Raw genomic sequence first — 57,671 nt, 5'->3', positions numbered from 1 at the left:
TCAACAGCGTAATGAACCCGACCGCATCCGCCAGGATCGCGATCATCCCCGGCAGGAACAGTTGCCGGAAGGTGCGCCGGGCGGCGGTAAGCGCGTTATCCGCCTCGCTGGATTGCAGGGCGATACCGTTGATCTTCTGCACCCCGTGGGAAATACCGATGGCGAAGATCAAAAACGGCACCAGCATCGAATACGGGTCCAGCCCGAAGCCGAAGAAGTGCATCAGCCCCAGTTGCCAGACCACCGCCACCAGCGTGGTGCTCAACACCGCGATGGTGCTGCGCAGGCAGTTGGTGAACCACAGCAGCAGGATCAGGGTGATGACGAACGCGATGCCGAAGAACAGCACCACCATCACCAGGCCGTCGATCAGGTCGCCGACCTTCTTGGCAAAGCCGACGATGTGGATCTTGACGTTGGGGTTCTGCGCTTCGAACTTGTCGCGGATCTTGTCTTCGAGTTCATGGGAGAACTTGCGGTAGTCCAGCGCCAGCAACTTGCCCTGGTCCTGCGGGTCCGGGTAGGACTCCAGCAGCGGGATATCGACGATGCTCGACTTGAAATCGTTGGCCACCAGACGCCCGACCTGGCCGGACTTGAGCACGTTGTTGCGCAGTTGATCGAGGCTTTGCGCCGAGCCGTTATAGCTTTGCGGGATCACTTCGCCACCGGCAAAGCCTTCTTCAGTCACTTCAGTCCAGCGTACGCTGGGGCTCCATAGCGACTTGAGGCCCGAGCGGTCGACGCCGGAGATGTAGAACACCTCGTCGTTGATCTGGCGCAGGGTCTCCATGTACTCCTTCGTGAAGATGTCACCGTCCTTGGCCTCCACCGAGATGCGCACGGTGTTGCCCAGGTTCGCCAGGTCGTTGCGGTGTTCCATCATCTTTTCGATGAAGGGGTGCTTGAGGGGGATCATCTTTTCAAAGCTGGTGGACGGGCGAATCAACGTCGCCTGCCAGAACAGGAACACGCTCACCAGCAGGCAAATCACGATCACTGCCGGGCGGTTGTTGAAAATCAGGCGCTCAAGAAAGGTCGCTTTATCGTTGTGATGACTGCTCATTCTGTCCCCGCCTTCTTATTGTTTTACGAGCTCGGCACCAGTGGGCGTCGATACACGAACGCCACCCTGCCCGGCCAGAATCAAGTTGCCATTGCCCGCCGCCGTGACCGACGAGAGTGAAATACGGTCCGGGCGATTGAACACGCTGAAGGTCTGGCCATCGTCGTGGCTGACCACCACGCTGCCGCCGTTGCCGACCACCACGATTGAGCCGTCCTCCAGCACGGTCGCGCCCGACAAACCAAACTCCAGGGCGCCGCGGGTGGCATTCAATTCGATCTGCTCCCAGGTGCTGCCAAAATCCGTGGAACGGTACAGGTTACCGCGCAGGCCGTAGGCCAACAGGGTCTGCGGTTGGGCGGTGCTGATTACGCCGAACAGCGAGCCCTCGTAAGGGCCTTCGAGTTTTTCCCAGGTCTGGCCGTCGTCGCTGGAGCGGAACATGCTGCCCTGCTCGCCCACGATAAACAGGCCAGCGTCCTTGATGTGGGCGATGGCGTTGAGGTGGAACTGGTCTTCGTTGTCGAGGCGGTCGCTGACGTCGGCCCAGGTTTTGCCGCCGTCAGTGGTTTCGACCAACGCACCGTAGGCGCCGACGGCCAGGCCGTGGCTGGCGTCGTTGAACCACACATCGAGCAATGGCGCTTCACGCTTGAGGTCTTGATATTGCTGGGTCCAGGTGGCGCCGCCGTCGCTGCTGGCGAGAATTTGCGCATCGTGGCCAACCGCCCAGCCTTGTTTGTCGTCGACAAAAAACACCGCCGTGAGCAATTGGCGGGTGGGGACTTTGGCTTGGACCCAGCTAGCACCCTGGTCATCGGAATAGAGGATATGCCCGCGATCACCGACCGCCACCAGGCGTTTTCCGGCATGCACCACGTCGATCATCAGGCCTTTAGCGGCCTTGGGGGATTCAATCGCAAACGCTGGCGTTGCGGGGGTATCGCTGGCTGCCAGCACCGGTGTCGCCAACACGGCCCCGGCCAGCAACGAGAGCGCTGTGGCCAGCAACGCAACCTTGCGTGCGGCGCGTGGGCGGCAAACAACCCAACCCATGACAGGCTCACTCATAGACCTTTCTCCCATTTATTATTGTTAGGTCTTGCCTTCCCGGGCTCTGAAACCTGCAATCTAGAGCGCTTGAAGGAAGCAGCGGCCATCCTATCGGGCTTTGGAATCGTCTGACAATCGGCGGTACGTTATCTTTTGTTAACTGGCGGCTTTTGGCCACGTGGTGAATATAGCCGTATTCGCCAGGCTGATTGCGGAAGGCGGAATGAATTTTTATTCCATCTATTGAATTATGGGAATTTTTATTCCATTAATACACTTCCTGAAAACAATAATCCAAAGGACCACGGCTATGCGTGAACTCGGAATCGGCTTGATCGGCACAGGCTTCATGGGCCGCGCCCATGCCTTGGCGTTCAACAATGCCCGGGCGGTATTCGAACTGCCAGTCACCCTTAAACTGGCGGCACTGGCCGATGCCGACACCGAACGCGCCCAGCGCTGCGCCACGGCCTGGGGGTTTGCCCAGGCCCATGGTGACTGGCAAGCGCTGATCAACGACCCCAAGGTCGATGTCGTCGCCATCACCACGCCCAACCATTTGCACTACCCCATGGCCATGGCCGCGATTGCTGCCGGCAAAGCGGTGTATTGCGAAAAACCCCTGGCGGTCAGCCTGGAACAGGCCGACGCCATGCGCCGCGCCGCCAGTGCCGCGGGAGTGGTCACGCGAGTGGGCTACAACTATCAGCACAATCCGATGATCACCTTGGCGCGACAATTGATTGCCAATGGCGAGTTGGGTGAACTCATCAGCTTCCAGGGCGAGTTCAGCGAAGACTTCATGGCCGACCCGGCGTCACCGTGGTCCTGGCGCTGCGAAGTGGAACATGCCGGCGGCGCGCTCGCCGACTTGGGCAGCCACTTGCTGTCGATGGCGCGCTACTTGGTCGGCGATGTGGTCAGCGTGTGCGCCGATACCCAGACCGTCCACGCCCAACGCCCGGCGGTCAAAGGTAGCAGCGAGCTGAAACCTATCGCCGTGGACGATCAGGTACATGCCCTGTTGCGCTTCGCCAACGGCGCGCGCGGCACGGTGAGCAGCAGTTGGCTCAAGCATGGCTACAAGAACCACTTGAGTTTCGAGATCAGCGGGACCAAAGGCACCTTGGCGTTCGACCAGGAGCGCTTGAACGAACTGCGCCTGTGCCGAGTCGGCCAGGACGGTTTCCAACGCCTGCTGGCCGGCCCCGCCCTGCCCGGCTATGCGGCGTTCAGCCCGGCGGCGGGGCATCAGTTGGGCTACAACGAGTTGAAGACCCTGGAAGTGCAAGAGTTGATCATGGCCGTGGCGGGCCAGGGCGCGGATGGCACTGACTTTGAAGGCGCGTGGGAAGTTGAGCGGCTGGCGACGGCGATTCGCGTGGCGGCCGTCGAGGAGCGCTGGGTAAAAGTGGGCACGGTTTGAAAATGAGGGAGGGAGCTTGCCCGCGATGGCGGAGTATCAGCCAGCATATTTTTTAGCTGATGCACCGCTAGCGGAGCATAGGTCTCTACACAACTCTTAAAGGCTGACACATAACTCTGTGGTGAGCGGGCTTGTCGGGGGCAAGCCCCCTCTCACATTTGGATCACGTGCACATTTAAATCAGCGCAGCGCCCGGCGCAGTACTTTGCCCACGGTGGTCTTGGGCAATTCAGTGGTGCGAAATTCCACATACCTGGGCACCTTGTACCCCGTCAGGTACTCGCGGCAATGGGCAAGGATCTGCTCCTGAGTCAGGTTCGGGTCCTTGCGCACCACGATGATCTTCACCTTCTCACCAGTCACCGCGTCTTCCACGCCAATGGCCGCGACTTCCCCTACCCCTGGGTGCAGCGCGACCACGTCTTCGATTTCATTGGGGTACACGTTGAAACCCGAGACCAGGATCATGTCTTTCTTGCGGTCCACCAGACGGATATAACCGCGCTCGTCCATCACGCCGATATCGCCGGTGGACAACCAGCCCTGGGCATCGAGCACTTCGGCGGTGGCCTCCGGGCGTTTCCAGTAGCCCTGCATCACTTGGGGCCCGCGCACTTGCAGTTCGCCCTGCTCGCCGATAGCCGCCAGTGTTCCGTCCTCACGCACAAAACGCACCCAGGTCGACGGCAACGGCACGCCGATGCTGCCGGTGAATTCCATCTCGCGCATGCGGGCGATATCGATGGGGCTGATGCTCACCACCGGCGAACATTCGGTCAGGCCGTACCCTTCGATGATCGGCAGCCCGGTGACTTCCTTCCAGCGCTTGGCCACGGCGGTGTGGGTGGCCATGCCGCCGGCGATCACCATGCGCAGGTCGGAAAAGTCCCGCGCGCAGAACTCCTTGTTTTCCAACAAACCGTTAAACAGCGTGTTGACTCCGGCAATGCCGTTGAAGCGCTCCTTGCGCAGGATCATCTGCACCCGCTTGACGTCCCGTGGGTTGGCGATAAGGATGTTGCGCCCGCCCAGGCACATGAACATCAGGCAATTCACCGTCAGGGAAAAGATGTGGTACAGCGGCAGCAAGGTGACGTTGGTCTCTTGTTTGTCCTGATCCAGTTGATCACCGACCCAGGCCTTGGCTTGCAGCAGGTTGGCGATGATATTGCGGTGGCTGAGCATCACGCCCTTGGCATCGCCGGTGGTGCCGCCGGTGTATTGCAGGAAGGCCAAGTCATCGAGAGCCATGCTCACTGGGAAATGGTTGAGCGCCCGCCCCTGTTTCAATACTTGGTTAAAGCGCACCGAACCCGGCAACGTGAATGCCGGCACCTGCTTTTGCACGCGGCGCAGGATGAAATTCATCGCCGCGCCCTTGAAGGTACCGAGCAGATCACCGATGGCCGCGATCACCACGCGCTTGACGCTGCTGCCGGCCACGACTTTCTCCAGGGTGTGGGCAAAGTTCTCGAAGATCACCACGGTTTCGGCACCACTGTCCTTGAGCAGGTGCTTGAGTTCATGGGCGGTGTACAGCGGGTTGACGTTGACCACCACCGCACCGGCCAGGATGGTGCCCAGCAGGCAGATCGGGTACTGCAAGCAATTGGGCATCATCAGCGCCACGCGGTCGCCCGGCTGCACACCCTGGCCTTGTAGCCATGCGGCAAACGCAATGCCTTGGACCTGCCAGTCGGCGTAGGTCATTTCGGTGCCGATGCTGACATAGGCCACGCGCTCGCGGAATTTCTCCAGGTGCTCCAGGAAGACTTCCCGCAACGAAGGGTAATCCTCGATGGCGGCATCGATGTCTGCCGGGACGCCGGGCAGGTAGGCGTTCAACCACACCCGTTCGGTGTGTTCCAGGCTGATAGCGTTCATGGCAGTCTCCTTGTTGTTATTGTGGTTGGCGCTACTTTTCGACAATGGCGGTAATGCCCAGCCCGCCCGCCGCGCAGATCGAAATCAGGCCGCGCCCGCCGCCGTTTTCGTGGATGATTTTGGCCAGCGCCGCCAGTTGCCGGCCACCGGTGGCAGCGAACGGATGGCCGCAGCCGAGGGAGCCGCCATTGACGTTCATTTTCGTACGGTCGATGGGCCCCAGCGGCGCGTCCAGACCCAGGCGCTCGCGGCAGTAGTCGGCGTCTTCCCAGGCCTTGAGGGTGCACAGCACCTGGGCGGCAAAGGCTTCATGGATCTCGAAGAAATCGAAGTCGGCAAAGCTCAAACCTTCACGCTTGAGCATGCGCGGCACGGCATAGGCCGGCGCCATCAGCAGGCCTTCGGTGCCGTCGACAAAATTCACCGCGGCCGTTTCACCGGTGCGCAGGTAGGCCAGCACCGGCCAGCCGTTGGCAGCGGCCCATTCCTCACTGGCCAGCAGCACCACCGAGGCGCCATCGGTCAGGGGCGTGGAATTGCCCGCCGTGAGCGTGCCGTTCTGGCGGTCATAGGCGGGGGCGAGGCCCGCGAGTTTTTCCAGGCTGGCATCGGCCCGCAGGTTGTTGTCCCGGGCCAGGCCGCGATGGGGGCTGATCAGGCCGTCAAAGAAGCCACGTTTATATGCCGCGTCCAGCCGCTGATGACTGGTGAGGGTCAGTTCATCCTGGGCCAGGCGCTTGATCTGCCAACGCTTGGCCATTTCTTCGCAGTGTTCACCCATCGACAACCCAGTGCGCGGCTCGCCATTGCGCGGTAGCAGCGGCTTGAAGAACATCGACGGCCGCACCTTCAAGAGGGTCTTGAGCTTGTCGCCCAGGCCCTTGGCGCGGTTGGCCGCGAGCAAGGTGTGGCGCAGGGATTCATTGATGCCGATGGGCGCATCGGAGGTGGTATCGGCGCCCCCGGCAATGCCCACGTCGATCTGGCCCAGGGCGATTTTATTCGCCACCAGCAAGGCCGCTTCCAGGCCGGTGCCGCAGGCTTGTTGCACATCGTAGGCCGGTGTGTCCGGGGACAAGGTGGTGGACAGCAGCGATTCACGCGCCAGGTTGAAGTCCCGCGAGTGCTTGATCACCGCGCCCGCGGCGAACTCGCCCAGGCGCTGGCCATGCAGGTTGTAGCGGTCCACCAGGCCTTGCAACGCCGCCACCAGCAGGTCCTGATTGCTGTCGTGGGCATACACGGTGTTGGAGCGGGCGAACGGAATGCGGTTGCCGCCGATGATCGCCACGCGGCGGGTCGGGGCCGGGTTGAAGCTGTAGTCACTCATCGAAGGGTCTCATTCCAGATAAATAGCCCGCGCATGTGCGGCCGGTCGCCGGCGAAATTGCGCACTTCGAACTCACGGCGCGGGCCGCTCGCGGGGTGGTTCCACAGGGCGACCTGGCCGGGCAGGAAGATCGGCAACTTGAAATCGCAATCGGCTTGGGCCTGGTCCAACCCACCGGGCGGTTGCTGGGCGGCCAGCGCACGGCCCAAGGTCCACATGCCGTGGGCGATGGCGCGGCGAAAGCCGAAGAGTTTCGCGCCGATCACTGAGGTGTGGATCGGGTTGAAATCCCCCGAGACCTTGGCAAACCGTCGGCCCAGATCGGCGGGCAAAACCCAGCGTTGGCTGCGCAGCAAACCGTCTTCCTGCAACGGCAACGCGTCGTCCCAAAGCTCGCCGACCGGGTCTTTGACGTCGCGACGCAGGTACAGGCTGTCGCTTTCCCAGGCCAGGGTGCCGGCGCTGTAGGCGCGGGTGGCGATGCTCAGCGCCTGCCCCTTGGGATGGGCGACCCAGCGCTCGGCATACACCTCCAGGCGCAAGGCGTGGCCTTCGTGCAGGCGCTGGTGCTGACGAATGCGATTGGCCAGGTGCACCATGCCGCTGGCCGGGTAGGGGAAGCTCGGCCGGGTCAGCAGCATCAAGTGCAGCGGGAACGCCAGCACATGGGGATAGGACAGCGGCACGCCCTGCTCACGGCGAAACCCGCAGGCACGGCCGTAGGCGCCAATGCCGGCGGCAGACAACTGCACCGCCGAACGTACCAACCGCGCCGTGGGCAATGCCGGCGCGCCGTCGAGCTTGGGTTTGCGCAGGGCCCGCACGCCGTCCAGCAGCAATTGGGTGCGCGATGGAGGTGGGTCGACAATCTGGGTCACATAGTCCATGGCTCAGGCTCCCAGCAGGCTTTGGCCGCACACACGCACCACTTGGCCATTGACCGCGCCCGACGCCGGGTGAGCCAGCCAGGCGATGGTTTCGGCCACGTCCATAGGTTGCCCGCCCTGGCTCATGGAGTTCATGCGCCGCCCCGCTTCACGAATCAACAGCGGGATTTTTGCGGTCATTTGGGTCTCGATAAACCCTGGCGCCACCGCATTCACCGTCACCTGCTGCGCCGCTGCACGGGGTGCCAGGCCTTGCACCAGGCCGATCACACCGGCCTTGGAGGTGGCGTAGTTGCTTTGCCCGAGGTTGCCGGCAATGCCGCAAATCGATGACACGCACACGATGCGCCCGCCCGGGTTAAGCCCCTGGTTGTCCAGCAGTGCGTTGCTCAGGTGCACCGGCGCTTCGAGGTTGACGGCCAGTACACTGCGCCACGCCGCTTCGGGCATCTTGGCGATGGTCTTGTCACGGGTGATGCCAGCGTTGTGCACCACCACATCGAAGGCGCCGTATTGGCCGACATGGGCCAGCAACAGTGAGGCGGCATCCGGCGCGGTGATGTCCAACGGCAACGCGGAGCCGCCGACGCTGGCGGCGGCCTGTTGCAGCGCGTCCTGGGCCTGGGGCACATCCACGCACACCACATGGGCGCCATCACGCGCCAGGACCTGGGCGATGGCCAGACCTATGCCACGGGACGCGCCGGTGACCAGGGCGCGTCGGCCGGCGAAGGGTGTGTCCCAGCCAAACGCGTTGTGGCCGTCCACCGGCTGTTCCAGGCGCACCACTTGCCCAGACACATAGGCCGAACGGCGTGACAGGAAGAAACGCAGGCTGCTGTCCAACGACTGTTCGGCGCCCGGTGCCACGTAGAGCAACTGCACGGTGATCGCCCGGCGCAGTTCCTTGGCCAGCGAGCGCACCAGACCTTCAAGGGCGCGTTGGGCGATGGCCTGGGGCAAGTCCTGGCAATGCTCCGGCGCCGTGCCCAGTACCACCACGCGAGCGTGCTGGCCAAGGCGCTTGGCATTGGCGTGGAAGAACTCGTAAAGCTCATCCAACTGTTTGAGGTCGACCACAGCGCTGGCATCAAACACCGCGCCCTGCACCTTGACCGTCGAGGGCGCCCTGAGCGTCGCCGGGGTCGCGGCGACGGTATCGGTGCTGCTGAAGAGGCGTTGTACCTGAGCGGTCAGGCGCCCTGCCCCGGCGATAATCACCGGGTTGGCCAGGCCTGGTTGACCGCTGCGATAGCGTTGCAACGGCAGCGGTTGCGGCAAACCGACCGCCTGCGCCAGGCGCCGGCCCCAAGGGGAATTGACGAACGATAGGTAGCTGTCACTCATAGATAGATCCACTCACAACACTGTCTTGAACTGTGACCCCGCTCCTTGTGGGAGGGGGCAAGCCCCCTCCCACACTGACCGCGATTGTTCTAGTTGACCGAGGCGTTTTCGCCTTGGCTGCTGCGGCGTTTGGGGGCCGGCTCCAGCGCCTGTTTGCGCTGCTGCAACGCCTCCAGCAAACCGAAGTCCTGGGGGAAGTCGTCCACCTGAATGCCGTGGTCGGCGTATTCCACGTAGCGTGCAAGCAAGGCGTCTTCGTCGTCGCTGATCAGGTCCAGCGCCCTGGCCTTGACGCGCCAGGTGGTGAAGGCCGTGGCAGAGATGGGCATTGGATCGAGCAAGCCTTGCTTGATGGCAGGCTTGAGCCGCGCTTCGACCAGTTCCACCTGCGGCAACAGACGCAAGCCCAACTCTCCGTACGCCAGCTTGTCGATCTCCGGACGTGGAATGTAGGAATTGGCCAGCAACCGGTCGCGGGTTTCGCCAGGGGTCTGCACCACATCGGCCACCTGGGCCAGCAGGCGATCCGAGGGTTTGCGCAGCGGGATTCCGAATGGGAACGTCAGGCCCCGCACCACCACGGCGGCGGTTTTCGAGGGGTAGTTTTCGAGCACTTCGGCGAGGGCTTCATGGGCCCGCAACAGCGCATCCTGGGCTGACCAGTGCACCAGCGGCAGGTCGGCCTGGGGCCGGCCGTCATCCTCGAAACGCTTGAGCACGCAGGACAGGATGTACAGCTGCGAGAGAATATCGCCCAGGCGCCCGGTGATACTTTCCTTGCGCTTGAGGGCACCGCCCAGCACGCCCATGGAAACGTCCGAGATCAACGCCAACACCACCGACAGCCGGTTAGCCTGGCGGTAGTAGGACGCGAGCGCCGGGTCGGTCTTGGCCGGGGCGGAAATCAGCCGGCCGCCGGTCAGGGCATGCACCGCTGCCCTTACGGTGTTGGCCAGCACGAAACTCACATGGCCGAACATTGCACTGTCGAAGTCTTCCAGGGCCTTGCGCCGGTCCGGGTTGCGCGCCGCTTCCATCTCGCGGAACACATAGGGGTGGCAACGGATCAGGCCCTGGCCAAAGATGATCAGGCAGCGGGTCATGATGTTCGCGCCCTCCACCGTGATGGCGATGGGGCTTTGCTGATAGGCGCGGGCCAGGAAGTTATTGGGGCCCATGCAGATGCCCTTGCCGGCGACGATGTCCATGCCGTCGTTGACGATGATCCGCGCACGCTCCGTGACGTGGTATTTGGCAATGGCCGAGATCACCGAGGGTTTTTCACCGGCATCCAGGGACGCCACCGAGACCTTGCGCACCGCATCGCAGGCATACAAATGCCCGGCCATGCGCGCCAGCGGCGCCTGCACCCCTTCGAACTTGCCGATGGGCAGGCCGAACTGCTTGCGCATCGCGGCATACGCCGTAGTGCCACGCACCGCAACCTTGCCCAGGCCGACATTGGCCGACGGCAACGAAATCGCGCGGCCTGCGGCCAGGCATTCCATCAGCATGCGCCAGCCGTTGCCGACTTGCTCGCGGCCGCCGATCACCCATTCAAGCGGGATGAAAACATCCTTGCCGGTGGTCGGGCCGTTCTGGAACACGGCGTTGAGCGGCCAGTGACGACGACCGCTGTTCACGCCGGGATGGGACGTCGGGATCAGCGCACAGGTGATGCCCAGCGAACCTTTCGCACCCAGCAAGCCATCCGGGTCTTCGGCACGAAACGCCAGGCCCAGCACGGTGGCGATGGGACCGAGGGTGATGTAGCGCTTGTCCCAGGTCACGTTGAAACCCAGCACTTCTTCGCCCTCGTGCATGCCCTTGCAGACGATGCCCAGGTCTGGAATCGCACCTGCATCCGAGCCGGCATACGGGCTGGTCAACGCAAAACACGGAATATCTTCACCCCGCGCCAGGCGTGGCAAGTAGTAATTGCGCTGGGCGTCGGTGCCGTAATGCAGCAGCAGCTCGGCCGGGCCCAAAGAGTTGGGCACCATCACCGAAATCGCCGCCGCCGAGCAGCGCGTCGACAGCTTCATCACCACTTGCGAGTGCGCATAGTGGGAGAAGCCTTTGCCGCCGTACTGCTTGGGAATGATCATGCCGAGGAACCCGGCATCCTTGGTGTACTGCCAGCCTTCGGGGGACATGTCCTGCCAGACCTGGGTGGTTTCCCAGTCGTTGGCGATGTCGCAGAGGGTTTCCACTTCGTTGTCGAGAAAGCCTTGTTCCTCGGCGCTCAGGCTCGCCGGTGCGGCTTGCAGCAGGCGTTGCCAGTCAGGTTTACCGCTGAACAACTCGGCGTCCCACCACACGGTGCCAGACTCGATGGCCGCACGCTCGGTGTCGGACATCGCCGGCATGATCGTGCGAAACAGGCCGAGGGCCTTGCTGGTAAGCAAGGTGCGGCGCAGGGGCTTGATTGTCATCAGCAGCGCAGGTGCTACTACCAGCAGCGCCGCGACGCAGACACCCAAGCCTGCCACCACGTTGAACACGTAGCCCAGCGCCAGCCAAATCAAACCCGCGCCTAACCACAGGGTGGCGGCAGCTTGTCGATACGCCAGGGCAATCGCGGCTGCGAAACCCACCAATAACCAGATAATCATGGGGATACCTCTACTCGATTCAGGGTACGGCGACGACGCGACGGCGCATGGATGAGCTGAAGCGTAAAGCCACACTACAAACTTGGAAAACAATATTCAAATTTTGTTTTGAAATTTTTATTTAATGTATTGGCGAAAAAACAGCGGCTGAACGGGTCAGCCTGATCAATCAACATTTAAAACAAACCCTGCACGGGGTTGAGGATGAACGGCTGGGCGAAGGCAGCAAGATGCGCTTGGTGCCCTCTTCCATCACCCCGCGTGAAACCTCAGAAAGCGTAGGTAGCCGAAAGGCTCACCACATCCCCAGAGGACTCGGCTTTACCATTGAGGCTCGCGCCCCCGAGGCGATCGACGTTCTGGGTCTTCAGCTTGACCTCCTCCACGAACTGGTGGGAGTAAGCGGCGTCAAGACTCAAGCCCTTGATGGCTTTTACCTCGTAACCTGCACCCAGCGACAAGAAGGTCCGATCGCCATCCGGAATCCGCGGGTCACGGGTCGAGTTGCGAGTAGGTGTCTGGTCAAGCGCCACACCGGCACGCAAGGTCAACTCGTCGGTCACGCGGTAATCACCGCCAATGGAGAGCATCCAGACGTCGCGATATTTGTAGGGGATAGAGACAATCTCTGAGCCCCTGGACTCAAGCGTCAGGTTTTTGAACGACGACCACTTGGTCTGTACCGCACTCACACCCATAGTGAATCGATCGTTGAACTGGTGTACCCAGTCCAAGCCGATAGTGGCGGGAATATCCAGTTGTACGCTGGCGTGGGCGCCGTCGGGAAACAGTTCCAGCCCCGGATAGGCGGATCCAACCAATGTCCCGCTGCCAGTGAACGGATTCGTGCCCGTCATCAAGTTATTAGAGAAAGCGTCCGCACGAATGGTGTACTTACCCGTCAGCTTGTTCTTGATCTTGGCGTGATAGTTGATGCCCAGCGTGTCTTTATCGGTGGGCTTCCACGTCAGACCGGTAAACCAGCCGGTGGAAATATTGTCGACCTTGACCCGTATCAATGCGTCACCCACGCCTGATGGCAAGTCGATATTACCGAGGATCGGATCTTGGGAAACCGCCGCTGCCGCCAACAAATCGATGTTCTGGCTGACAAAACCCTTGGTGTGCTGAACGATCACCCCGCCACCGACAGAGAACTGATCATTCACCTTAAACGACAGCGATCCGGTCAACCCCACGGTTTCGATCTTGGTATCAACGGCGAAATCGCGAAATTTGGAGTCCTGGTTCCACGTCGAACGCATGCCTTGCGGCACGACTTGACTCAAGCCGAAAGCGAACCGATCCCCAAGCGGCATGACCATGAAGCCCGTCGGCAACCAGGCTGTGAACCCCCCTTGGCCGCCATCATTGTTGTTCACCGTGGTCGCAGAGAGGTCCGGGAAACCATCAGACCCTATGGGCGTATTGGAGGTCGGGTTGCCCAGGTAATCATTGGCCTCGCCTTTGTATTTGATTTTGATGCGTGCGTAGTCGACCGTGAATTGCGCCACGTTGTGCTCGACAAAGGCCATCGCCGCCGGGTTGTTGAAGGCCGAACTGGGGTCGTTCTTGAACAGTGAACCGCCCGCAAACGCGCGCCCCCATCCTGGTGCGCCGAAGGTGGGGGTTGAAAAGCCGCCAGCCTGGACAGGCACGGCAACCATCACCCCGCCTATCAACGCCAGCCCCAGCAAAACCTGCACATGTTGTTTCTTATTATTCATGCGGCACTCCTTATTGTTCTCTCTTTGAGCCGGCATGGCCGGTTCGTCTTGCGGCCTGGCAATTTCTGAACTGGCGCCTGGTACAGGCGCCAGTTTTCAACGGGTGATCAACCCTGCGTTCTCAGCCCCTGATCAAGGCACGATGGTCAGTGCAGGGGTCGGAGTGACGCTCAGGCTCACCACGGTGCAGCTACCGGCCAGGGTCTGGTTGGAGGCGGTCAGTACACCGCCGCTGTAACCCACGGCGATGGTGGACGGGCCGCAATTGGAGGCTGGGTACAGGAAGGTGCTGGCGATGGTGTAACCCACATTGGTGACGTTGCCAGCGGCGGCTGCCGTGGCGGTCAGGGTCCAAGGCAAACCGGTGATCTTAGGCAGCGCGCAGAGGCCACCACCGGTAATCGACACGCTGGTGATTTTTGCAACGCCAGTCGCATCGACGTTTCCGGTAAAGGTTGCGCCGCAGTTAACCGCTGCCTGGAAGGAGGATGGCGACTTCACCGAAATCGTGCCGGGGGCGGTGAAACTGGTACTCACCGGAGAGATGCTGAAAGCGTTCGCCATGGACGCCGCACCCATGCAAACAGTCAGAGCAGTCAACGACACGAGAGTTTTAAAGCTTTTCATTGTTTTTCCTCACATGTAATGGCGAGTCATTCGCCAGGGGGTAATGGCCATGAACGAGAGGTCACGGTGAAACTGCAGAACTTCCCTTTCCAGCCAAATCTCAATTCAATTACCGCTGCACGTTATTCAACAACTTTGAAGTTCGGCGGCATCTTGATCGACACCGTCTTGATCTTGCAGTCTTCGCCAATCGGTACATTGGCGGCTTCCAACTTGCCGGTGGCGTTGTCCCACGTGCCATCCGCCGTAGAAGGCCCGCACTTGCCGCCCAGGCCGAAGGCGTGAACATCAACGCTGATATTTGACATGGAACCGCTGCGGGTGTCCTTGGCGATCAATACCCACGGCAAGTTGATGGCTTCGACCCGGCTGCACTTGAGGCCGCCGTCGAATTCAACTTTATCGACATTCACCGAAGTGCCATCCGCCGCGACCTTGCCGGCCACCTTGATGGTGCAATCGGCACTGATCAGCGCACCTTTGGAGAAGCTGATCGGGCCTTGGGCCGTAAAGGCGCTGCCGGCTGGTTCGATGCGTGCGGCCTGGGCCTGGTGGTAGGCAATCAGGCCCAGCGCAGCCAATAGAATATGGGTAGTGAACTTGGCAGGTGTTTGCATGGTGTACGTCCTTCCCTTTAATTATTGTTGTTCGGGTCAAACCACTTCCTCGGGGCGATAACGTCCTGCGCGGCATGTAAGGCCCCGAGTACACAACTTACAGTTACTGCATGTCAGAACGGCGTGGCGCTGTTGCTGTACTTCTCCAGATACTTCAAGCGTTGTGAGGGCTGAAGATTGGTCAGGGTGATATCCCCGGCGTAATGATTAAGTACCCGATGATCCATGCGCCGGCGCCACAAGTACGGCACATAGGCCCAGACAATCATGCTTGCGTAACCGTAGGGCAGTTGCGGCGACTCATCAAAGTGACGCAACGACTGATAACTGCGCGTGGGGTTGGCATGGTGATCGGAATGCCGCTGCAACTGGAACAGAAAGATATTGGTGACAATCCGGTTACTGTTCCAGGAGTGGCGCGGCGAACAGCGTTCATAACGACCATTGGGTAACTTCTGGCGTTTAAGTCCGTAGTGTTCGACATAATTCACTACTTCCAGCAGCGAGAACCCGTACACGCCCTGGACAATCAGGAACGGAATCACTGCCGCCCCCAGCCAGGCAATCATCGCGCCCCACAGCACCACGCTGTACATCCAGGCACTGAGCACGCCGTTCTTCCAGTGCCAGGCCGGCAGGCCGAGTTTGCGCAGGCGCTCACGCTCCAGGTTCCACGCCGACTGCGCGCTGAACCACACCGAGCGCGGCAGGAACGCCCAGAAGCTCTCGCCAAGGCGCGAGCTGGCCGGGTCTTCGGGCGTGGCAACGCGCACGTGATGACCGCGGTTGTGTTCGGTGTAGAAGTGCCCGTAAAAGGTCGGCGCCAGGGTGACTTTGGCCAGGAACACTTCCAGAGCGTTGGGCTTGTGCCCCAGTTCATGAGCGGTGTTGATGGCAATACCGGTGGCGGCACCCGTCGACATGGCCATGCCCAGGTAGGTAAACCAGCTCGGTGCGCCATGCAGTTGCGTACGGTCGGTGATGTAACCGGCGGCGTGCACCAGCCAGTTGGACGGGTCAAGGTTGGCGGTGGCGTGCAGCAGGCCACCCTGGATGATCCATTCGATCCCGCCGGCGGCCAGCCAGCCGGTAATGATTACCGACGAGATCACCAACAGCACACCGGTGTAGACGATCCAACGGTAGTAGCGTTGGGTTTCCAAATGGCTGACGGCGGACTCGGGCGGGTTGCTCACGTCTTCGCCGAGCAGGCCGTCGATCAGTGGGATGAGGCCAAAGATGACCAACACGCCGACCCACCACAGTTGCTGGATGCCCGTGGCAATGGCGAGTGAACCGGACAACAGAGGGGTGGCCAGCGGCATGATGCCCAACCACCACAGGTGGCGCTTGCCGTCGGTCCATACGCTTGGCGCTGCCAGGGTCTGGTTCATGGCAGCCTCCTTGGCAGGGAGGTGGAAAACAGGTTCAGGGAGCGTTGAAGGCTCCGGGAAATCAACCATGCGATAAAAGACGTTTTTTTCATTTTTATTCGCTCTTAGGCATTTCAAAAATCATTTCAAAACAAACATTGAAATATTTTTTTAAATAAATAACGCGGAATCGTTAGGTCGTCAACTACTTTTTCGAGGCCTTTTTGACGTGACCGGGCAGTCTCTTTTTCAGCCGTTTGGTAAGGTCTCTAGGGCAAGCATTTGCGACGTTTGACCCCGCCATGAGGGCCACGCTTATTTGTTCGCCAAGGCAAAGGGCGGATGCAGGACGGTGGCCGTCCCCGTTGGGCGCGCACGCTTGGCGACGTACAGCACAGCTTCGACCACCCGCGCCGTGGCGGTGATCGGCAGCATATGGCCGCGCCCTTCCACCACTTGCAGCTTGAGCCCTGGCACTTTGTCGGCGAGGGCCTGGCCGTGTTTGCGAAAGTCCAGCACCTTGTCCTGTGCGCCGTAGATCAGGCCGATGGGCAGGGTCAGTTGCGGGTAGCGCTTGACCATGTCCGGTAGGAAGTCGTTAACCAGCGCGATCTCGCTGGAGGCGGCATAAAAGTTGTCGGGGCGCATGCCCAGCAGCCCGCCGCCCCGGGTGGCGAAATCTTCGGGTGCGGTGTCCGGTGCAAACACACCCTTGACCACCGAGCGTCGGGTCAACAGGCCCATCGGCACCGTGAGCGTCTGGGCGACCCAGCGTCGCAGCCAGGCCGGACGCACCGCCAGCGACCAGAACACCAGCGGCAAGGTGGGTTGGGGATGGGTCAGCGGCGCCACCAGCACCAGGCCCGATAAGGCCTTGGGATGATCAAGCGCCAGGCCCAGGCCAATCGCACCGCCCAGGGAATGCCCCAATACCAGGGGTTTATCCAGGCCCAACACCTTGATAAACGCCGCGATTTGCCGCGCCTGGGCCGGCAGGTCCGCAGCGCTACCTTTGTGTCGCGTGGAATAACCCGATCCCGGACGGTCGAGGGTGATCACCCGAAAATGCTCACGCAACTGGCCGGACAAGGCATAGGTCAGGTTGCGACTGCTGCCCATCAGCCCGTGAATCATCACCAACGGCGGGCCCTTGCCCTCTTCTACATAATGAAAGCGCTCGCCATCGACCTCCACAAAGCGCCCGTTGATGGGGACAGCGGCTTCGATGCGCCGTGTCATCCAGGCGCTAAAGCCCCATAACACCGCACTTGCGCCCGCCGCAGCGGCAACCCACTCCACAGCCATAGCTCGGTCCTCTGCATCCCTGTTGCTGGCGACCCGACCGGAATTGATCAAGACCTCAGCCACCGTCCACACCCTGGACCGGAACCTCATGCATACCGTGCTCGTCCGTCGGACAAGTGACGCATACCAAACAAGGTCCTAGCGTAGGCGATATTTTCAGGTAGATTATTTAAAATCTTTTTTAAAATAATTAATTCAATTTTCCTTTGCAATGGTGTTTTATCTAAAAGACAAAACAAAAACAGGAGCACATCCGATGCCCATCAAGGACAGCCTATGAATGCCCACAGTGAATCCATCGACATCGCCATCATCGGCTCAGGCTTTGCCGGCCTGTGCATGGCCATCAAGCTCAAGGAGGCCGGCTTCAGCGACTTTTTTATCGCCGAGCAGGCCGACACCCTAGGCGGCACCTGGCGGGACAACCATTACCCGGGTTGCGCCTGCGATGTGCAGTCCCATGTGTATTCGTTTTCCTTCGCGCCCAACCCGGACTGGACGCGGCAGTTCGCGCCGCAAGCGGAAATCCGCGCCTACCTGGAGCGCTGCGCCGCGCGCTTCGAATTGGCGCCATACCTGCGCTTCAACCACGGCCTTGAGCACGCGGTGTTCGATGAACAGCAGCAGCGTTGGCAATTGCGCTTCAGCGATGGCCGCAACGTCAGTGCACGGGTGCTGGTATCGGGCATGGGCGGCCTGTCGCGCCCAGCGTTGCCGGATATTCCAGGGTTGGAGCAGTTCAAGGGCAAACGCTTCCACTCCCAGCAGTGGGACCACGACTACTCCTTGAAAGGCAAGCGCGTGGCGGTGATCGGCACCGGCGCCAGTGCCATCCAATTCGTGCCAAAGATCGCGCCGCAAGTGGCGCACCTGGACCTGTTCCAGCGCACCCCGCCGTGGATCATGCCCAAGCCTGACCGGGCGATTTCGTCGTTCGAGCGCTGGCTGTTCAAGCACTTGCCCTTCACCCAGCGGCTGGTGCGTGGCGCGTTTTACTGGGCCTTGGAAGGCCGCGTGGTGGGCTTTGCCCTGCACCCACGGCTGATGAAAGTGGTGCAGAAAATCGCCCTGCGCCATCTGCACAAACAGGTGGCCCGTCCGTCCCTGCGCAAAACCCTGACGCCGGACTACACCATCGGCTGCAAGCGGGTGCTGATCTCAAATGACTACTACCCGGCGCTGTCGCGCAGCAATGTCGAGGTGGTCACCGACCACGTGCTGCGCATCGAAGCCGACGGCGTGATCACCGCCGACGGCATCAAGCACCCGGCCGATTGCCTGATTTTCGGCACCGGCTTCCAGGCCACCGATCCCCTGCCCCGTGACTGCATCATCGGGCGCAATGGTGTGGACCTGATGGACGCCTGGCGCGACGGCGCCCATGCCTACAAAGGCACCACGGTGCCGGGCTATCCCAATCTGTTCCTGATCGTCGGGCCCAATACCGGCCTGGGGCATAACTCGATGATCCTGATGATCGAGGCGCAGGTGACCTACATCCTCGACGCGCTCAAGCAGATGCAGCGCCAGGGCATCGCCACGGTGGAAGTCAAGCCAGCGGTGGAGCAAGCCTTCAACCGCCACTTGCAGGACCAGCTCAAGCGCACTATCTGGAACACCGGCGGTTGCCAGAGCTGGTACCTCGACCCACGTACCGGCAAAAACACCACCCTGTGGCCGGGCTCGACCTGGCGTTTCAAACAAGTCACCCGCCAGTTTGCGCTCAAGGATTATGTGGTCGATTTATTGCCACTCAACGCGCCCGCCCGGCCTGCAACAGCCCCCCACCCCTGCGCAGAAGGCAGCCTGTCATGAAATCATTCAACGGTCGCGTAGCGGCCATCACCGGCGCAGCCTCCGGCATGGGCCGCGCCCTGGCCCTGGCCTTGGCGCGAGAAGGTTGCCACCTGGCACTGGCGGATAAAAACGCCCAGGGCCTGGAGCAAACCCTGGCCTTGATCAAGACCTCAACGCTGTCGCCAGTGCTGATCACCCTCCAGGAGCTGGATGTGTCCGATCGCCAGGCGATGCAAGCCTGGGCTGCGCGCTGCGCCGCCGAGCACGGCCAGGTCAACCTGGTGTTCAACAATGCCGGAGTGGGGCTGTCGAGCACGGTGGAAGGCGTGGACTATGCCGACCTGGAATGGATTGTCGGCATCAACTTCTGGGGCGTGGTCCACGGCACCAAGGCGTTCCTGCCGTACCTCAAAGCCAGCGGTGATGGCCATGTGATCAACACCTCAAGCGTGTTCGGCCTGTTCGCGCAACCGGGCATGAGTGGTTACAACGCCACCAAGTTCGCCGTGCGCGGCTTTACCGAAGCCCTGCGCCAGGAACTGGACCTGCAGCGCTGCGGCGTCTCGGCCACCTGCGTTCACCCCGGCGGTATCCGTACCGACATCTGCCGCAGCAGCCGCATCGACGCGAACATGACCGGGTTCCTGATCCACAGCGAACAGCAGGCCCGCGCCGACTTCGAAAAACTCTTCATCACCGATGCCGACCAGGCCGCCAAAGTGATCCTGCAAGGCGTGCGCAAAAACAAGCGCCGCGTGCTGATCGGTCGCGACGCGTACTTGCTCGACCTGCTCGCCCGCTGCCTGCCGTCCGCCTATCAAGCGTTGGTGGTACTGGCCAGCAAACGCATGGCGCCCAAGCAACGCCGACCGGTCTTTGAAACCAACGACGAACCCCGTCTTTGAACAGGAGTACGCACTATGCTGCCTATCCGCCGCGACCTCCGTTTTGCCCTGCCCGCCGAGCGCATCAAGGACTGGCACGAACAGGGCCCGTTCATCACGCACTTTTTCAATGCACTGTCGCTGCTGTTTCCCCAGGGCGAGTTGTTTTTCATGGACAGCGTGCGCCACTACCGCCAACGCATCGACGACCCGGAGCTGAAGAAAGAGATTCAGGGCTTTATCGGCCAAGAGGCCATGCACAGCCGCGAACACGTGGCCTATAACGACCTGATGCAAGCGGCGGGGCTGCCGGCGCACACCCTGGACCGTCGCCTCAAATTCATCCTCGACCTGCAGAAAAAACACTGTCCGCCCGCCTTTAACCTGGCAATCACCATCGCCCTTGAGCACTACACGGCGATGCTCGCCGAAATCCTGCTCAGCGATCCGTCACGCTTCGGCGACTCACTCAAGGGCTACCAACAGATGTGGTATTGGCACGCCTTGGAAGAAACGGAACACAAGGCGGTGGCGTTTGATGTGTGGAACACCGTGATCAAGCCAGGGCCGGGACGCTACCTGCTACGCACCGGGACGATGCTGACGACCACGGTGTTCTTCTGGCTGGTGGTGCTGGACTTTCACGTACGCCTGCTGATTGCCGACCGCACGTCGGGGGGGCATCTCAAAGGGTTCTGGCGGATGTTGAAGTTTCTGTACGGGCCCAAAGGGGTTTTCCCACGCATGCTGCGCCCCTGGCTGCACTACTTCAAACCCGGCTTTCACCCCTGGGACCACGACAACCGCGCGCGCCTAGCCGGCATCGAGGGTTTGCTGGCGGAAATCGAACAGACCCAGCGGGGCTATTAACTCTCTGCCAGGGCCTCGCGCTCACGCACAAAACCTTCCAATTGATCGCCCGGCAGCGCCTTGCTGAAATACCAACCCTGGATAATCAACTCGGGGCCGGTGTTCAAAAAGGCCAACTGCTCGGCGGTCTCCACGCCCTCCACCACCACGCCCAGGTTCAGCGCCTCGCAAAAACGCAGCATACCGGTCAGCACCTGAGCGCCTTTGGGATCGTGTTGGGCGACGACGAAGCTGCGGTCGATCTTGATGAAGTCCACCGGAAACTGGTGCAGGTAGCTCAAGGCCGAGAACCCGGTGCCAAAGTCATCGATATAAACCTTGGCCCCCAACGCCTGCAGTTTCTGGATGGTCTGGCGCGTGGCCGGAATATCATTGATCAGGGCATCTTCGGTAATTTCGACCGACACCTGCCCATGGGCCTGGGCCAGGATTTCCACGAGTCGTTCGCCATACGCCGCATCGGTCAAGGTGGCGCTGGAAATGTTGATGGTCATCGGCAGGGCAAAGCCTAGCTTTTGCCACCGTTGATACTGGCGAACCGCCTGTGAGGCCACCCATACATCCACATCCGGCATCAACCGTGCGTGCGCCAACCATTGCAGGAATTCCCACGGTGAATGCACCTTGCCCTGGGCGTCACGGGCGCGCATCAAGGCTTCGCAACCGGTACACAGCCCGGTGCGGGTCGACACTTGCGGCTGGAATTCGAGGTAGAACTCATAGTCGCTGATCTGCTGGATACGGCTCAGCTCATTGGCCTGGCGGGCCATGGACGTGTGGGACGCCAGCACCGGGTCCAGCTCCCGCAGCCGGCCTTTTTCTTCGAGGCCTCGGAAAGTCATGTCCAAGGATTTGAGGTACACCGTGCCACCTTCGGCGGCCTGGCGATGAATCGCGCGCACATAGGGGGCGTACACCAGCGTCCCCAACCCCAACAACAGCACTTGCAGCGCGACGGCCGCCAAGTCGCCGTGCGTACTGAGGTAGGCATTGAGTAATACCGGTGCGGTGAACGGTACGCTGGCCACCGCCGGGGATACCCAACCCATTTGCACCACGCTAAGCGCCACCATCGCGTTCATCGCGGGCACCACCAGAAACGGAATGAACAGGCGTGGATTGAGGATAATCGGCAGGCCGAACAGCAGCACCTCACTGACGTTGAACAGCGAGAGCGGCACGCTCGCCATCGCCAACAGGCGCATGGACTGGCTCTTGGAAAACAACAGGATTGCCACCAACAAGCACAATGCGCCCCCCGAGCCACCAATAAAGGCAAAACTGCCCAGCAAACCACTGTTCAAGGCATATTTTATCGGCTCACCCGCCGCCAGCGCAGTAGCGTTGAGCACCACGGCCTGGTCCAGCACGTCGAACAGCGGCTGCATCGCGTACACACCGTGGATCCCGAAGAACCACAGCAACGAGTTCATCAGGGTCACAAACAAACCGCTGCCATAGGGCGACTCCAGGGCCCCAACTACTTGGGGGCCTTGCAGTTGTGCCACATAAGGGATCTGCAACAACAAGGACAGCACCACAACCAGCGCCAGGGCGGTGATCGCCCCCGGCACCACCATATTGATCGCACCCCGCAGGTTGTGCCCGACCAGATCCTCATTGACCAGGCGGGTCCAGCGGTATCGGTACAACCAGGCCATCGCCGGCACATTCAGCAGCGGCGAGGCAATGGCGATAAACAGGACAAAGGTGGCCGAGGCCCGGGGGTATTCCCGCAGAATGAAGGTCGCCACCACCACGTGGGCCAGGCACAAGAATGCCACGGGCAAATGTGGCAGGCGGTATTGAATCGCCAGCATGTAACCGATGGATGCCGCCACTAACAACGGGATCACTGAGCTGATCTGGTTGTGCAACCCCGCCAGGAAGGCCACGAGCTGTGGGTCGAACCCCAGCGCCCTGGCGCATTCGGACAGGATCAGAAAGCCCGCCGACACCAGCAGGCACGGCAGGATCCATAGCAACCCTTCGCGGATTGCGCGCAACGACTCGGTACGGGCCAACGCGGCCAGACGCTGCGTGAGGAAAAGTTTGAACAGCGTTTGCGCCATGACCCGTCCCTCTGCCCATCGCCTTCTGCCCCTGGAAGGCAGGGCCGAAAATACCGAGGCTAACGCTACACGTCCTGGCACCGGGAGCGAAAGCCTTTTGCCATCTCTGTCGGTGTTTTTTCGCAGCGCTGGCGGGCAAGACCTGGGCTTTCCCAATAATTGGATGTTCTGGCCTGGGCAAATGCCAGAATCTGCTTCACTACCTACTATCTGTGTTGTGTGTGCACTTGGCTGGCGACACCAAGGTTCGAGGCCTCAAGGGATGTTGTTGGCGAAGGTAGCAGGCACCAAGGAGAGACACTCGCTATGCAAGACAAGCTGTCCACGAACATGCGTCCCTGGCTCCTGAACCTGTTGCTTTGGGTGTGCGGCGTGACCCTCTTGCTGCTGGGCAAGGACACGATTGAGCATGTCACCGGCTCGACCAGTGACAGTTCGGTGGACCTCGCCTTGGTTCTGGCCGCCTATCTGTTATTGTTTTTGCTCAACCCGATACGCGCCTGGATACTGCGCCGGTTACGCAAACGCGCCCGCCGCCATGCCGCTCGCCAAAGGCCCAGTAACACCGCCTGATCACATTCGACTTGGAGCACCCCTTTGTCACAACCCGGCGATACCCACCAGCTTGCGCTGGACCGATTCCTAAACGAGCACCCCGATGTGGCCGCTGACCTGAACAGCCTGAACCCGTTGGCCGCCCGGGCCAAGGGCGAAACCCTGGCAGAGTACCGCGCCGAACGGCTGCATGAAGCCTTCGAGGCTGAAGCTGAGCGCCAAGGCGTGTTTGCCTGGGAATTGACGCTCAAACTGACGGCAGAATCCGCCGAAGCCTATGAGACCCAACGCCTGGAAGTCCACAAGGAAGTGGCTCAGATGGCGGGGCTAAGCTGGATCGAATACTGCCAACTGCATCATTTGGCAGGTTGACGCCGCGGCTACACAAACCAGCAACGCCGCCGACTCCCGAATGCTTGGTGCAACTGCGTAACGGTGACGTTGCGATGCTCAGGGTCTACAGCCAGCGCTGAGCGTAATGCCGGCCAGCAATGCCTGGGCAACTGACGAGGCCTGGCCAATGGCCGATTGGGCTCACGCTCGCCGGGCCGCTGCCCCTGGGCCAGTTCATAGAGCACACAGGCTGCGCCATACAAGTCGGCCCTGGCCGACGGTCGCCCATCCGTCATCAGTTCCGGCGCCGCATACGCAGGGGTCCACGCCTTCAACCGACTGCGATTCAAGCTCGGTAGCCCCGCATCCGTCTGTACCTGGCCATGACCAAGACCGAAATCGAACAAACGCACACCCTGCTCATCCACCATGATGTTCGCCGGCTTCACATCGCCGTGCAGCACGCCTTGCCGGTGGGCGTACGCCAGCGCATCCAACAGTTGTAAAGCCAAGGGCTGCAGCTCCCGCCAAGGCAAACCCTGCGGGCACTCCAGGAGCATCTGGCCCAAGGTCAAACCTTGCAGCAATTCCATCGTAAAAAAAGCCGTGTGGCGGGCAGTGTCGACCTCGAAGGAAAATACCCGGACCACGTGGTCATGCCGCAATCGGCGAGTCATGGCGAACTCGCTATACAGCAACACATGGCCGTCGGGAGATTCGCTGAACACTTCGCCCAAGAGTTTCAGCGCCACCCACGCGCTGGGTTCACCAAATGCCTCGTGCAGCAGATCGCGGGCGCGATATACCACTCCCATGCCACCGCAGCCCAATACCCGTTCCAGCTGGTATCGCCCTGCGAGCAGGTTTGGCGGGCCTATGTGTGCGCTCACGGTTGAATCACCACTGCCGTCAGGTCATCCCGGGCCGGCCCTCGCAATACCGTATTGAACAACCGGTCCAGCACCTGCCCAGGCATGCCCATGTTCAAGGCGTGACCCAGGTCGCCATGGCTGAGCCCCTGGTACAAACCATCGCTGCACAACAAAAATACATCGCCAGGATGGGTGCTCAATTCCAGCACCTCCAGGCTTAATGGCTGTCGACCACCAATGGCACGCGTCAACGCCCTGGCCTCTGGATGGGCTTGGGCCTGCTCCAGGCTCAGTTGCTGCTTATCCATCAATTGCTGCTGCAAGGAATGATCCCGCGACAGTTGGTACAGGCGCTGCCCTCGCCAGAGGTAGCAACGGCTGTCCCCCACCCAAATACAGGCCGCACGATGATCCTCCAGCAGCAGCGTAACCACCGTACTGCCCATGATGGCGCCAGTGGGCAGTTGCAGCGCTTGCCCAAACTGGCTATCGAGGCAACGCAGGCAACGCCGCGTGGCCTCGACCCGCTCATCAAAACTACCCTGCGGTAATTCAGCCAGACTGCTGACAACCCGCTGGCTGGCCACGTCCCCAGCGCGATGGCCACCCATGCCGTCGGCTACCGCCCAGCAACCACGCTGGGGGGAGTCGAGGAATGCATCCTCGTTGCGCGAGCGCGTCTTGCCCCGCACCGTTCGCCCTGCACTGCGCCATGGGGCAGATGTCTGTTTCATAACTGCTCCGGCAGGCGAAAAGTCCGCCACGTCGCCGTCTGAAACGGGCCGGGACTGCGTTGGCTGGTAAGCAGGAAGTTAGCGCGCAGCCCGCCAAGATCAGCCTTGAGCAAGTGCGTATCGCGGCCACTCGCGGGTTCACTTTGCAACAGGTCCAGGAATCGGAACAGCGACCAGGGCCCGCTGTTTTTTTCAATCCCCAGCGCCCGCTCCGAGCCACGCTCCAGCACCAGGCTGGTGCGACCATCGCCTGCATCGCTTGGCCATTGGACCGCCATGGGCACGATCGGACCATGGCGGTACTCAAGTTGTTTATCGCCAATGCGCAGAATCGCACGGTTGACCGCCTGATCCAGGCTATAGGGTGCCAGCGTGAAGCGGACCGCCCACTCACCCTGGTCTTCAGTGAAAAACCCTTGACGGATCAGTTGGACTTTATCCAATTGGTCCAGTAATGCGCGAGACAGCGCCAGGCTACGACCATCCAGCCCCCGCAGGCGATAACGACCGCCCTCGACACTGACAAAGGATCGCAGGTAATTTTCATAAAAACGCTCCATGCCCCCTTGCGGCTTGAAAAACGCCTGGAAGTCACCCAAGGCAACATCACTGCTGGCATGCGCATCGAATGGATACCGCTGCCGGATCGCCTTGGCGTAAACGCCGTATACCTCACTTTGATAGCGCTGATTGACATGCCGATAGGCGTCATCCAGTAGCAGGCGCCAGCCGTCATCGGCGAGGCCGGCAAACCAGTTCTTGACCGGTAATGGCAGGCGCGCAGCGGCATCACGCACATTGCCCAACAGCGATTGCTGCCCATCCATGCGTTGCTTGACCATTTTGAATGCCGCTTGCTCCGGCGTGCCCTCGCGGTTGAGGGCCGCCAGTTGCAGATGCCATTCATCGAGCAGCCGTAACGCCTGTTTCAGTTCTGCGCCGGGGTTCTGCTCTGCATCCAGCAAGTGGTGCAAGGGTTCGAAGCGATGCTGCAACGCACGTCGTGCAGAGCCAGGCGCCGCCTGGCCCTGAAACTGGCCGATCAACGTGTTGGGCGCCGTAGCCCCCAGTTCACCACCCCTCTGGCTTACGGCCTCCAGGTGATTATTGGTCGCCAGCAGGCGGGTGTTTTCCCGAACCTGTTGCAACAGTTTCACTAACGGTGACTGCGCTGAGGCCAGATGGGCCAGGCCTTGCGCATGCTGCCTTAGGCTGTCATTTTCCTGCACGCGAACCTGGCCAATGGCATGACTCCAGGCCTCGGCGTATTCAGTGAAATAACGCTGCTCCAACTCCAGCATCAATTGGCGCAAATCCATGGCGCTGAGGTTACTGCTGTCTCCAAGCACCCAATTATCCTGGGCAATGGAATTGATCTGCCGTAGCCCCTGTGTTTCGAAATACTGCACATACCGCTTGGTGTAGAAGCCGGGGATCGACTGCTCGAGCGTGGCAAACCCATGCCCGTCTGCCAAGCGATAGGGTTCCAGGTCCCGTGCCTGCTCACGCAACACCCGATAGACCACTCCCGCCAGCGATTCCCCACGTAATTCCTCGCGAGCCTGGGCAACCAGTTCAACGTCCGAGGGAGCCACGAAAGGCAATGCAAGCAGCCGCGCAAGGTGTTTGTTCAACCGATCCTGCACCGAGGCATCACCGGTATAACGTGCAGCCCAATGGGCCGCCACGTGTTGCGCCAGCCAAGCGGTATCACGACGCTCGCGTACGCTGAGCATCAAGTAAGCCTGCAAGGCTTCTATCAGCACATCGCGATCGCCGAGGCTGGCGCGCACCGTGTCTTCGAGCAGCGTGACAACCAAGGGCAGCAACTGCTGGTGCAGGGCGTTTTCATAGGCGCGCGTCAGCAGCGGCCGGCTGACCTCCCCTTGGTACAAGCCGGCGCGCTCCACCCAGGGAGTGTCAGCCTGGGGCGGGAACAACTGAGCCGCCGCCAGGTGACTGTCCAGCAGTGGCAATAGCGCCAGGGTGTCATCCACACCCGGTGAAGCCAGCGGCTGCGGTTCGATCAGCTGCGCCAGGTGCGTCAACCGCTGCTGGTTGGCGGTATAGCTGTGCGTCCAGAGCGCCCCTGCCCCGCCGATAACCAGCACCACGGCAAACACCAATAACCCTTGGCGCCGACGGATACGCCGTCGCTCAGGAGGCTGTAACACTGCAAGGTCAGCCTCGGCAAAAATCACCTTATTGAATAAGCCCTGAACGAAATAGGAGCGTCGGTCGGCGGCTTCTGCGCACGTCAGGTAAAAGCCCCGCAACCCTCCAGAATGCTGGAAGCGCTGCGTGGGGAATGCGGATTCGACAAACAGGCAGAGACGCTCGCCGATGTGTGCTGCCTGCTGGGGAAAATCAAGCATCTGGCCACGACGCTCGAGGTCTCGTTCCAGATGCAAGCGCGCAATCAACTCTGCCGCCAGGCGTTGCAGCAAGGTCTCGAACGCTTCGCGCACCTGAACGATCTCGGTGCCCGTGGTGCCCACTGCCAGAGGCTGGCCCAGTACACCTTCGGCACTGTCGCCCTGAAGCGCATCAAAGAACTCGGCGAAGCCTGGCAACCGGTCAGCCTGGGTTAATACCAGATAGACCGGCACGTCCACATGCAGCCTGTGCTGGATGTCCTGCAAACGGTTGTGCACATGACGTGCTTGCAGTTCCACGTCGAGCTCGTTGCTGCCAAGCAAGGTTTGCACCGCCAACGTCACCACCACGCCATTGAGCGGGTGCGCCCTGTGCCTCGTCTTGAGCAACCCCAGAAACGTCGACCATCCCACACCTTCCACCGAACGGTCTGCCTGGGCGAGGTAGCACCCGGCGCTCTTGACGACTACCGCTTCGTCAGCCAGATACCAATCAAAGCACGGGCTCATACCCTGGGGCATGGCCTTGCCACCCGCGAGGGCAAGATGAGCACCGCTGGCGCCCAGCAGACGCGTTTTGCCGCTGTGCTGCGCGCCGATCAACAGGTACCAAGGCAAGTTGTTGCGCCAACGCTGACCGCGTTCGCCATAGCGGCGGGTGGTTTTCAGCGCGTGCAGCGCGTCCTTGAAGCGCCCCCGCACCTGGCGGCGCTCGTCGTCAAACAGCTCCTGGCGTTGGTAGCGCTCCTGGAGCTCGGGCCGGTCGAGATTCGCAGTACGGCGTGCACCGACCATCACCATCGCCAGTCCCCATACCAAGAACAGACCGCTGATGGTCAGCAGGCGCGCCGTGGCGTCTTGCCAGAACCGATGGTCGTCCACCGCCAGCAAAGGCCCGAAAAACCACACCAGCAGCGCGCTGGACAACACCCCCAACAAGCTCCAGGCCCAACTGTTGCGCAGCACCCTGCCCGCGCCCTTGAAGAATGCGTTCATTCATTGTTCCTTGTGTTACAAGGGCGTCCGCGTCTGATCCGGCGCCAGCAGTTGAAAGGGTTGCAGCACCGTCATACGTTCATTGTTCAGCACCCAGGCAAACCCTGAGTACATTGCCGCCAGGCAAACGAGTGTAAAAACGCCCGCCCAAGTAGCGCAGACAATGCGCAGCCGCGGGCCCGGCGCCCGTTCTGTAACCGCGAGTGCAGCTATCGGCAGGCGCTCACCACGCACATGCCTGATCTGGCGATACAAGCCATCTCGCACCCGCTCCAACTGCGTCCCGCCGCGCGCCATGACGCGGTACTTGCCTTCAAACCCCATCGACAAGCACAGGTACATCAGCTCAAGCATGTCCAAGTGCTTCACGGGGTCGCGGCATAACTGCTCCAGCAGTTGGAAAAACTTTTCGCCGCCAAACGTTTCGTTGTGAAAACGGCTTAGCAAACTTGTCTTTGACCAGTCGCTGCGATTGCCCCATGCGGTGGTCACCACGGCCTCATCAATGACGCTGCACAGCACATAACGCGCTGACATGACCTCATCGGTCTCTACGCCCAGATGCAAGGCACGCACTTCAAACGCAGTGATTGCCGACGACAGTCGGTCATTGAGGGCGGGCAGGCTTTCGCGGCCAGAGCTGCTCCTGAGTTGGGCAACCTGCGACAAGAGCGCCCATGCGGCAGCGACAAGCGAATTAGGCCCCATCTTGAAGCTCTGCGCCCCCTGCAGGCCTGCGCTGTAGATCATGCGACTTTCCAGGTGCTCGAAGCGCGGCGGCGCTGGAAAGTCCGTTACCGGCCCCTGCGCAGGCGCGCAGCCCTCACGGTCAAGCAGAATGGTTTTTTCGTCTTGGGGGTATTCACTGTCCATCGTCATGGCGCTCAGTTCCTGATGGCCCAGAAGATGAGTTCGAGTTCGCAGAACTCGCCGCTGGTGTAGAAAGCACGTTATTGAGCTGCATCTCAGTACTCCTGGCTGGCGGTTTGAGGGCCGACAACGCGAACCCCCGACTCGTCGAGCAGCAGGTCGACCCGCGTCAGGCGCTGCTCAGCCAAGGGCAGTACGAGTCGCCATTGCACATGGGGCAAATCTCGATAAGCCGCCAGCACGCCAACGTAACGGCTCTGCGGCTCGACACTCAGCTTGAGCACCACCTGTTCAGCGGGGCGCAAATCCAGTTCTTCGCCATTGACCCAGTCCTTCGCCAGCACTTGCTCGGCACGGCCATACAGGCTGAAAAAGTCAGCATTTTCAAACGCCACTGGGTTGCGTAGTTCAAGCAGTTGCACGACCAAGGGCGATGGGCGGCCGTGCAGATCAGGGTTGACGGCTTCGCTTGCCGTCAACGTCAGGTCAAGCTTGGTCAGGGTTGAAAACGGCGACAAGCTGGTGCAACCGGCCAACAGACCCAGTGCGCACAGTATTGATACAAGGGTGGCTCGATACATGAATGTCATCTCGGGTTAGTCGCATGCAGAGTGGAAACCAGGCGCAACTGCTCCTCATAGGCCTTGGAAAAATCGTTGCGTAACAGACGCTCGCCCAACAGCGGCTCGTCGACCAAGCGTTGGTAATGACGCTGGTAAGCCCGCCAGTGGGAGCCGTCGGTACCAAACCGCGACAGCCGGCCCTGGCCTTCGAAACACAACAGCAGATGATCGGGTGCAAACGCTGCCACCGCGCCACGCATTGCGGCACGGCAAGCCACCACCAAGGCCAGTTGATGCACTTGCATGTCCCAACATGCCTGGGCAACCGCAACCTGTGCAGACCACGGGCCCAATTCGCCAAGACCCAACAGCGAGGTCATGGCCGAGTGGGTATCGGCGCAGTCGTGCAGGGGGTTGCGGCTATTGAGCGGCGGCGTTGACCAGCCAAGGCCCAATTCACTGTTCAGCTCATCACGGGTTCGTAGGCTCTGTTGCAACCCTTCAAGGGTTTGCCTGAACAATCCCGCCACCTTTATCGCCAGGGCCTCACGAGCCGGTGGATCGAGCACGTCCACGGCGACGCCCAGCGCATCGCCGAATTGCGACCAGAAAGCTTCGGCGACTGGCGCCGCAGCCACAGTGGGTTGAGTGGCTGCGACCTGCCCACCGCGCTCGGCCCAACCCGGCATGGTCAGGCAATCGCGGTCTACTGCTGCACGAGACAGCCTAGAGGTGGGTGCCTCTGCCAAGAGCGTCAACGCCTCCAGTTCTTCGAATGATTCATCGCACCATTGCGTACTCTCAAGGGTGCGCAAAGGGTCCCCGTCCAGGAACACATCGTCGGGAATCGTGTCGATGCAGACATACGCTTGCTGGTCTTTAGTGATGCTCTGCGCCATCAACTTCGCACGAATGTCCACGGCCCCCAGTCGGTAGACGTCACCGTCACTGATCAAACGCGCCTGCCCCTTGCACAAATGTTCCGTGCTGCCGGCTACGCCTATACCGTTGCTGCTGATGTCGGTGAGGAAATACTGGCCGCCCCAGTAGCTGACCAACCCGTGATGACTGGAGAGCAAGCGACGGGTGTCGGGAATGACCCAGTCACAACCCGCCCCACGCCCGACCACGCCACCGGCTCCGTCGAACACCTTGCGCGCGTGGGGCTCACCGCTTGAGGCACCGCACACCTCGAACACTAGCTGCATGACATGGCTCTCCCGTTCAAAGGCTGCGACGGATCGCATGGGGATCACCCAGCGGACGGTAGTCATCGTCATCAAAAACGTAGTTGCCGTTACAACCGCTTAGAAAACACAGTGCAAGCGCAAGGACTTGCCATGGACGAACAGGCATCAGGTAGCTCCCATGAAAATAAAGCGGGCAATAAGCAGCGCTGAGTCGGTGGCCGCGGGAGTTGTCACTGGCGCCAGGGCCGGCCATTCGATAGGGAGTTGCGCGAGCCGGAGATAACCGTCCTCGCGAACAGCGTTGGCAATTCGTCGTCCAGCGTCTGGTGCAAGCCGCCAGTGAGGAATCCGGCTGGCCCGCCCCTTGAATGGATTGCACCTTTGCTCACTAGAATTTCAGCGCTTCACATTCACTTGAACAGCGCATATCGCTGCCCGAAACACTGTTATCGAACAGTGCTTGTTATGCGAACTCAACGTAATAAGCGCAACGTTATTCCGAATAAACCTTGAGGGTCCGCACCACATTGCTCAATGTACAAGCGATAGGCCAAGCCTATTCAAACCAAGACTCGCGCCCCCTACCAAACTTCGCCCGACTTGATACGAAGTTCACGAACCTTAGCCACCCGCTAAACATTCAGCAAGCATCGAAACAATACTTAAGAAATTTCCTACAGTCAGCACAACTCATGTGCCCGAGAAGAATACCGCGGGTCAAAAACGCCCTATCAACAGCACCGAAAAAAACCACCAACACAGTGAGCGCCATAGCTGCGAACAACTAATTGCGCACGCCTGCGCAAATAACATCTCATTAAAAAATCTAATATTCGCGCAGCCGCCTTAACGCAAAACTTATTGCGTCGCGCCCCTTGCACTTATTGGCCTGCCCCCTATCCGGCAGGCTTTTTTATTATTGATATTTGCCCGACGGCAAAGTGTCTGCCAAACAACTACACCATTGCCAAAGGATGCTTACGTTTGGGCGCACCGAATACGCGGTCGATGGCATCCAGGTCGTGTTCATCCAACTGCAGGTTGGCGGCTGCCGCGTTGAGTCGTACGTGCTCCGGTGTCACCGCCTTGGGAATGGCGATCACCCCTTCCTGGCGCAAAACCCAGGCCAGGGAAACCTGGGCAGGCGTGACCTCGTGCCGGCGAGCGATCTGCTTGAGTGTCGGGCTGGAGAGCAACTCCCCACCCTGGGCAATCGGGCAGTACGCCATCAATGGCAAGTGATGTTGTTGCCACCAAGGCAACAGGTCGAATTCGATGCCGCGCTCTTCGATGTTGTAGAGCACCTGGTTGGTCGCACAGGCCGAGGATGCGAGCGCCTGCAGGTCCGCCACGTCAAAATTGGAAACGCCCCAACGGCCGATCTTGCCCGCCTCGCGCAGGCGCTCGAATGCTTCGACGGTTTCTTCAAGGGGATACTGGCCGCGCCAATGCAGCAGGTACACATCGATATAGTCAGTGCCCAGACGCCGCAGGCTCGCATCACAAGCACGGGGGATGCCGTTGTGGCTGGCATTGTGCGGGTACACCTTGCTCACCAGGACCACCTGCTCACGTTTGCCACGAATGGCCTCGCCGACCACTTCTTCAGCACCACCCTCGCCATACATTTCAGCGGTATCGATCAGGGTCATGCCCTCATCGATCCCCAACTGCAATGCAGCAACTTCAGCACGGCGCCGGGCTGCATCCTCGCCCATGCGCCAGGTTCCCTGGCCGATGACGGGGACGGGGACGGGAACACCCGCCAGATCAATGGTACGCATGACAACCTCCTGATGAGTTCGCGGATAAACAGTGTGGCATTGGTCGGACAAAAGGGTTCAATCGCAGTATGGTTGCCCTTTGCCAAGTCGCGAGGAAAGACCCGCAATGCTGTTTGTCGTGATGCTCGGGGGCAAGCACCCCAGGGCGAACATCGAAGTCCACGATGTGGTGTTCGTTGCAGCAGATACGCTGCAAGCCACTTACCCGCAATTGCGCGACGCCTGGTTTGGCAGCCCCAAGGGTGTGCATATCGACTCGTGGATGGCAGTGGATGGCGTCGACGGCTGGAAAGTCGAGCTAAGCCAACTGGCGCCCCAGGCCGACGCGCATCGCCTGTACTTCATCAACCTCGGCGGCTACCAAGCCCATAGCTTCGGCGAGGCCCATCATTATCTGCTGGTGGTTGCGCGCAGCAAACGGGAGGCGACCAGCAAGGGCAAGCAGCAGATGCTGGGGCACTGGTCCCAGGCCCACACCGATGGCGTGCTCGACATCGACGACTGCCTGCCCATCGACCTGGTGGATGGGCGCTTTCTGCACCTTGTCCAAGCGCCACACCGGGCAATCCTGCAGCGCAACGACTATATCGTGCTGCCCTGAGCCCAACCGATCAAATACCGGGAACTTTGCCAGGAAATAACCGCCTGAATCCGGTAGGCTCACCCTTTTTACTCAAGGAGTTACTCCCCATGGCCAAAGCCACCGCCCGTCACATCCTCGTTTCCACTGAAGACAAGTGCAACGAACTCAAGGCCCAAATCGAAGGCGGCGCCGATTTCGCAGAAATCGCCAAAGCCAACTCCAGCTGCCCATCCAGCCGTCAAGGCGGCGACCTGGGTTCGTTCGGTCCAGGCCAGATGGTTAAAGAGTTCGACAGCGTAGTGTTCAGCGCTCCGGTCAACACCGTGCAAGGCCCGGTGAAAACCCAGTTTGGCTACCACCTGCTGGAAGTCACCAGCCGCCAGGACTGATCCAGTCCGCGCTGATGCCTTAAACAACGGCCCGCCTTTTGGTGGGCCGTTGTGCATGTGATGACTGGCGACGCTGATGCCGTTAGCGTACAAATCCCTATTCCTGTTCTTCCGGCGCTCAAGACTGATAATGCGATTGGCCTTTTCGACTCTATTTCGTTCCACCTTCGCCTTGCTGCTGGCCAGCACCGCCGTGATTGCGGCGCCGCAACCGTCACTGACGGTGTACGGCGAACCGGCCAAGTACCCCGCCGGCTTTACCCATTTCGACTACGCCAACCCCAGCGCGCCCAAGGGCGGCAGCCTGCGGCGCTCAGCCATTGAAATCGGGCGTTTTGACCATGTATTGCCCTATATCGACAAAGGCATCGGTGTTTCCCAGGTCGACGGCTGGCTCTACGCGCCGCTCGCCCTGCGCTCCCTGGACGAGCCCTATACCGTCTACGGCCTGGTCGCCGAAAAAATGGAGCGCGCCGACGATGGCCTGTCATTGCGTTTCTACCTGAACCCCAAGGCACGTTTTGCCGATGGCAAACCGATCACCGCCGAAGACGTGCGCTACAGCTTCGACTTGTTGATGACCCAAGGCAGCCTGCGCTTTCGCACGCTGTTCGCCGACGTCCAGCACGTCGAAGTGGAAGGCGAGCGCCAGGTGCGCTTCGACTTTTCCAGCAATGAAAACCGCACCCTGCCCCTGGATATCGCCACCCTGCCGGTGTTCCCCGAGCACTGGTGGAAGACCCGCGACTTCGCCAACGGCGGTGGCTACGAAGCCCCGCTGGGCAGCGGTCCGTACAAGGTCAGCAAGGTCGACTCCGGCAGTACCATCACCTTTACGCGTGACCCAGACTGGTGGGGCAAGGACTTGCCCGTCAGCCGTGGCCTGTACAACTTCGATCACCTGAGCCTGGAGTTCTTCGGCGATACCGAAGTCGCCCGCCAGGTGCTGCGTGGCGGCGCCTACGACTTCAATCGCGAGTTTTCCGCCACCGGCTACTCCATTGGCTACAACGGCCCCGCCCTGGACGACGGCCGCCTGCAACGTGCGCACCTGGCCAAGGAAATGCCGCAGCCGGCCCAAGGCTATGTGTTCAATGTGCAGAAGCCGATATTCAAGGATCGCCGTGTGCGCCAGGCCCTGGCAATGCTGTGGGACTTCGAATGGGCCAACCGGCAGATGATGCGCAACCTGTACATCCGTCAGCAGAGCTTCTTTTCCAACAGCCCGTTGGCCGCGACCCAACTGCCCACCCAGCAAGAACTGGCGATTCTCGAACCGCTGCGCGGGCAGATCCCGGATGAGGTGTTTACCCAGGTCTTCAAGGCACCGGTCACCGACGGCAGCGGCATGATCCGCGACAAACAGCTCCAAGCCCTGGTCCTGCTGGAAGAAGCTGGCTGGAAACCCCACGGCGACAAGCTGGTCAATGCCGAAGGCGAACCGCTGGAGTTCACTTTCCTCAATGCCCAGGCCGGTCTGGAGCGCCTGTTGCTGCCGTACAAACGCAACCTGGCACAGATCGGCATTACCCTCAATATCCGCCGCATCGACTCCTCCCAGTACGTCAACCGCTTGATGACCCGGGACTACGACATGATCGTCACCGGGTTCCCCGTCACCACGTCGCCGGGCATGGAGCTGTACAACTATTTCGGTTCCAGCGCCGCTTTTGATTCGGGCGCCAACAACTACATGGTGCTCAAGGACCCAGCGGTGGACAGCTTGATCAAGGGCCTGGTCAAAGCCGACACCCAGGCGCAAATGCTCACCTACGCCCATGCCCTGGACCGGGTGCTGCAGTGGAATTACCTGTGGATCCCCAATTACTACCCGCCCGGCACATCCGCCGCGTGGTGGAACCGTTTCGGCCGCCCGGCCATCGAGGCCAAGAACGACGAAGCCCTGGAAACCTGGTGGGAAATCAGCCCCACGCCACTGACCACTGAGCAGATGAACACCGAACTGAAAAAACGCGCAGGTGCACGCTGATGTTTGCCTATATCGTACGGCGCCTGCTGCTGATCATCCCGACGCTGGTGATCATCCTGCTGGTGAATTTCGTGATTGTACAAGCCGCCCCCGGTGGCCCCGTGGAACAGGCCATCGCCCACCTGCAAGGGATTGGCGGCGGCGGTGTCGGCGGCTCCTCCGGCGAAGGCATCAGCAGTGGCTCACGTGCCAGCCGCGGGCTGGACCCCAAGCTGATCAAGGACATCGAAAAACAATACGGCTTCGACAAACCGGCACCCGAACGCTTGTGGCTGATGCTCAAGAGCTACGCGCAACTGGACTTTGGCAACAGCTTCTTTCGCGGCAAGACGGTGATCGACCTTATCCTGGAAAAGATGCCGGTCACCATCTCCCTGGGTCTGTGGGCCACGCTCATCACTTACCTGGTGTCGATCCCCCTGGGGATTCGCAAGGCGGTGCGCCACGGCAGCAGCTTTGACGTGTGGAGCAGCACCGCCATCGTGATCGGCTATGCCATGCCGGCGTTTCTGTTTGCGATGTTCCTGATCGTGGTGTTCGCCGGCGGCACCTCGCTGAACTGGTTCCCCGTGCGCGGCCTGGTCTCGGAGAACTTCGAAGAGCTGAGCACCGTCGGCAAGATTGCCGATTACTTCTGGCACCTCGTTTTGCCGGTGACGTCCCTGGTGATCGGCGGGTTCGCCACCTTGACCATCCTCACCAAAAACTCGTTCCTCAATGAAATCACCCGCCAGTACGTGGTGACGGCGCGGGCCAAAGGCTTGAGCGAACGACGCGTGCTCTACGGCCATGTGTTCCGCAACGCCATGTTGCTGGTGATCTCGGGGATTCCCCAGGCGTTTATCAGCGTGTTCTTCGCCGGTTCCCTCTTGATCGAGGTGATCTTCTCCCTCGACGGCCTGGGCCGCATGAGCTACGAAGCGGCGGTTTCACGGGACTACCCGGTGGTGTTCGGCTCGCTGTTTATCTTCACCCTGTTCGGCCTCTTGATAAAACTCATCGGCGACCTCTGCTACACCCTGGTGGACCCGCGTATCGACTTCGCCGCGAGGAACGCCTGATGCTCAATTTATCTCCCGTGGCCCGTCGGCGTTTCGAGCGTTTCAAGAAAAACCGCCGTGGCTGGTGGTCGCTGTGGCTGTTCATCGGCCTGTTTATCCTGACCCTGGGCGGCGAGCTGATCGCCAATGACAAGCCCTTGGTGCTCAGTTTCAAGAACGAGCTGTATTTCCCGGTGTTCAAGCGTTACACCGAGCAGCAATTGGGCGGCCAGCTGCCGTTCCAGGCTGACTATCGCAGTGACTACGTACAGAAGCTGATCAAGCAGGACAGCGGCTGGATGTTGTTCCCGCCGATCCCGTTCAGCGACGACACACCCAACTACGAACTGACCCGCCCCGCCCCCAGCCCGCCCTCGGCGGTGAACTGGCTGGGCACCGATGACCAATCGCGCGACGTGCTGGCGCGGGTGATCTTCGGTGCGCGGGTGTCGATCCTGTTTGCCTTGGCGCTGACGGCCATCAGCGCGGCCATCGGCATCGCCGCCGGGGCCTTGCAGGGCTACTACGGTGGTTGGGTGGACTTGATTGGGCAGCGGGTGCTTGAGGTGTGGTCCGGTTTGCCGGTGCTGTACCTGCTGATCATTCTTTCGGGGTTTGTCGAGCCGAACTTCTGGTGGTTGCTGGGCATCATGGCGCTGTTTTCCTGGCTGGCCCTGGTGGATGTGGTGCGCGCCGAGTTCCTGCGCGGGCGCAACCTGGAGTACGTCAAGGCCGCACGGGCGCTGGGCCTGGGCGACGGCAAGATCATCCGCCGGCATATCCTGCCCAATGCGATGACCGCCACCTTGAGCTACCTGCCGTTTATTCTGACCGGGGCGATTTCCACCTTGAGCGCCCTGGATTTCCTCGGTTTCGGCATGCCGGCGGGCAGCGCTTCGCTGGGCGAACTGATCGCCCAGGGCAAACAGAACCTGCAAGCACCCTGGCTGGGCCTGACGGCGTTTTTCACCTTGGCGCTGATCCTGTCGCTGCTGGTCTTTATCGGCGAGGCGTTGCGTGACGCCTTCGACCCACGTTCATGAGTGAGCCTGTAATGAACCTGATCGAAATCCGCGACCTCAGCGTCGCCTTCAGCGGCCAGACGGTGGTGAACAAGCTCTGCCTGGACGTGCGCCCCGGTGAATGCCTGGCGCTGGTGGGTGAGTCGGGCTCGGGCAAATCAGTGACGGCCCATTCGGTCCTGCAACTGCTGCCCGAGGCCGGCACCGAAACCACCGGCTCCATCCGGTACCGCGGCCAGGAACTGATCGGCGCTTCAGCGGCCACCTTGCAGAAGCTGCGCGGCAACCGCATCGCGATGATCTTCCAGGAGCCGATGACCTCCCTCAACCCGCTGCACAGCATCGAAAAGCAGATCGGCGAAACCCTGCTGCTGCACAAGGGCCTGGGCGGCAAGGCGGCGCAGGCGCGCATCCTCGAACTGCTAGAACTGGTGGGCATCCAGAAACCCCAGGAGCGCCTCAAGGCCTACCCGCACCAACTGTCCGGCGGCCAACGCCAACGGGTGATGATCGCCATGGCCCTGGCCTGCGAGCCGGAACTGCTGATCGCCGACGAACCCACCACCGCGCTGGACGTGACGGTGCAGCGCAAGATCCTGCTGCTACTCAAGTCGTTGCAGCAGCGCCTGGGCATGTCGCTGCTGCTGATCAGTCATGACCTCAATCTGGTGCGCAGCATCGCCCAGCGCGTGTGTGTGATGCGCGCCGGCGAGATCGTCGAGCAGGCCGACTGCGAGACCTTGTTCACCGCGCCGCAACACCCTTACAGCCGCCTGTTGCTGGACGCCGAACCGTCCGGCGATGTGCTGTGCAGCGACCCACGCGAGACGGTGCTGGACGTGACCGACCTGAGCGTACAGTTCCCCCTCGGCGGCGGGCTGTTCCGGCGCAAGACCTACCTGCGTGCGGTGGACGGCATCAGCCTCAGCGTGCAGCGCGGCAAGACCTTGGGAATTGTCGGCGAGTCCGGCTCGGGCAAGTCCACCCTGGGCCAGGCGATCCTGCGCCTGCTGGATTCCAGCGGCAGCATCCGCTTCCAGGGTGAAGCCCTCGACCCGCTGAACCACCAGCAAATGCGCCCATGGCGCAAACAGATGCAGGTGGTGTTCCAGGACCCTTACGGCAGCCTCAGCCCACGCATGTCGGTGCAGCAGATCATCAGCGAAGGCCTGGAAGTCCACGCGCCGTGCAGCCTCGCCGACCGTGATGCGCAAGTGATCCAGGTACTCAAGGACGTGGGCCTCGACCCCGCCAGCCGGCACCGTTACCCCCATGAGTTTTCCGGTGGCCAGCGCCAACGCATCGCCATCGCCCGCGCCCTGGTGCTCAAGCCCGCGCTGATGCTATTGGACGAACCCACCTCGGCGCTGGACCGTACGGTGCAAAAACAAGTGGTCGCGCTGCTACGTGAACTGCAGGACAAATACGGCCTGACCTACCTGTTTATCAGCCACGACCTGGCCGTGGTGCGCGCCCTGGCCCATGACATGATCGTGATCAAGGACGGTAAGGTGGTGGAGCGCGGTGCGAGCCATGATGTGTTCGAATCGCCGCAACATCCGTACACCAAAGAGCTGCTGGCGGCGGCGTGCGGACTCTCGACATGAGCACCAGCCTGAAGGACTACCAACAGGTTCGCGGCCTGGCGATCCAGTCACTGTTCGAGATCATCGAGCAGTCCAGCGAAGGCACAGTGATTGTCGACCGCGACGCCAATATCGTGTGGATGAACGAGCGCTACGCCAAACGTTTCGGCCTCAAGAGCGCTGACGAAGCCATCGGCCAACCCTGCGAACAGGTGATTTCCAACAGCCTGTTGCGTCAGGTGGTGCGCAATGACCAGCCGATCTTGCTGGACATCCAGGACACCCCAAAAGGCCCGTTGGTGGTGATGCGCCTGCCGATCCACAACGACGCAGGCGCGGTGATCGGTGCGATTGGTTTTGCACTGTTCGATGAACTGCGCAACCTGTCGCCACTGATCGAGCGCTACCTGAGCATGCAGCAGGAACTGGCCTCCACCCGCTCGCTGCTGCGTGCGCGCCAGAGCAAATACAACTTCGCGCACTTTATCGGCACCAGCGCCGCCAGCCTCGAAGTCAAGCGACGCGCCCGGCGCAGCGCGAGTGCCGAGTCGCCAGTGTTACTGCTGGGCGAAACCGGCACCGGCAAAGAGTTGCTCGCCCAGGCCATCCACGGCGCCTCGCACCGCGCCCACAAAGCCTTTGTCAGCATCAACAGTGCGGCAATTCCCCATGACCTGCTGGAAGCCGAATTCTTCGGCACCGCACCGGGCGCGTTTACCGGGGCTGACCGCAAGGGGCGCCCGGGCAAATTTCAGATTGCCCAGGGCGGCACCCTGTTCCTCGATGAAATCGGCGATATGCCATTGCCGCTGCAAAGCAAATTGCTGCGGGTGTTGCAGGAAAAGGAATTCGAACCCGTAGGCTCCAACGAAATGCTGCACAGCGATGTGCGGGTGATTGCCGCCACGTCCATGGACCTGGAAGCCGCGATCAAGCGCGGGGAGTTTCGTGCGGATCTGTATTACCGCCTGAATGTGCTGCCGATCCAGGTGCCGCCGCTGCGTGAACGGCTGGAGGATATTCCGGCATTGAGCGAGGCGATCCTTGAAGAGCTGCGCAGCCAGCATGAACTGGACCGCGACGCCTTGGCACTGCTGGCACAGCATGCGTGGCCGGGGAATATCCGTGAGTTGCGCAATGTGCTGGAACGAGCCGCGTTGTTGAGCGATGACCTCGTGTTGAATGCCGAAGAGATTCGAGCGGCGATTGGCACGTTCAGCCCCGTGGAGCGCGGCGCTGTTGCGACGGTTGAAGGTGAAACGTTCGCGGCGGCGCGGGAGCGGTTCGATCGACAGGTTATCGGGGCGGCGCTCAAGGCCTGTGACGCGAATGTGGTGGAGGCAGCCCGGCGGTTGGGGCTGGGCAGGTCGACGTTGTACAAGAAAATGGTTGCCCTGGGCATCGCCTGATCTCAAAAAAGAGACACGATTCTCACTATCAAGACACTCTACTGTGGGACGGGGCTTGCCCCCGATAGCAGTGTGTCAGCTAGCAGATGTAGTGGCTGAGGCACTGCTATCGGGGGCAAGCCCCGTCCCACATTTGATCTCGGCATGTCTCTATATTGAGACTGAATTTGAAAAAAACCATGTAATCTCGATAAATATCCTTATTTTTCAATGATTTAAAGATTTGGCACGTATCTCGCTATAGCCCTTCCCCACAGTTTCACCCACAAAAATAACAATTCGATGGAGACACACCATGAGTGTGATCATTGCCCTGGCAGCGCTCGCGCTGCTGATGCTGGCTGCCTACCGTGGCTATAGCGTTATCCTGTTTGCCCCCATTGCCGCCCTCGGCGCTGTTTTGCTCACCGATCCGTCTGCCGTCGCCCCTGCCTTTACCGGGGTGTTCATGGAGAAGATGGTCGGGTTTATCAAACTGTATTTCCCGGTGTTCCTGCTCGGCGCGGTGTTCGGCAAGCTGATTGAGCTGTCGGGCTTCTCGCGGTCGATTGTTGCGGCGGCGATTCGCTTGCTCGGCACGCGCCAGGCGATGCTGGTGATCGTGCTGGTCTGCGCCCTGCTCACCTACGGTGGCGTATCGCTGTTCGTGGTGGTGTTTGCGGTGTACCCGTTCGCGGCAGAGATGTTCCGCCAGAGCAATATCCCCAAGCGCTTGATCCCGGCGACCATTGCCCTCGGCGCATTCTCGTTCACCATGGACGCCCTGCCCGGCACGCCGCAGATCCAGAACATCATCCCCAGCACCTTCTTCAACACCACTGCGTGGGCCGCGCCGTGGCTGGGTTTGATCGGTACAATCTTCGTGTTTTGCGCGGGCATGCTGTACCTGGCGCGTCAACGCAACAAGGCCCAGCGCGCCGGCGAAGGCTACGGCACCGAGTTGCGCAATGAGCCGGAAACCGCCGAGAACCTGACCCTGCCCAACCCGTGGGTCGCGCTGTCGCCGCTGATCCTGGTGGGCGTGATGAACCTGCTGTTCACCCACTGGATCCCGCAGTGGTACGGCAAGACACACAGCCTCAGCCTGCCGGGCATGAGCACGCCGGTGACCACCGAAATCGCCAAGCTCACCGCGATCTGGGCAGTGCAGGCCGCGTTGCTGGTAGGGATCATCGTGGTGCTGGTGTTCGGCTTCTCGGCGATCAAGAGCAAACTGGCCGAGGGCAGTAAAAGTGCGGTCAGCGGCGCATTGCTGGCGGCGATGAACACCGCCTCGGAATACGGCTTTGGTGCGGTGATCGCCTCGCTGCCAGGCTTTCTGGTGCTGGCGGACTGGCTCAAGGGCATCCCCAACCCGCTGGTCAATGAAGCAATTACTGTGACCCTGCTGGCTGGCATCACCGGTTCCGCGTCGGGCGGCATGAGCATCGCCCTGGCGGCCATGTCCGAGAGCTTTATTTCGGCGGCCCATGCGGCCAATATCCCCCTTGAAGTGCTGCACCGGGTCGCGGCGATGGCCAGCGGCGGCATGGACACTCTGCCCCACAACGGCGCGGTGATCACACTGCTGGCGGTCACCGGGCTGACCCACCGCGAAGCCTACAAGGACATTTTCGGCATCACGATCATCAAGACCCTCGCGGTGTTCGTGGTGATCGGTACTTTCTACGCCACCGGCATTGTGTGAGGTTTTCATGACGACTTTGAATGGCAAGACCGCCCTGGTCACCGGCTCCACCAGCGGCATCGGCCTGGGGATCGCCCTGAGCCTGGCCAAGGCCGGCGCGAACCTGATCCTCAACGGCTTCGGCGACGCCAGTGCGGTGATCGCCCAGGTCCAGGCGTTTGGCGGCAAGGTCGGCCATCACCCGGCAGACGTCAGCGACCCGGCGCAGATTGCCGAGATGATCGCCTACGCCGAGCGTGAGTTCGGCGGCGTGGACATTCTGGTCAACAACGCTGGGATCCAGCACGTGGCGGCAGTGGAAGACTTCCCGGCTGAACGCTGGGACTCGATCATTGCGATCAACCTATCCTCGGTGTTCCACAGCACGCGCCTGAGCCTGCCTGGCATGAAGGCCAAGGGCTGGGGGCGTATCGTCAATATCGCCTCGGTGCATGGCCAGGTCGGTTCGGTGGGCAAGGCGGCCTATGTGGCGGCCAAGCACGGCGTGATCGGCTTGACCAAAGTGGTGGGGCTGGAGACGGCCACCAGCAACGTGACCTGCAATGCGATTTGCCCAGGTTGGGTGCTGACGCCGTTGGTGCAAAAGCAGATTGATGATCGCGTGGCCAAAGGCGTGGCCCCACAACAGGCGCAGCATGATCTGCTCGCCGAGAAGCAGCCGTCGCTGGAGTTCGTGACGCCGCCGCAGCTGGGTGAGCTGGTGCTGTTCTTGTGCAGCGAGGCCGGTGCCCAGGTGCGTGGTGCGGCGTGGAACATTGATGGCGGCTGGCTGGCCCAATAACCCAAACACATTGGAACGCGATTGTTTGAAAGACCTGAACAAGAGACCTTGCTGATGTCCGAGATCCTCTGGCAACCCTCCCCGGAACGCATCCGCCACACGCGGATGGACCAGTTCCGCCGCTTCATCAACGAACGCCACGCCTTGCAACTGGGCGACTACCCCGCCCTGCACCAATGGAGCATCGACCAGCGTCCGGACTTCTGGCAGGCCATCGTCGCCTTCTTCGACGTGCAATTTCGCAGCCCGCCCACCACCACGCTGATCGAAGGCGCTGCGATGCCCAGCGCCCAGTGGTTTCCCGGGGCGACCCTGAACTTTGCCGAGCACTTGCTGCGCCGCCGTGACGACCATCGCGCGGTGGTTGCCATCAGCGAAGACGGCCGACGCGAACAACTGACCTATGCCGAACTGGCCGCACACGTCGCAGGCCTGCAAAAAAGCCTGCGGGCAGCCGGTGTCAGCCAGGGCGACCGCGTCGCCGCGTGCATGCCCAACACCTGGCAAACCCTGGTGGGCATGCTCGCCACCACCAGCTTGGGCGCAATCTGGTCATGCTCCTCGCCGGATTTTGGCACCCAGGGCGTGATCGACCGTTTCGGCCAGATCGAGCCCAAGGTGCTGATCGCCTGCGCCGGCTACCAGTACGCCGGCAAAACCATCGACCAGAGCGCCAAGCTCAATGAAATCCTCGAACGGCTGCCATCCCTGGAGCAGTTGATTGTGGTGCCCTATGCGCGGCCCGAGGCGCGGCTCGAAAACTACCGCACCCAGGCGAACGTCGTACTGTGGCAGGACGTTTACCAACCCGGCGGCGAGCCCGAGTTTGTCGCAGTGCCGTTCGACCACCCGCTGTACATCCTTTATTCCAGCGGCACCACCGGCGTGCCCAAATGCATCATCCACGGCACCGGCGGCGTGTTGCTCACCCACCTCAAGGAACACGGCCTGCATGCCGACCTGTCACGCGAGGACTGCCTGTTCTACTACACCACCTGCGGCTGGATGATGTGGAACTGGCTGGTCTCGGTGCTGGCCATCGGCGCCACGGCGGTGCTGTATGACGGCTCGCCCTTTCATCCGGGCCCTGAGCGTTTGATCGACCTGATCGATGCCGAAAAGATCAGCGTATTCGGCACCAGCCCCAAGTTCCTCGCCACCCTGGAGAAGGCCGGCCTGCAACCGCGCCTGAGCCATGACCTGGGCAGCCTCAAAGGGCTGATCTCGACCGGTTCGCCGCTGTCGCCCCAGAGCTACGACTATGTGTACCGCGAGATCAAGGGCGAGCTGTGCCTGTCCTCCATGTCCGGCGGTACCGATATCGTGTCCTGCTTTGTGATCGGCAACCCGGTGTTGCCGGTACGGCGCGGCGCCATGCAGTGCAAGAGCCTGGCGATGGCCATCGAGGTGTGGGACGACCAGGGCCAGCCATTAGTCGGTGAAAAAGGCGAACTGGTGTGCACCCGGCACTTCCCGGCCATGCCCATCGGGTTGTGGAACGACCCCGGCCAGAAGAAGCTGCGCGCCTCGTATTTCAGCCAGTTCCCCGGCGTGTGGGCCCAGGGCGACTACGCCGAGCAACGCCCCAACGGCAGCCTGTTGATTCACGGGCGCTCCGACGCGGTGCTCAACCCCGGCGGCGTGCGCATCGGCACGGCAGAGATCTATCGCCAGGTAGAAAAGGTACCGCAAGTGCTGGAAAGCCTGGCCATCGGCCAACGCTGGCAGGACGACGTGCGGGTGGTGCTGTTCGTGCGCCTCGATGACAACATCACGCTGGATGAGGCGTTGGAACAGCAAATCCGCCAGGTAATCCGTGCCAACACCACGCCACGCCACGTGCCGGCCAAGATCCTGGCTGTCACCGATATCCCCCGCACCATCAGCGGCAAAATCGTCGAATTGGCGGTGCGCAACGTGGTGCATGGCGAACCGGTCAAGAACACCGACGCCCTGGCCAACCCGCAGGCACTGGAGCAGTTCCGCGACCGCCCGGAACTGGCGTAAAGATGAAAGGTTTCAGCTCTGAGCCACTCATTTGAAGACAAACCCCGAATGCATGCTATTTTTCGGGGGTAGTCACCCATTCTCGACTCACGAGATAATGGGTGTTGTCATTTTTCAAAGCGTTACGCTCAGGGCTTTATATGAAAGGAACATCCACCGGTAGCGACGCCGCCGCATTGATTGCGCGGCTGGACTGGGCACGAAGCCCCCTCGGTGAGGCCAATGATTGGCCGCAAAGCCTGCGTACAGCGGTCGATATCGTTATCCATTCGCCGATGCCGATGCTCCTGCTGTGGGGCAGCCAGCTCACCCAACTCTACAACGACGGTTTTGCCCTGCTGGCCGGCAACAAGCACCCCGAAGCGATGGGCCAACCGGCGCACCAGACGTGGCCAGAGCTGGAAAGCTTTACCGGCCCGATCTACGATGCCGTACTCAACGGCCAGGTGCGCACCTTCAGCGAGCAGCGCTTCGTCCTGCAACGCAATAACCGTGATACGGAAATCTGGCTGGACCTGACCTACAGCCCGATCCGCGATGAAAGCGCCTGCGTGGCGGGCATCCTCGTCACCGCCATCGAAACCAACGAACGCCGCAAAGCCCAGCACAATACCGAGCAGCGCCTGCAGCTTGCCCTGGCGGCGACCGACGCCGTAGGCACCTGGGATTGGGATATCGGCGAAGACCGCTTTATCGCCGATGCCCATTTCGCCTACCTGCACGGCGTCGCTCCCAGCGAAGCCGGCCTGCTGCCCATCAGCGACTACCTCCACGGAGTGCACCCTGAAGACCGTGGCACGGTGGCGCGCAGCATCAAGCACTGCATCACCCACGGCACCGAATACGCCGAGGAATACCGCCTCCAGCAGGCCGATGGACAGGTGCGCTGGGTATTTGCCCGAGGCCGCTGCTACAAGGATCACCACGGCCGCCCGGCACGTTTCCTCGGCGCCGCGCTGGACCTGACCGAGCGCAAGCACACCGAGCAGGCGCTGCGCCAAAGCCAGACCGAATTGCAATTGATCATCAACGCCATGCCGGTACTGATCGGCTATGTCGACCACGAGCAGCGCTTTCGCCTGAACAACAGCGCCTACCTTGAGTGGTACGGCATGACGCCCCAAGAGCTGTACGGCAAGACCATCCGCGAAGTGCTGGGCGACGAAGTGTATGCCGGGCGCGAAGACAAGATCACTGCCGCACTCAAGGGCAAGGCCTGCAGCTTCCTGACCATCACGCCCCACCGCGACGGACGGCCGCGTCATGCACTGATGAAGTACCTGCCGCGCTTCAGCAATGACGGCTCGGTGAACGGTTTCTACATCTTCGTGATCGATGAAACTGAACGCAAACTCACCGAAGAAGCCCTGCGCCACCTCAACGAAAACCTCGAAGAGCGCGTGGCCCAGCGCACCCAGGCGCTGGCGGAGGCCAACCAGCGCCTGCAAAACGAGATGTATGAACGCGAGCGCGCCGAAGATGCGTTGCGCCATGCGCAGAAAATGGAAGCGGTGGGCCAGCTCACCGGCGGCATCGCCCATGATTTCAACAACATGCTCACCGGGATTATCGGCAGCCTGGACCTGATGCAACGCTATATCGCCGCCGGGCGCAGCGATGAGATCGGGCGTTTTACCGATGCCGCCGTGTCATCGGCCCATCGCGCTGCCGCCCTCACCCACCGCCTGCTGGCGTTCTCGCGCCGCCAATCGCTGGACCGACGCCCCACCGACCCCAACCAGCTGGTGGCGTCCCTGGAAGATCTGTTCCAGCGCACCAAAGGCGCCCATATCACGCTCAAGGTACAACTGGGCCACGATATCTGGCCGGTCAACACCGATGCCAGCCAACTGGAAAACGCTCTGCTCAACCTGGTGATCAACGCCCGCGATGCCATGCCAGACGGTGGCGAACTGCTGATCGAAACCGCCAACAGTTACCTGGACGGCACCGACATCATCACCCTCGAACCGGTCAAGGCCGGCGACTATGTGATGCTCGGCGTATGTGACAACGGCACCGGCATGGCGCCGAAGATTCTCGCCAAGGCGTTCGACCCATTCTTTACCACCAAGCCCATCGGCCAAGGCACCGGCCTGGGCTTGTCGATGATCTACGGGTTTGCCCAACAGTCCGGCGGGCACGTCACGATCCACAGCGAACCCGGCCAAGGCACCTGCGTGCGCCTGTACCTGCCGCGCCTGCACGGCACCGCACTGGAAAGCAACCAGCCCGCCAGCCTCGGCGAAGCGCCGGTGGCCCTGGCCGGTGAAGCCGTGGTGGTGGTCGAGGACGACCCGGCGGTGCGCATGCTGGTGGTGAATGTGCTGGATGAGTTGGGTTACACCGCGCATCAGGCAGCGGACTCACGCACCGCATTGCCCCTGCTGGAGTCGGACCTGCGTGTGGACCTGCTGGTGACCGACGTTGGCCTGCCCGGCATGAACGGCCGGCAACTGGCGGAAATCGCCCGCCAGCACCGCCCAGGGCTGCGGGTGCTGTTCATGACCGGTTACGCCGAGAAAGCCGCCGAGCGCCAGGGTTTCCTGGAGGACGGCATGGACATGGTGGCCAAGCCGTTCTCCATCGACCTGCTGGCGACTAAAATCCGCAGCATGATCAGCGTGGTCAAATGAGTTCAGGCATAATCGCGCGCCGTCGTACACCTGGTAGAGACCAATGAAAGCCCAAGCCCGTCATATCCTGGTGAAAACCAGCGAAGAAGCCGAACAGCTCAAACAGCGCATCGCCAAGGGCGAAGCCTTTGATGTGCTGGCCAAGAAGTACTCGACCTGCCCGTCCGGCAAGCGCGGCGGTGATCTGGGTGAAGTACGGCCAGGGCAGATGGTCGGGGCGATTGATGCAGTGATCTTCAAGAAGCCGGTGAAGGTGGTTCACGGGCCGATCAAGAGCAAGTTTGGGTATCACTTGGTGCAGGTGTTTTACCGGGACTGAGTGGCTGCCTTTAGACCGCTATCAAGGGCAAGTCGAATCGTCGCCCACACTCCCACAGCTGCCCGCATGTGGGAGGGGGCTTGCCCCCGATCCGCCGCAGGCGGCCATTCAATTACTCTCTGGGAATCAGCGCCCCTGCCACCTGAATCACCCGGCTCGCCAACCGATGCCCGGCCAACGCTGCCTCCTCTGGCGAATCACCCTTGAGCCGACTGGCCAGATACGCTGCACTGAACGAATCACCCGCCGCCGTCGTATCCACCACCTTCTCGACCGTCAACGCCGGCACGACAAAGCGCTCGCCGTTGCAGCGGATCAAACACGCATCCGCCCCGCGCTTGAGCACCACTTCCTCAATCGCCGGGTACGCCGTAAACACCTGCTCGCTGTCGGCATAGCCAAACAACGCACGCTCGTCATCCTCGGTCAGCAAGGCGATATCCACTTCGGCCAGCACCTTGTGATAAGCCGCACGCGCCGCCTCGACACTGGCCCACAAGCGCGGTCGGTAGTTGTTATCGAACACCACCTTGGCACCACGGCGGCGGGCTTCGACCAGCACCTGCAGTAAACGCGCACGTCCGACCTCGCCCAGTACCGCCAGGGTAATGCCGCTGAAGTACACCACGTCATAACTCGGCAACGCCGCCAGGATCGGCTCGGCCGCAGGCGTAGTGAAGCAGTCGCGCACCGCGGCTTCGTTGCGCCAATAGAGGAATTTGCGCTCGCCGTGGGTGTCGGTCTGGATGCAATACAAGCCCGGCAATCGCCCCGGCAGACGCTGGACCAAGTCCAGCCCCAGACCTTCGTCGGTCCATTGTTGGCACATGGCGTCGCTGAAGCTGTCATCGCCCAGGGCAGTGACGTAATCGACGCTGCCGATCGGCCCCAGTTCACGGCGCAGGTATACCGCTGTGTTCAGGGTGTCGCCGCCGAAGCTCTGTTTCAGGCTGCCATCGGCGCGGTGTTGCAGTTCGATCATGCATTCGCCGATGAGGGCGATGCGGGTTTGGGTGGTCATGGCTGCTGTCTCGGTGCGACGAATCGACTTGCCCCCGATAGGAGCGACGCGGTCTAGAAGCAAGTGTGCAGGGACTCGACCACCTGCAATTGCTCATCCACCAGGCAACCCACCTGCCACTTGTCAAAGGTCAGGCACGGGTGGGATGTACCAAAGGAAATGATGTCACCGATGCGCAGTTCAACCCCTGGCGCCACGACCATGAAGGCATGCTGGTCCATCACTGCGGTGACCTTGCAGGCGCTTACATCATCGCCGTCGGCCGGCACGATACCGGCCTTGTAGCGCTTGAGCGGCACCGGCAAACCGGCGTCGTAGGCCACGTCACGTTTACCCAAGGCAATGACTGCAAACCCTGGCTCAGCCAACGACTGCACATGGGCCCAGACTTCCAGCGCCGGACGTAGGCCTTCGTTCAAGTCACTGCGACGGTCGAGCACGCAGCACTGCGCCTCTTTGTAGATGCCGTGGTCGTGGGCCACATAACTGCCGGGGCGCAGCACGCTGAGGAAACGACCGGCGGCGTTCTGTTGCTCGAAGGACTCGGCGATCAGGTCATACCAGGCGGAGCCCGACGCAGTGACGATTGGCTTGGCCAAGTCGAAACCGCCGCTGTTTTGCAGGTCCACCGCCAGGCGCACCAGGCTGGCAGCGAAGTCGCGGATGCCGCTGATGGCGTGCTCGCCGTGGATCACGCCTTCATAACCCTCGATACCGGTGAGGGCCAGCGCCGGTTGGGCCTTGATGGCCTTGGCCAGGTCGCGCACTTGCTGTTCGCTACGGCAACCGCAGCGGCCGCCGACCACACCGTATTCGATCATCACGTTCAGGCGCAGGCCACGGGCCGCGAAGAACAGTCCCAGGTCGGCGACGTTGTCCGGGTGGTCGACCATACAGTGGAAGTCGAAGTCCGGGTCGGCCAGCAGGTCGGCGATCAACGCCATGTTCGGCGCGCCCACCAACTGGTTGGCCATCAACACACGGCGCACACCACCGGCATAGGCGGCGCGGGTTTGCACGGCGTTCGCCAGGGTAATGCCCCAGGCGCCTTGGGCGATCTGGCGCTGAAACAGTGCCGGCATCATGCTGGTCTTGCCGTGGGGCGCAAGCTCGGCGCCGCTGCGACTGACGAAGTCCTGCATCCAACGGATGTTGTGTTCCAGGGCGTCGCGATGCAGTACCAAGGCCGGCAGGCTGACGTCACGGACCAGGTGGGCACCGACGGCGGCGGCGCCTTTTTCAACGGCGTTGATGGCAGACATGGAAAACTCCTATTCGTTGATGCGACGGGCCAGGTGGTTGGCGCTGTCGATCAACACCCGGCGATAGTCGTTGTAGTTTTTAATGGCATCGGCCCTTGGGGCGACGATGCACAGGGTCGCAATGCTGATGCCTTGCGCGTCCCGCACCGGGGCGGCAAAGCAGTGGGTAAAGGTGTCGGCCACGCTGTCGAAGGAAAAGAACCCATCGAGGGTGGCCTGACGGATTTGCGCCAGGAATGTCTCGAGCGACAGGCGCTGGCCGTCTGGCAGGATGAAGTCGTCGTGGTCGATCAGGTCGACAATCTGCTGGTCGCTCAAGTGCCCCAGCAACAAGCGCCCGGAGGCGGTCCAGGGGATCGGCGCGTTTTCGCCGATGTCCGAAGAAATCCGGAAATGCCGCTCGCCTTCACGCATGAGCGCCACCGTGTATTTGCGCCCGTTGAGCAGGCACATCTGCGCGGTTTCGTGGGTCTGGCTGACGATCTCCTGCAAGGCGTGATCGGCCTCGCGGGTCAGGTCGAAATGACGCAGATGCGCCTGCCCGAGAAAGTACAGCTGACGGCCCAGATAGACGTGACCGTCCTTGCCCACGGTCTCCAGGATACGGCGCTCCAGCAGGGAGGCGACCAATTCGTAGACCGTGGATTTGGGGCTGCCGATGCCGCTGGCGATATCATTCGGGCGCAGGGGCTGGCCGACTTCCTTGAGAAAATCAAGGATGTCGAATGCACGGTCCAGGCCTTTGGCGCGGCGCTTGATGGTGTCTTCGGTCATGGCAATTTCGGTCCGGTCGAAGTTGTTGGGTACGACACAATTCTCCTGTGGGAGGGGGCTTGCCCCCGAGGAGGGAGTGTCAGCACATGCATTTGTGACTGACTCACCGCCATCGGGGGCAGCCCCCTCCCACATTGGATTTGCGCAAGCTTAAGAGGGGGCAATTTAGCCCTTTTTCTTGTAGGCCACGCAATCAATCTCCACCTTGCAATCAACCATCATGTTGGCCTGCACACACGCCCGCGCCGGGGCGTGTTCCGGGGTGAAATACTCACCGAACACCTTGTTGAAACTCCAGAAATCCCGCGGGTCTTCCAGCCACACGCCCACGCGCACTACGTCCTTGAGTTCGTAGCCGGCTTCTTCGAGGATCGCCACCACGTTGCGCATGGTCTGCCGGGTCTGCTCGATGATGCCGCCGGTGATGATTTCACCGTCCACTGCTGGCACCTGGCCCGAGACGTAGAGCCAGCCGTCCGCTTCCACCGCTCGGGCGAAAGGACGTGGCTGGCCGCCACCGGCGGTGCTGCCGGCGCCGTAACGAGTAATGCTCATAAACATATGCTCCTGATTAAAAACGAATATTTTTCAAAAATTCCGCCAGGCGCGGCGACTGCGGGCGCTCGAAAATATCTTTCGACGAGCCCTGCTCTTCTATGCGGCCCTGGTTCATGAATACGATCTTGTCCGAGACTTCGTAGGCAAAGCGCATTTCGTGGGTGACCAGCAACATGGTCATGCCCTCCTCCGCCAGGCCCTTGATCACGTTGAGCACTTCGCCCACCAACTCCGGGTCGAGGGCCGAGGTGACTTCGTCGAACAGCATCAGGCTGGGGTTCATCGCAATCGCACGGGCAATCGCCACACGCTGTTGCTGGCCGCCGGACAACTGGCCGGGAAAGTGATTGCGACGCTCCAGAAGTCCTACGCGGTCCAGCCATTTTTCCGCGAGTGCCACCGCCTCGTCCTTAGGCATTTTCTTAACTTTCAATAAGCCCAGGGTGACGTTCTGCAACGCACTCAAATGAGGGAACAGGTTGAACTGCTGGAACGCCATGCCGGTCATCGCCCGGTGCTGGGCGATGACACGCTCAGGGTGACGCACACGCTTGCCGCCGACATCGCTGTAACCGATGGACTCGCCGTCCAGGGTGATCTGGCCGCCCTGGAACTCCTCCAGCAGGTTGACGCAACGCAGCAGCGTGGTCTTGCCCGAGCCGCTGGAGCCAATCAGCGTCACCACATTGCCGCGCTGCATGGACAAGTCGACGCCCTTGAGCACTTCCACCTCGCCATAGTGTTTACGCAGGCCGCGAATGTTCAGCAGCGGCTCGGTTGTTTGAGGTTGGTTCATGGCAAGGCCACCCGCTTTTCAATGTAGCGCCCGAATAACTCGATGGCGTAGTTGATGACAAAGAACATAAAGCCTGCGAACAGGTAGAACTCCAGCGTCATGAAGGTCCGTGCGATGACTTGCTGGGTGCTGAGCAGCAACTCGGCCACGCCGATCACCGACAACAAGGTCGAGGCCTTGACGATTTCCGTGGAGGAATTGACCCAGGTCGGCAGGATCTGCCGCAATGCCTGGGGCAAGAGCACGTAGGCCAGCGACTGGTAGAACGTCAGGCCAATCGCCTTGCCCGCTTCCAGCTGTCCACGGGGAATGGCTTGCAGTGCCCCGCGCACGATTTCCGATACGTGGGAGCCGCAGAACAAGGTAAGCCCGACGGCGCCGGCCTGGAACGCAGTGATCTGCCAACCGAGGGCAGGCAGCATGTAGAAACACGCGAGCACCAGCACAAACACCGGCGTACCGCGGATCAAATCCACATACAGGCGAAACGGCGCCCGCATCCAGAACTTGCCGTAGGTCAGCACCAGCCCGGCAAAGATGCCGATCAGAGTGCCGAAGACAATCGCCAGCGCCGAGCAATAGATGCTGGTCTGAAACCCCGCCCACAAGGTGTCCCGGGCGATCCATAACTCATGCAACCAACTGGGGGATTCGTACATGGAAACCCTCCTTAACGACGGATCGCCAGACGCTGTTCCAGATAACGGAGCAGCATGGCAATGAGGTAACAGGCAGCCACGTAGAGCGCGGTCGTGACCAGCCAGGTTTCAATCACCCGGTAGCTTTCGACGTTGATCTTGCGGGCGTAGTAGGTCAACTCGGGCACCGCAATTGCAGCGGCCAGCGAGGTGTCCTTGAACAGCGAGATAAAGTTGTTCGACAGCGCGGGCAGCACATTGCGCAGCATCACCGGCACGGTGATATACGCACGGATACGCCACTCGCCAAGGCCAATCGCGAGCCCGGCTTCACGCAGGCCCTTGGGAATGTTCAACAGCCCGGCGCGGAACACTTCGGTCAGGTAGGCACCGGCGTACAACGACAACGTGATGATGAACGAGGGGATCTTGTCCAGCCGGATGCCCAGGCTGGGCAAGGCGAAGTAGATCAACAGGATCAGCACCAGGATCGGCGTATTGCGGATCACCGTCACGTACACCGAGGCGAAGAGTCGCAACGTACGGTGCTTGGACAGCATGGCAAACGCCATCAGCAGGCCGATCACGCAGCCGATGGCGATCGACAGCAGTGCCAGTTGCAGGCCCAGACCGAGCCCCGCCAGCAAGGTGTCGAAATCGCGCCACACGGCGGCAAAATTCAACTGATAGTTCATGGTCATCAGTACCTGATTGGGGCGCCTCGGCGGGCGCCCCGGTTATTCCGGATCACTTGAATTCGACAGGGAAACCAATCGCCGGCTCTGGCAGGTCCACGCCGAACCATTGCTTGAACGAGGCCTTGTAGGTCGGGAACTCCACACCGGTCATGGCTTCGTGCAAGGCGGTGTTGACGAAGTTCAACCAGTCCTGGTCGCCCCGCTTGACCGCGCACGCGTAGGTTTGCGGGCTCCAGGCGTAAGCCGGGCTGCGGTAGCGACCGGGGTTCTGCACCATCAGGTACTTGACCGAGGACTGGTCAGTGGCGGCGGCATCGGCGCGACCGGAGTTCACGGCCTGGTACATCAGGTCAACGCTGTCGTACTGATCGACCTTGGCCTTGGGCAGGGCCTGATGCACCAGCTCCTCGGCGTAGACGTTCTGCAGCACGGCCACGGTGACGCCATCGCCGGCGGCCTGCAGGTCTTCAATCTCTTTGTACTTGCTGTTGTTCGGCAGCAGCAGGCCCACACCTTCGCGGTAGTAAGGCAGGGTGAACGCCACCTGCTGCGCACGGCTGGCGGTGACGGTGATGAACTGGCAGCTCATGTCGACTTTGTCCGTCAGCAGGTTGGGAATGCGCGCGTCAGAGGACTGCACCACAAACTCGACCTTGGTCGGGTCATTGAACAACCCTTTGGCCACGATGCGGCCGATGTCGATATCAAAACCCTGCAACTTGCCATCCGCTCCCTGGAAGTGCCACGGCGCATTGGTACTGCCTGTACCCACGATCAGGTGCCCACGCTTGAGCACGTTATCGAGCTTGCTGTCCGCCGCCTGCACGATGCCTGCGAGGGAAGCCGATGCGGAGAAGAGAAAAACACACGCTTTGAACACGGAAGGTCGGTGATGCATGACAAGCACTCCAGGGATTGTGTATTCCGCTATACCGGAACTTGGTATGTAACAACGGAATAGACAGCAGAAAGTGTGCCATACGCCTCAGCGCAAACATATGACGCCGATAAAATCTTTCAAAATCAGATAGATAAATCAGTTATTGAGATGAGGCATTGCGCCAGCACCCGCAGTCAGACTGCTACCCAAGGCCTCACGCAGCGGTGACAGCGCTATTGAAGTGCGCCCCGCCCCGTTACTGCGCACACCCAGACCGTGGAAAAATCCCTGGGCTGGACTAGCCTTTGGCACACCCCCGCTGACAAGGATCGCGCTCTGATGAAGCTCCGTCTCACCTTAATTGTGCTCGCCCTTCTGGCAGCTGGCAGCGCGTCGGCCAGCAACGACCGACGCGAATGCAAAGAAGAACTGCGCAAGCTCAAAGAAGCCTTCGACATCAACTACACCAACCAGAATCACCACGGCTATCGACGCGCCAAGGCGTCCAGTGACAATGAGGAATACCGCAAGTGCGCGAGCCAGGCACGCAAGGCCCGGGAGCGCCTGGAGCGGGACGCAGACCTGTAAGAGTTGACAGTAGACAGCACAAATCCCTGAGCTTAGCGTTGGCAGAAACCAGCGCCGCCCAAACGGAGACCATCATGGGGATTGTCACTGCAACCATTGCCAATGCCGACGACTTCAACCGTGCACTGCGCACACCGCAACCGGTGTTCATGCTGTTTGTGTCAAAACATTGCCCGGCCTGCGAGGTATCCGGGCCTTTATTCCAGGGGATCGCCAACGAGCACCAGTCAGTGGTGAGTCTGGTGCTCGATTGTGCGCAGACACCGAGGCACGCGGAAGTCACCAGCACCCCGACACTGCTGATCTATCTCAACGGCACACTGATGGAGAAGCTCCAAGGGTTCGGCCCAGAGGACGAACAGGCGCAGTTAATCGAAGCCAAATTCAAGCACTATGCCGACCGCACGGGCGCAGAACCACCTGCGTCACCCGCCGCTCCTCCACCGCTGCCACCGTCAGGCGCCAGCCCTCATGCTCCAGGCTATCGCCCACCACCGGCAAGCGGTCGAGCAGGCTCATCACCAACCCCGCCAGGGTTTGATAATCCTCGGTCGCGACAGCCTTGAAACCCGTGCGCTGACGAACCTGGGTGAGGTTCAAGGCGCCATTGGCGCGAAAACCATCAGCGTCTTCGACAATATCCGGCCCTTCGATTTCACTGGCATCCGGCAATTCACCGGCGATGGATTCGAGAATGTCGGTCATGCTCAATACGCCCATGAAGTCACCGAACTCGTTGATCACAAAGGCGATGTGGGTCGATTCCTGACGCATCTGCTCCAAGGCGTTAAGGATCGAGAAGCTCTCCAGCAGGTTGATCGCCCGGCGCGCCAGGTGCTCCAGGTTCGGCTCGTTGCCGGCCAGGTACTCCTTGAGCAACTCCTTCTTGTGCACGAAGCCCAACGGCTCATCCACCGCGCCGTTGCGGATTAACGGCAGACGCGAATAGGACGAATGCATCAGTTTCAGGCGAATCGTCTCGGGATCGTCTGCCAGGTCGATAAAGTCGACCTTGGCCCGCGGCGTCATCAGGCTGCGGATCGGCCGCTCGGCCAATTGCAGCACGCCGCTGATCATCACCCGCTCGCGTCGGTCGAACAACGGGCCTTGGGCAGTATCCGGCTCACCCAGCAGGTCGGCCACCTCTTCGCCCACTTCTTCCACCGCCAGGCTGCGACCGCCAAGCAAGCGCATCACCGCATGGGCCGTACGCTCACGCACCGGCAACACGCCCTGCGCCGATTTCTTGCGACGGGCACGGGCGATCTGGTTGAACACCTCGATCAGGATCGAGAAACCAATGGCCGCGTACAGGTATCCCTTCGGAATATGGAAGCCCAGGCCTTCGGCGGTCAGGGCAAAACCGATCATCATCAAGAAGCCCAGACACAACATGATCACGGTCGGGTGGGCGTTGACGAAGCGCGTCAACGGCTTGCTCGCCACAATCATCAGGCCGATGGAAATGATCACCGCGATCATCATCACTGCCAGCTCATCTACCATGCCCACGGCGGTGATCACCGCATCCAGGGAGAACACCGCATCAAGCACCACGATCTGCGCCACGATCGGCCAGAACATCGCGTACGCCACGTTGCCCGTGCGTTGAGCCACGTGGCCTTCCAGGCGCTCGTGCAATTCCATGGTGGCCTTGAACAACAGGAACACACCACCAAACAGCATAATCAGGTCGCGACCGGAGAAGCTCTTGTCGAACACCTCGAACAGCGGCTGGGTAAGCGTGACCAGCCACGAAATACTCGCCAGCAGGCCAAGGCGCATCAGCAACGCCAGGGATAAACCGATCAAACGCGCCCGGTCACGCTGCTCCGGCGGCAGCTTGTCCGCCAGG

49 protein-coding genes and 1 pseudogene (2 of these 50 only partly in view) are annotated in these 57,671 nt (G+C 61.1%); 20 read left to right on the top strand and 30 right to left on the bottom strand.

What is annotated here, in order from left to right; translation table 11 throughout:
- Positions 1–1,066 carry the 5' portion of an RND family transporter gene (locus tag PspS35_RS12960; protein WP_159935034.1) on the bottom strand. It extends 1,310 nt beyond the left edge of the window, so 1,066 of the gene's 2,376 nt are visible here — the first part of the coding sequence; its start codon is at positions 1,064–1,066; the stop codon falls past the left edge of the window.
- Positions 1,067–1,081: 15 nt separating this feature from the next.
- The gene (locus PspS35_RS12955) at positions 1,082–2,122 is read right to left on the bottom strand and encodes a YCF48-related protein (protein WP_174244870.1); all 1,041 of its coding nucleotides are present in this window, start codon (positions 2,120–2,122) and stop codon (positions 1,082–1,084) included.
- Positions 2,123–2,429: 307 nt separating this feature from the next.
- Here PspS35_RS12955 and PspS35_RS12950 point away from each other — a divergent pair, with 307 nt between their 5' ends.
- Entirely contained in the window at positions 2,430–3,545 is a 1,116-nt protein-coding gene (locus PspS35_RS12950; protein WP_159935030.1) for a Gfo/Idh/MocA family oxidoreductase, read from the top strand.
- Positions 3,546–3,725: 180 nt separating this feature from the next.
- Here PspS35_RS12950 and PspS35_RS12945 read toward each other — a convergent pair whose 3' ends face one another.
- From PspS35_RS12945 to PspS35_RS12900, 10 genes are all read right to left on the bottom strand, one after another.
- The gene (locus tag PspS35_RS12945; RefSeq protein WP_159935028.1) at positions 3,726–5,429 is read right to left on the bottom strand and encodes an AMP-binding protein; all 1,704 of its coding nucleotides are present in this window, start codon (positions 5,427–5,429) and stop codon (positions 3,726–3,728) included.
- 31 nt (positions 5,430–5,460) lie between these two features.
- Complete coding sequence (locus PspS35_RS12940; protein ID WP_159935026.1) at positions 5,461–6,759, bottom strand: acetyl-CoA C-acetyltransferase; 1,299 nt, start codon at positions 6,757–6,759, stop codon at positions 5,461–5,463.
- On the bottom strand, positions 6,756–7,646 hold the full coding sequence (locus PspS35_RS12935) for a MaoC/PaaZ C-terminal domain-containing protein (RefSeq protein ID WP_159935024.1): 891 nt from the start codon (positions 7,644–7,646) through the stop codon (positions 6,756–6,758). The genes PspS35_RS12940 and PspS35_RS12935 overlap by 4 nt, the downstream gene beginning before the upstream one ends.
- 3 nt (positions 7,647–7,649) lie before the next feature.
- Positions 7,650–8,993 (bottom strand): 3-oxoacyl-ACP reductase, encoded by a 1,344-nt coding sequence (locus tag PspS35_RS12930; protein ID WP_159935022.1) that lies wholly within the window; start codon positions 8,991–8,993, stop codon positions 7,650–7,652.
- Positions 8,994–9,082: 89 nt separating this feature from the next.
- Complete coding sequence (locus PspS35_RS12925) at positions 9,083–11,608, bottom strand: acyl-CoA dehydrogenase (RefSeq protein WP_159935020.1); 2,526 nt, start codon at positions 11,606–11,608, stop codon at positions 9,083–9,085.
- A gap of 269 nt (positions 11,609–11,877) precedes the next feature.
- A complete protein-coding gene (locus PspS35_RS12920) occupies positions 11,878–13,335 on the bottom strand; it encodes an outer membrane protein transport protein (protein WP_159935018.1) in 1,458 nt (485 codons plus the stop codon).
- Between the two features lie 132 nt (positions 13,336–13,467).
- On the bottom strand, positions 13,468–13,962 hold the full coding sequence (gene praB, locus PspS35_RS12915; protein WP_159935016.1) for an alkane oxidation protein activator PraB: 495 nt from the start codon (positions 13,960–13,962) through the stop codon (positions 13,468–13,470).
- 122 nt (positions 13,963–14,084) lie between these two features.
- Entirely contained in the window at positions 14,085–14,579 is a 495-nt protein-coding gene (gene praA, locus PspS35_RS12910; protein WP_112195651.1) for an alkane oxidation protein activator PraA, read from the bottom strand.
- 113 nt (positions 14,580–14,692) lie between these two features.
- On the bottom strand, positions 14,693–15,973 hold the full coding sequence (locus PspS35_RS12905) for an alkane 1-monooxygenase (RefSeq protein ID WP_159935014.1): 1,281 nt from the start codon (positions 15,971–15,973) through the stop codon (positions 14,693–14,695).
- 294 nt (positions 15,974–16,267) lie between these two features.
- Positions 16,268–17,257 carry an alpha/beta hydrolase gene (locus tag PspS35_RS12900; RefSeq protein ID WP_174244808.1) on the bottom strand — a complete coding sequence of 330 codons (990 nt, stop codon included), beginning with the start codon at positions 17,255–17,257 and terminating at the stop codon, positions 16,268–16,270.
- A gap of 276 nt (positions 17,258–17,533) precedes the next feature.
- Between PspS35_RS12900 and PspS35_RS12895 the strand changes: the two genes are divergently transcribed.
- The 3 genes from PspS35_RS12895 to PspS35_RS12885 are packed head-to-tail and all read left to right on the top strand — an operon-like array spanning position 17,534 to position 20,808.
- Complete coding sequence (locus tag PspS35_RS12895) at positions 17,534–19,072, top strand: NAD(P)/FAD-dependent oxidoreductase (protein WP_159935010.1); 1,539 nt, start codon at positions 17,534–17,536, stop codon at positions 19,070–19,072.
- Positions 19,069–19,959, top strand: a complete 891-nt coding sequence (locus tag PspS35_RS12890; protein ID WP_159935008.1) for an SDR family NAD(P)-dependent oxidoreductase — start codon at positions 19,069–19,071, stop codon at positions 19,957–19,959. Before PspS35_RS12895 ends, PspS35_RS12890 begins: the two co-directional genes overlap by 4 nt.
- 15 nt (positions 19,960–19,974) lie before the next feature.
- Positions 19,975–20,808, top strand: coding sequence for a metal-dependent hydrolase (locus tag PspS35_RS12885; RefSeq protein ID WP_159935006.1), 834 nt, complete (start codon positions 19,975–19,977; stop codon positions 20,806–20,808).
- Here PspS35_RS12885 and PspS35_RS12880 read toward each other — a convergent pair.
- The gene (locus PspS35_RS12880; RefSeq protein WP_159935004.1) at positions 20,805–22,880 is read right to left on the bottom strand and encodes an EAL domain-containing protein; all 2,076 of its coding nucleotides are present in this window, start codon (positions 22,878–22,880) and stop codon (positions 20,805–20,807) included. The genes PspS35_RS12885 and PspS35_RS12880 overlap by 4 nt on opposite strands.
- Positions 22,881–23,186: 306 nt before the next feature.
- On the opposite strand from PspS35_RS12880, the gene PspS35_RS12875 reads away from it, so the two are divergent.
- On the top strand, positions 23,187–23,453 hold the full coding sequence (locus tag PspS35_RS12875) for a hypothetical protein (RefSeq protein WP_159935002.1): 267 nt from the start codon (positions 23,187–23,189) through the stop codon (positions 23,451–23,453).
- 24 nt (positions 23,454–23,477) lie between these two features.
- On the top strand, positions 23,478–23,807 hold the full coding sequence (locus PspS35_RS12870; protein WP_159935000.1) for a DUF6388 family protein: 330 nt from the start codon (positions 23,478–23,480) through the stop codon (positions 23,805–23,807).
- Positions 23,808–23,815: 8 nt separating this feature from the next.
- Here PspS35_RS12870 and PspS35_RS12865 read toward each other — a convergent pair whose 3' ends face one another.
- From PspS35_RS12865 to PspS35_RS12835, 8 genes are all read right to left on the bottom strand, one after another.
- The gene (locus PspS35_RS12865; RefSeq protein WP_159934998.1) at positions 23,816–24,658 is read right to left on the bottom strand and encodes a serine/threonine-protein kinase; all 843 of its coding nucleotides are present in this window, start codon (positions 24,656–24,658) and stop codon (positions 23,816–23,818) included.
- The gene (locus PspS35_RS12860) at positions 24,655–25,374 is read right to left on the bottom strand and encodes a PP2C family serine/threonine-protein phosphatase (protein ID WP_159934996.1); all 720 of its coding nucleotides are present in this window, start codon (positions 25,372–25,374) and stop codon (positions 24,655–24,657) included. The genes PspS35_RS12865 and PspS35_RS12860 overlap by 4 nt, the downstream gene beginning before the upstream one ends.
- The gene (gene tssM / locus PspS35_RS12855) at positions 25,371–28,745 is read right to left on the bottom strand and encodes a type VI secretion system membrane subunit TssM (RefSeq protein WP_159934994.1); all 3,375 of its coding nucleotides are present in this window, start codon (positions 28,743–28,745) and stop codon (positions 25,371–25,373) included. Before tssM ends, PspS35_RS12860 begins: the two co-directional genes overlap by 4 nt.
- 15 nt (positions 28,746–28,760) lie before the next feature.
- The gene (icmH, locus tag PspS35_RS12850) at positions 28,761–29,624 is read right to left on the bottom strand and encodes a type IVB secretion system protein IcmH/DotU (RefSeq protein WP_238786040.1); all 864 of its coding nucleotides are present in this window, start codon (positions 29,622–29,624) and stop codon (positions 28,761–28,763) included.
- Positions 29,625–29,710: 86 nt separating this feature from the next.
- Complete coding sequence (tssJ, locus tag PspS35_RS12845; protein WP_159934992.1) at positions 29,711–30,196, bottom strand: type VI secretion system lipoprotein TssJ; 486 nt, start codon at positions 30,194–30,196, stop codon at positions 29,711–29,713.
- Between the two features lie 5 nt (positions 30,197–30,201).
- Positions 30,202–31,386 carry a type VI secretion system-associated FHA domain protein TagH gene (tagH, locus tag PspS35_RS12840; protein WP_159934990.1) on the bottom strand — a complete coding sequence of 395 codons (1,185 nt, stop codon included), beginning with the start codon at positions 31,384–31,386 and terminating at the stop codon, positions 30,202–30,204.
- A gap of 16 nt (positions 31,387–31,402) precedes the next feature.
- Positions 31,403–31,534 (bottom strand): type VI secretion protein, encoded by a 132-nt coding sequence (locus PspS35_RS30310; RefSeq protein WP_238786039.1) that lies wholly within the window; start codon positions 31,532–31,534, stop codon positions 31,403–31,405.
- Positions 31,535–32,324: 790 nt separating this feature from the next.
- Positions 32,325–33,152: an aldo/keto reductase gene (locus PspS35_RS12835; RefSeq protein WP_159934988.1), complete on the bottom strand. Its 828-nt coding sequence runs from the start codon at positions 33,150–33,152 to the stop codon at positions 32,325–32,327.
- Between the two features lie 106 nt (positions 33,153–33,258).
- Between PspS35_RS12835 and PspS35_RS12830 the strand changes: the two genes are divergently transcribed.
- The 12 genes from PspS35_RS12830 (at position 33,259) to PspS35_RS12775 (ending at position 48,601) form a co-directional block, all read left to right on the top strand.
- A complete protein-coding gene (locus PspS35_RS12830) occupies positions 33,259–33,753 on the top strand; it encodes a DUF1543 domain-containing protein (RefSeq protein WP_159934986.1) in 495 nt (164 codons plus the stop codon).
- An 89-nt stretch (positions 33,754–33,842) separates the two neighbouring features.
- A complete protein-coding gene (locus PspS35_RS12825; protein ID WP_058412590.1) occupies positions 33,843–34,124 on the top strand; it encodes a peptidylprolyl isomerase in 282 nt (93 codons plus the stop codon).
- A gap of 130 nt (positions 34,125–34,254) precedes the next feature.
- Positions 34,255–36,114, top strand: a complete 1,860-nt coding sequence (locus PspS35_RS12820) for an extracellular solute-binding protein (protein ID WP_159934984.1) — start codon at positions 34,255–34,257, stop codon at positions 36,112–36,114.
- The gene (locus PspS35_RS12815; RefSeq protein ID WP_065890854.1) at positions 36,114–37,175 is read left to right on the top strand and encodes a microcin C ABC transporter permease YejB; all 1,062 of its coding nucleotides are present in this window, start codon (positions 36,114–36,116) and stop codon (positions 37,173–37,175) included. The genes PspS35_RS12820 and PspS35_RS12815 overlap by 1 nt, the downstream gene beginning before the upstream one ends.
- Positions 37,175–38,197 carry an ABC transporter permease gene (locus PspS35_RS12810; RefSeq protein WP_174244807.1) on the top strand — a complete coding sequence of 341 codons (1,023 nt, stop codon included), beginning with the start codon at positions 37,175–37,177 and terminating at the stop codon, positions 38,195–38,197. Before PspS35_RS12815 ends, PspS35_RS12810 begins: the two co-directional genes overlap by 1 nt.
- Positions 38,198–38,208: 11 nt before the next feature.
- Positions 38,209–39,783 (top strand): ABC transporter ATP-binding protein, encoded by a 1,575-nt coding sequence (locus tag PspS35_RS12805; RefSeq protein ID WP_159938040.1) that lies wholly within the window; start codon positions 38,209–38,211, stop codon positions 39,781–39,783.
- Positions 39,780–41,171 carry a sigma 54-interacting transcriptional regulator gene (locus PspS35_RS12800; RefSeq protein WP_159934982.1) on the top strand — a complete coding sequence of 464 codons (1,392 nt, stop codon included), beginning with the start codon at positions 39,780–39,782 and terminating at the stop codon, positions 41,169–41,171. The genes PspS35_RS12805 and PspS35_RS12800 overlap by 4 nt, the downstream gene beginning before the upstream one ends.
- Positions 41,172–41,466: 295 nt before the next feature.
- A complete protein-coding gene (locus PspS35_RS12795) occupies positions 41,467–42,858 on the top strand; it encodes a GntP family permease (RefSeq protein ID WP_159934980.1) in 1,392 nt (463 codons plus the stop codon).
- A gap of 7 nt (positions 42,859–42,865) precedes the next feature.
- The gene (locus PspS35_RS12790) at positions 42,866–43,639 is read left to right on the top strand and encodes a 3-hydroxybutyrate dehydrogenase (RefSeq protein ID WP_159934978.1); all 774 of its coding nucleotides are present in this window, start codon (positions 42,866–42,868) and stop codon (positions 43,637–43,639) included.
- A gap of 54 nt (positions 43,640–43,693) precedes the next feature.
- Positions 43,694–45,646: an acetoacetate--CoA ligase gene (locus tag PspS35_RS12785; RefSeq protein ID WP_159934976.1), complete on the top strand. Its 1,953-nt coding sequence runs from the start codon at positions 43,694–43,696 to the stop codon at positions 45,644–45,646.
- A 140-nt stretch (positions 45,647–45,786) separates the two neighbouring features.
- Positions 45,787–48,282, top strand: coding sequence for a PAS domain-containing protein (locus PspS35_RS12780; RefSeq protein WP_159934974.1), 2,496 nt, complete (start codon positions 45,787–45,789; stop codon positions 48,280–48,282).
- A gap of 43 nt (positions 48,283–48,325) precedes the next feature.
- A complete protein-coding gene (locus PspS35_RS12775; RefSeq protein WP_003174397.1) occupies positions 48,326–48,601 on the top strand; it encodes a peptidylprolyl isomerase in 276 nt (91 codons plus the stop codon).
- Between the two features lie 112 nt (positions 48,602–48,713).
- Here PspS35_RS12775 and PspS35_RS12770 read toward each other — a convergent pair whose 3' ends face one another.
- From PspS35_RS12770 to PspS35_RS12735, 8 genes are all read right to left on the bottom strand, one after another.
- Positions 48,714–49,622, bottom strand: coding sequence for a sugar kinase (locus tag PspS35_RS12770; protein WP_159934972.1), 909 nt, complete (start codon positions 49,620–49,622; stop codon positions 48,714–48,716).
- Positions 49,623–49,675: 53 nt separating this feature from the next.
- Entirely contained in the window at positions 49,676–50,884 is a 1,209-nt protein-coding gene (locus PspS35_RS12765; protein ID WP_159934970.1) for an amino acid deaminase, read from the bottom strand.
- Positions 50,885–50,893: 9 nt separating this feature from the next.
- Entirely contained in the window at positions 50,894–51,658 is a 765-nt protein-coding gene (locus PspS35_RS12760; RefSeq protein ID WP_159934968.1) for an IclR family transcriptional regulator, read from the bottom strand.
- A gap of 165 nt (positions 51,659–51,823) precedes the next feature.
- The gene (locus tag PspS35_RS12755) at positions 51,824–52,213 is read right to left on the bottom strand and encodes a RidA family protein (RefSeq protein WP_010210958.1); all 390 of its coding nucleotides are present in this window, start codon (positions 52,211–52,213) and stop codon (positions 51,824–51,826) included.
- A gap of 16 nt (positions 52,214–52,229) precedes the next feature.
- Positions 52,230–53,012 (bottom strand): amino acid ABC transporter ATP-binding protein, encoded by a 783-nt coding sequence (locus PspS35_RS12750; protein ID WP_159934966.1) that lies wholly within the window; start codon positions 53,010–53,012, stop codon positions 52,230–52,232.
- Complete coding sequence (locus tag PspS35_RS12745; protein WP_159934964.1) at positions 53,009–53,671, bottom strand: amino acid ABC transporter permease; 663 nt, start codon at positions 53,669–53,671, stop codon at positions 53,009–53,011. Before PspS35_RS12745 ends, PspS35_RS12750 begins: the two co-directional genes overlap by 4 nt.
- 11 nt (positions 53,672–53,682) lie before the next feature.
- A complete protein-coding gene (locus tag PspS35_RS12740) occupies positions 53,683–54,345 on the bottom strand; it encodes an amino acid ABC transporter permease (RefSeq protein ID WP_159934962.1) in 663 nt (220 codons plus the stop codon).
- Positions 54,346–54,397: 52 nt separating this feature from the next.
- Positions 54,398–55,246 carry a transporter substrate-binding domain-containing protein gene (locus PspS35_RS12735; protein ID WP_159934960.1) on the bottom strand — a complete coding sequence of 283 codons (849 nt, stop codon included), beginning with the start codon at positions 55,244–55,246 and terminating at the stop codon, positions 54,398–54,400.
- A gap of 321 nt (positions 55,247–55,567) precedes the next feature.
- On the opposite strand from PspS35_RS12735, the gene PspS35_RS12730 reads away from it, so the two are divergent.
- Positions 55,568–55,816, top strand: a complete 249-nt coding sequence (locus PspS35_RS12730) for a hypothetical protein (protein ID WP_159934958.1) — start codon at positions 55,568–55,570, stop codon at positions 55,814–55,816.
- Between the two features lie 74 nt (positions 55,817–55,890).
- A pseudogene (locus PspS35_RS30530) lies at positions 55,891–56,178 on the top strand (thioredoxin family protein); the annotation flags it as partial.
- 22 nt (positions 56,179–56,200) lie between these two features.
- Here PspS35_RS30530 and PspS35_RS12720 read toward each other — a convergent pair.
- A protein-coding gene (locus tag PspS35_RS12720) for a TerC family protein (protein ID WP_159934956.1) crosses the window boundary here: on the bottom strand, positions 56,201–57,671 show its 3' portion. The gene runs 98 nt beyond the window's last position; 1,471 of the gene's 1,569 nt are visible here — the last part of the coding sequence; its start codon lies off the right edge, out of view — the gene reads right to left on this strand; the stop codon is at positions 56,201–56,203.

The sequence above is a fragment of the Pseudomonas sp. S35 genome (genome assembly GCF_009866765.1).
GTDB lineage: Bacteria > Pseudomonadota > Gammaproteobacteria > Pseudomonadales > Pseudomonadaceae > Aquipseudomonas.
Note: the sequence above shows the minus strand (reverse complement) of the source record. Positions and strands in the feature narration are given on the sequence as shown.

What these genes read in the sequence shown, in the direction of transcription:
- PspS35_RS12940 (WP_159935026.1), bottom strand. Translation starts at nt 6,759, where the DNA reads ATGAGTGACTACAGCTTCAACCCGGCCCCGACCCGCCGCGTGGCGATC.
- tssJ (WP_159934992.1), bottom strand. Translation starts at nt 30,196, where the DNA reads ATGTATCGAGCCACCCTTGTATCAATACTGTGCGCACTGGGTCTGTTG.
- PspS35_RS12925 (WP_159935020.1), bottom strand. Translation starts at nt 11,608, where the DNA reads ATGATTATCTGGTTATTGGTGGGTTTCGCAGCCGCGATTGCCCTGGCG.
- PspS35_RS12750 (WP_159934966.1), bottom strand. Translation starts at nt 53,012, where the DNA reads ATGAACCAACCTCAAACAACCGAGCCGCTGCTGAACATTCGCGGCCTG.
- PspS35_RS30310 (WP_238786039.1), bottom strand. Translation starts at nt 31,534, where the DNA reads ATGCCTGTTCGTCCATGGCAAGTCCTTGCGCTTGCACTGTGTTTTCTA.
- PspS35_RS12875 (WP_159935002.1), top strand. Translation starts at nt 23,187, where the DNA reads ATGCAAGACAAGCTGTCCACGAACATGCGTCCCTGGCTCCTGAACCTG.
- PspS35_RS12835 (WP_159934988.1), bottom strand. Translation starts at nt 33,152, where the DNA reads ATGCGTACCATTGATCTGGCGGGTGTTCCCGTCCCCGTCCCCGTCATC.
- tagH (WP_159934990.1), bottom strand. Translation starts at nt 31,386, where the DNA reads ATGCAGCTAGTGTTCGAGGTGTGCGGTGCCTCAAGCGGTGAGCCCCAC.
- PspS35_RS12885 (WP_159935006.1), top strand. Translation starts at nt 19,975, where the DNA reads ATGCTGCCTATCCGCCGCGACCTCCGTTTTGCCCTGCCCGCCGAGCGC.
- PspS35_RS12890 (WP_159935008.1), top strand. Translation starts at nt 19,069, where the DNA reads ATGAAATCATTCAACGGTCGCGTAGCGGCCATCACCGGCGCAGCCTCC.
- PspS35_RS12815 (WP_065890854.1), top strand. Translation starts at nt 36,114, where the DNA reads ATGTTTGCCTATATCGTACGGCGCCTGCTGCTGATCATCCCGACGCTG.
- PspS35_RS12790 (WP_159934978.1), top strand. Translation starts at nt 42,866, where the DNA reads ATGACGACTTTGAATGGCAAGACCGCCCTGGTCACCGGCTCCACCAGC.
- PspS35_RS12785 (WP_159934976.1), top strand. Translation starts at nt 43,694, where the DNA reads ATGTCCGAGATCCTCTGGCAACCCTCCCCGGAACGCATCCGCCACACG.
- PspS35_RS12745 (WP_159934964.1), bottom strand. Translation starts at nt 53,671, where the DNA reads ATGTACGAATCCCCCAGTTGGTTGCATGAGTTATGGATCGCCCGGGAC.
- PspS35_RS12955 (WP_174244870.1), bottom strand. Translation starts at nt 2,122, where the DNA reads ATGGGTTGGGTTGTTTGCCGCCCACGCGCCGCACGCAAGGTTGCGTTG.
- PspS35_RS12950 (WP_159935030.1), top strand. Translation starts at nt 2,430, where the DNA reads ATGCGTGAACTCGGAATCGGCTTGATCGGCACAGGCTTCATGGGCCGC.
- PspS35_RS12810 (WP_174244807.1), top strand. Translation starts at nt 37,175, where the DNA reads ATGCTCAATTTATCTCCCGTGGCCCGTCGGCGTTTCGAGCGTTTCAAG.
- praA (WP_112195651.1), bottom strand. Translation starts at nt 14,579, where the DNA reads ATGCAAACACCTGCCAAGTTCACTACCCATATTCTATTGGCTGCGCTG.
- praB (WP_159935016.1), bottom strand. Translation starts at nt 13,962, where the DNA reads ATGAAAAGCTTTAAAACTCTCGTGTCGTTGACTGCTCTGACTGTTTGC.
- icmH (WP_238786040.1), bottom strand. Translation starts at nt 29,624, where the DNA reads ATGACGATGGACAGTGAATACCCCCAAGACGAAAAAACCATTCTGCTT.
- PspS35_RS12895 (WP_159935010.1), top strand. Translation starts at nt 17,534, where the DNA reads ATGAATGCCCACAGTGAATCCATCGACATCGCCATCATCGGCTCAGGC.
- PspS35_RS12800 (WP_159934982.1), top strand. Translation starts at nt 39,780, where the DNA reads ATGAGCACCAGCCTGAAGGACTACCAACAGGTTCGCGGCCTGGCGATC.
- PspS35_RS12755 (WP_010210958.1), bottom strand. Translation starts at nt 52,213, where the DNA reads ATGAGCATTACTCGTTACGGCGCCGGCAGCACCGCCGGTGGCGGCCAG.
- PspS35_RS12760 (WP_159934968.1), bottom strand. Translation starts at nt 51,658, where the DNA reads ATGACCGAAGACACCATCAAGCGCCGCGCCAAAGGCCTGGACCGTGCA.
- tssM (WP_159934994.1), bottom strand. Translation starts at nt 28,745, where the DNA reads ATGAACGCATTCTTCAAGGGCGCGGGCAGGGTGCTGCGCAACAGTTGG.
- PspS35_RS12805 (WP_159938040.1), top strand. Translation starts at nt 38,209, where the DNA reads ATGAACCTGATCGAAATCCGCGACCTCAGCGTCGCCTTCAGCGGCCAG.
- PspS35_RS12825 (WP_058412590.1), top strand. Translation starts at nt 33,843, where the DNA reads ATGGCCAAAGCCACCGCCCGTCACATCCTCGTTTCCACTGAAGACAAG.
- PspS35_RS12795 (WP_159934980.1), top strand. Translation starts at nt 41,467, where the DNA reads ATGAGTGTGATCATTGCCCTGGCAGCGCTCGCGCTGCTGATGCTGGCT.
- PspS35_RS12780 (WP_159934974.1), top strand. Translation starts at nt 45,787, where the DNA reads ATGAAAGGAACATCCACCGGTAGCGACGCCGCCGCATTGATTGCGCGG.
- PspS35_RS12880 (WP_159935004.1), bottom strand. Translation starts at nt 22,880, where the DNA reads ATGGCGCAAACGCTGTTCAAACTTTTCCTCACGCAGCGTCTGGCCGCG.
- PspS35_RS12945 (WP_159935028.1), bottom strand. Translation starts at nt 5,429, where the DNA reads ATGAACGCTATCAGCCTGGAACACACCGAACGGGTGTGGTTGAACGCC.
- PspS35_RS12775 (WP_003174397.1), top strand. Translation starts at nt 48,326, where the DNA reads ATGAAAGCCCAAGCCCGTCATATCCTGGTGAAAACCAGCGAAGAAGCC.
- PspS35_RS12900 (WP_174244808.1), bottom strand. Translation starts at nt 17,257, where the DNA reads ATGGCTGTGGAGTGGGTTGCCGCTGCGGCGGGCGCAAGTGCGGTGTTA.
- PspS35_RS12735 (WP_159934960.1), bottom strand. Translation starts at nt 55,246, where the DNA reads ATGCATCACCGACCTTCCGTGTTCAAAGCGTGTGTTTTTCTCTTCTCC.
- PspS35_RS12935 (WP_159935024.1), bottom strand. Translation starts at nt 7,646, where the DNA reads ATGGACTATGTGACCCAGATTGTCGACCCACCTCCATCGCGCACCCAA.
- PspS35_RS12920 (WP_159935018.1), bottom strand. Translation starts at nt 13,335, where the DNA reads ATGAATAATAAGAAACAACATGTGCAGGTTTTGCTGGGGCTGGCGTTG.
- PspS35_RS12905 (WP_159935014.1), bottom strand. Translation starts at nt 15,973, where the DNA reads ATGAACCAGACCCTGGCAGCGCCAAGCGTATGGACCGACGGCAAGCGC.
- PspS35_RS12730 (WP_159934958.1), top strand. Translation starts at nt 55,568, where the DNA reads ATGAAGCTCCGTCTCACCTTAATTGTGCTCGCCCTTCTGGCAGCTGGC.
- PspS35_RS12765 (WP_159934970.1), bottom strand. Translation starts at nt 50,884, where the DNA reads ATGTCTGCCATCAACGCCGTTGAAAAAGGCGCCGCCGCCGTCGGTGCC.
- PspS35_RS12740 (WP_159934962.1), bottom strand. Translation starts at nt 54,345, where the DNA reads ATGAACTATCAGTTGAATTTTGCCGCCGTGTGGCGCGATTTCGACACC.
- PspS35_RS12820 (WP_159934984.1), top strand. Translation starts at nt 34,255, where the DNA reads ATGCGATTGGCCTTTTCGACTCTATTTCGTTCCACCTTCGCCTTGCTG.
- PspS35_RS12930 (WP_159935022.1), bottom strand. Translation starts at nt 8,993, where the DNA reads ATGAGTGACAGCTACCTATCGTTCGTCAATTCCCCTTGGGGCCGGCGC.
- PspS35_RS12770 (WP_159934972.1), bottom strand. Translation starts at nt 49,622, where the DNA reads ATGACCACCCAAACCCGCATCGCCCTCATCGGCGAATGCATGATCGAA.
- PspS35_RS12860 (WP_159934996.1), bottom strand. Translation starts at nt 25,374, where the DNA reads ATGAAACAGACATCTGCCCCATGGCGCAGTGCAGGGCGAACGGTGCGG.
- PspS35_RS12830 (WP_159934986.1), top strand. Translation starts at nt 33,259, where the DNA reads ATGCTGTTTGTCGTGATGCTCGGGGGCAAGCACCCCAGGGCGAACATC.